Source organism: Phytopseudomonas straminea, from assembly GCF_900112645.1.
GTDB lineage: Bacteria > Pseudomonadota > Gammaproteobacteria > Pseudomonadales > Pseudomonadaceae > Aquipseudomonas > Aquipseudomonas straminea.
On sequence record NZ_FOMO01000006.1, the window covers coordinates 112696 to 168585 of the forward strand.

The following is a 55890-nucleotide window of genomic DNA, read 5'->3' on the forward strand; positions in this document are numbered from 1 at the left end:
CTTTACGCAGACCGACTTTCTTACGCTCGACTTCACGAGCATCGCGGGTCACGTAGCCTGCTTTACGCAGAGCCGGACGCAGAGTCTCGTCGTAGTCCATCAGAGCGCGGGTGATGCCGTGGCGGATCGCACCAGCCTGACCGCTCACACCACCGCCGATGACGGTAACGTAGATGTCGAATTTCTCGACAGTCTCGGTCAGCTCCAGCGGCTGGCGAACTACCATGCGGGCAGTTTCACGACCGAAGAAGGTGTCCAGAGTGCGGTTGTTGATGGAAATCCTGCCAGTGCCCGGACGCAGGAAAACGCGTGCGGTTGCAGTCTTGCGACGGCCAGTGCCGTAATTTTGAGTCGCCGACATAATGAACTATTCCGTTAAATCTTCAGTTCTTGAGGCTGCTGAGCAGTGTGAGGGTGAGCAGCGCCCGCATACACTTTCAGCTTACGGTACATGTCGCGGCCCAGCGGGTTCTTCGGCAGCATGCCTTTAACCGCGGTCTCGATCACGCGCTCAGGGGCCTTGGCGATCAGCTTCTCGAAGTTGATCGACTTGATGCCGCCCGGGAAACCGGAGTGGGAGTAGTACATTTTGTCGCTGGTTTTAGCGCCAGTTACACGTACCTGCTCGGCGTTGATGACAACGATGTAGTCGCCGGTGTCAACGTGAGGGGTGTACTCAGGCTTGTGCTTGCCACGCAGACGGCTCGCGATTTCTGTAGCCAGACGACCCAGGGTCTGACCAGCAGCGTCAACGACGAACCAGTCGCGTTTTACTGTTTCCGGTTTAGCGGTAAAAGTTTTCATTCTTTATAGCCTCAGGGGCCGCCCAGCAAAAATAGACGGCGGATCTTACTGAATAGTGCGTACTTTGACAAGTCAAAGGCAGCCGGATGCGGGCGCTATCGGGGGCTCGGGTCAGCGCGTCCGCGTACGGCAAGATTCTTCGGCAGGCGGCGCATCACTTCCACCGCAGAAAGAGGACGCGGATTATCCTGATTGCGAAAAAAATTTCAACCTGCTTGTATGGGCCTTTTGTCAGAGGAGGCTCCCATGCAATACCGCCAGCTCGGCCGCACCGATCTCAATGTCAGCGCCCTGTGCCTGGGCACCATGACTTGGGGTGAGCAGAACACTGCCGCCGAAGCCTTTGCGCAGATCGACCGCGCCAAGGCCTACGGCATCAACTTCATGGACACCGCCGAAATGTACCCGGTGCCGCCGCGCGCCGAGACCTACAGTAAGACCGAACAGATCATCGGCGAATACTTCAAGCAGCGCGGCGACCGCGCCGACTGGATCCTGGCCAGCAAGGTCGCCGGCCCCGGCAACGGCATCACCCACATCCGCGACGGCCAGCTCAAGCACAACCGTCAGCACATCGTCGCCGCCCTGGATGCCAGCCTCAAACGCCTGCAAACCGACTGGATCGACCTCTACCAGCTGCACTGGCCGGAGCGCCCGACCAACTTCTTCGGCCAGCTCGGCTACCAGCATCAGGAAAGCGACTCCACGCCCATCGAGGAAATCCTCGACGCGCTGGACGAGCAGGTCAAGGCCGGCAAGATCCGCCACATCGGCCTCTCCAACGAAACGCCGTGGGGCACCATGAAATTCCTCCAACTGGCCGAAGCCCGCGGCATGTCCCGCGTGGTGTCGGTGCAGAACCCCTACAACCTGCTCAACCGCAGCTACGAAGTGGGCATGGCCGAAGTCTCGATCCGTGAGCAATGCGGCCTGCTGGCCTACTCGCCCATGGCCTTCGGCATGCTCTCGGGCAAGTACGAGAACGGCGCCCGCCCGGCGAACGCGCGCCTGAGCCTGTTCGAGCGCTTCCAGCGTTACAACGCCCCGGAAACCGTGGCCGCCTGCTCCCGCTACGTGGCCCTGGCCCGCGAACATGGCCTGGACCCGGCGCAAATGGCCCTGGCCTTCGTGACCAGCCGTCCGTTCGTGACCAGCAACATCATCGGCGCCACCTCGCTGGAGCAACTGGAGGCCAACCTGACCAGCAGCGAGCTGACCCTCAGCGATGACGTGCTCAAAGGCATCGAGGCGATCCACAAGGCGCAGCCCAACCCGGCGCCCTGATCTTTCAGGATTAGGGATGGTGGTGGGTTCGCACCCACCCTACGGGATGCCGACTGTAGGATGGGTCGGGCCGCGTAGGTGATAACCCATCACATCTCCCTGAGGGAGCGGGCCATGCGCGCGAATCGCGGGCATGGCCCGCTCCCACAAGAGCAGACCGTAGGATGGGTCGTGCCGCGTAGGTGACAACCCATCACCTCGCCACGCCCTCCTCCTACCTAAAGCAACTTCGGCCCTTTGGCATCGCGCCGCGAAGCCAAACGATCCGCCAGCCGAGTCGGCTCCGGCAGCCGATAGCCCCGATCCCAACTCAGCACCAACTCCACCGCCTTGTGCATGCTCACGCGGTTGCCCGGCGAGACGATCAGCGGCCGTACCTTGCGCTTGCTGCGCAGCACCCAGCCGATCTGCCGGTTCTGGCGGTCGAGCAACTCCACCTTGTCCCCGCGCTCCTCACCCAGCTCGCAGTGGTGGCCGGTGAGGATCTTCTTCGCCACGCCGATGGTCGGCCGGCCGGTGACCACGCCCAAGTGCGCGGCAATGCCCAGCCCACGGGGATGGGCGATGCCATGGCCGTCGACGACGATCAGGTCCGGCTCCTGGGGCAAACCGGCCAGTGCCGACAACAGGGCTGGCAGTTCGCGAAACGAAAGCAGTCCCGGCACGTAGGGCATGCTGGTGGGAATGCGTGCCACGCATTCGGCGACCGGCTGCAGGGTTTCGGCATCCAGCAGGATGGCGGCGGCGCGGGTGATCTCGCCGCCCTCCTCGAAGCCCACGTCCACGCCGGCCAACAGACGCAACGGTGGGAAATCGTCCTCCAGGCGCACTTGTTCGGCCAGATCCTTCTGCAGGACTCTCGCGGCGGCGGGTGTGCCGTCCCACTCGGCGAATGGCGATGCGGCCAACTCGGCAAAACTCAGCATGACAACCTATCCCCCATCACGGCATTGCAAGGCCGGACTGGACTCAGCCCGGATAAAAGAAGACGATTCAGCCGGAACCTGACGGCTTTACCACAGGGTCTGTTCCCGTTTCACGCACGGCCGCGCCGGAGCCAGTTTTTGCGCGAGGCAAGGCACGAGATGCGAAGTTTGGCTGGCCAAATGAGCCATCGAGTAACGCCGCATCGCACAAAAACTGGCCCGGCCCTTCGGGTTGCGCGGGAAATGGCCTCCGCTGTCGTTACAGGACTTGGCAAGGGGGCAACCATTCCCTGCGTCCTGCGCCTAACCGGGGGCCATTTCTCGCGGCAACGCGGCTTGCGCTGAAACGGGAACAGACCCTAGGCCGACCCTATAACTCGAACAAGAACAACAGCCATGCCCAGCTCGTCCCCCCTCACGCGCGTGAGCATCCTCGCCACGCCCGGCGTATTCGCTTCGACCCTCATGCAGGCCAGAGATTTCTTCCATATGGCCGGCCTGCGCCACGGCAAGCATCAGGGCCTCGGCCTGGTGCCGACCTTCGAGGTGCGCCTGGTCAGCCCGGACGGCCTGCCGGTCACCAGCTTCAGCGGCGTGCAACTGCCGGTCGACGGCCCGCTCGATGACGAAGCCCAACTGATCATCCTGCCGGCCTTCTGGGACGACTACGACGCGCTGTGCAGCCGTTACCCCCAGGTGTTCGACTGGCTGCGTGCCCGCCACGCCGCCGGTGCCAGCCTGTGCGGCGAGGCCAACGGCGTGTACTGGATGGCTGCCGCCGGCCTGCTGGAAGGCAAGGAGGCGACCACCTGCTGGCGTTTCTTCAGCGAATTCGCCAAACGCTTCCCGCAGGTGGCGCTGAATCAGGACAAGCATCTGACCGACGCCGACAACCTCTACTGCGTGGCCGGCCCGACCTCGGCGTGCGACCTCTACATCTACCTGATCGAACGCTTCTGCGGCACCAGCGTGGCGCAGAGCGTGGCCCGCGACATCCTCTACGAAGTGCGCCGCAGCTACACGCCAGGGCGTATCGGTTTCGGCGGCCAGAAGCAGCATCAGGACACCAAGATCCTGCAGATCCAGCAGTGGCTCGAGGAGCACTTCGCCGAGCGCTTCCGCTTCGAGGACGTGGCCCGCGACCACGGCATGAGCATCCGCAACTTCATGCGTCGCTTCCACGCCGCCACCGGCGACAAGCCGCTGTACTACCTGCAGCGCCTGCGCATCGAAACCGCAAAGGGCCTGCTGTCGTCATCGGCGAAAAGCATCAAGGCGGTCAGCTATGAAATCGGCTATGACGACGCCAGCTTCTTCGCCCGCCTGTTCCGCCAGCACACGGGGCTGTCGCCCAACCACTACCGCCAGCAGTTCCAGCAACAGGTGCAGCCCGCCGGCTGAAACAAAAAAGGCCGCACACCGTGCTTCCGATGTGGAAGCGGGCATGCGGCCTTTGCCGTCGCGGCGTACCGGTCAGGGCTTGTGCGGGCGCGACAGGAACTCGTGGGACTGCATTTCCAGCAAGCGGCTCAGGGTACGCTGGAACTCGAAGCTCAGGCGCCCGCCGGTGTACAGATCCTTGAGCTCCACTTCGGCGGAGATGATCAGCTTGACGTTGCGGTCGTAGAACTCGTCGACCAGGTTGATGAAGCGCCGCGCCATGTCTTCCTTGGCCACGCTCATCTGCTCGACGTTGGAAAGGATCACCGAGTGGAAGATCTTGCCCAGCTCGATGTAGTCGTTCTGGCTGCGCGGGCCATCGCACAGCTCGCGGAAATCGAACCAGCCCACGTCACCGCCGACCTTGCGCGCCACGATGGCGCGGTTCTCGATCATCAGCGATTCGTTTTCCTGCACGCCGGTGTTCTCGTGCAGCAGGCTCTTGAAGCTCTTTTCCAGGCTCTGCTCGGCCGCGTCGCCAAGCGGAAAGTGGAACAGCTCGGCCTGCTCCAGCGCTCGCAGGCGGTAGTCGATGCCGCTGTCGACGTTGACGATCTCGGTGTGCACCTTCAAGAGCTCGATCGCCGGCAGGAAGCGCGCGCGCTGCAGGCCGTCCTTGTAGAGGCCGTCCGGCACGATGTTGGAGGTGGCCACCAGGGTCACGCCGTTCTTGAACAGCTCTTCGAGCAGGGTCGCCAGGATCATCGCGTCGGTGATGTCGGAGACGAAGAACTCGTCGAAGCAGATCACCCGGAACTGCTCGGAGAAGCGCTTGCCGATCACCGTCAGCGGGTTCTTGACGTCCTTGAGCGAACGCATTTCCTCGTGCACACGCTTCATGAAGCGGTGAAAGTGCGTGCGCTCCTTTTCCTTGAACGGCAGGGCATCGAAGAACGTGTCGACCAGATAGGTCTTGCCGCGGCCGACGCCGCCCCAGAAATACAGGCCCTTGACCGGGGTGACGGATTTCTTGCCGAACAGCTTGCCGAGCACGCCGGGCTTGTTGCGCTCGTCAGCGATCAACTCGTCATACAGGCGCTGCAGGTGGCGCACGGCCTTTTCCTGGGCAGCATCGTGAAAGAAGTCCGGACGTTTGAGGTCGGCCTGGTAGCGTTCGAGCGGAGTCATAGTGCGAAAACCGGGCAAGTGAAGCGGGGGCGACACTTTAACGACGCCCCCGGGGATTGGCAAATAGGCCCTATGGCAGGCGAGGTTTTAGCCTCGCCCCCAGGGCAGCGCAGGCGCCGGGCGGATTCGGCATCCGCCGGCGCGCAGGCTCAGACCGCGGCGCGCGCAAATGGTCTCAGACTTCTTCCGGCGCCAGGGCGTCACGCAGCCGGGCGATGACAGCCTCGAGAGCCGCGGTGTCGGCGAAGGCCGGGCTTTCGCCGACCAGTTGGTCGTCCAGCCACACGCCAAAGGCCTCGCCCTGGACGCGGATGTCCAGCGGCTCGCCGCTTTGCAGGCGCTTGCTCGCCTGCCCGGCTGCCTTGCCGTCGGCGAAGGATGGCGACAGCAGCAGCTGCTCGCCGTCGGCATCGAGCAGGCGGAAACGGAAGCTGCCATCCTCGTCGCGGAAGCTGACGAAGCGGGCGCGCTTGGCAGCCTTCTTCTTGGTATCAGCGGCTACCTGCACCTGCTCGCGGAACGAGCGCAGGCCCACCGCTTCGCGCAGCTCACCGAGGAACGGCGTGGCGATCTTGCGCGCCTTGGCGGCGCCGGCCAGCAGGATGTCTTCCAGATCGGCCGGGCGGGCGATCAGGGCGTGGTAGCGCTCGCGGGCCTCGCCCAGTTCGGCTTCCAGCAATTCATAGAGCGCCTGCTTGGCTTCGCCCCAGGCCAGTCCGCCGAGCAGCGCGGCACGGAAATCCGCCTGCTGGGTCGGTGCGGCAAAGGCCTGGTAGATGGTGAACAGGTGCGAGTTGTCCGGATCCTTCGCCTCGCCCGGCTGGCGGGAGTCGGTGACGATGCGCGCCACGGCGTCCTTGAGCTGCTTGGAGCTGCCGAACAGCGGGATGGTGTTGTCGTAGCTCTTGCTCATCTTGCGGCCGTCGAGGCCCGGCAAGGTGGCAACGTCTTCCTCGATCACCACCTCGGGCAGCTCGAACAGGTCCTTGCCCTGACCGAACAGGTGGTTGAAGCGCTGGCCGATGTCGCGGGCCATTTCCACATGCTGGATCTGGTCGCGGCCAACCGGCACCTTTTGGGCGTTGAACATCAGGATGTCCGCTGCCATCAGCACCGGGTAGCTGAACAGGCCCATGGTCACGCCGGCGTCCGGGTCTTCACCGGCTTCCACGTTCTTGTCCACCGAGGCCTTGTAGGCGTGGGCGCGGTTGAGCAGGCCCTTGCCGGCCACGCAGGTCAGCAGCCAGCACAGCTCGGGGATTTCCGGGATGTCGGACTGGCGGTAGAAGGTCGCCTTGTCGGTGTCCAGGCCCAGCGCCAGCCAGGTGGCGGCGATCTCCAGGCGCGAGCGCTGGATACGTGCCGGGTCATCGCACTTGATCAGCGCGTGGTAGTCGGCCAGGAAGTAGAAGGAATCCATATCGGCGCGGCGGCTGGCGACGATGGCCGGGCGAATCGCGCCGGCATAGTTGCCCAGGTGCGGCGTGCCGGTGGTGGTGATACCGGTGAGAATACGAGTGGTCATGTTCAGGTTCGCTTTACGTGGACCATCTTGGGGATATGCCGTGCCGCAGTGGCACGCGGCAGATCAGAGGCGAGGCAGCAGCAGATCCTTGAGATCGGTCAGCTTGCCGTGAAAAAAGTGGCCGCATTCTGCCACTTTCAGCAGTTCGTGGGCACGCCCGAGGTCGCTCGACCAGTCGTAGACGCGCTGCGGCTCGATCACCTCGTCGGCGTCCGGCTGAATCACCACCAACGGGCAGCGCTTGGCCGGCGGTGTTTCGGCGGCCAGGCGGGTAACGGCCGGGGCGATCATGAACAGCTTCGCCGGCTCGACGCCCTGTTGTTCCAGGCGACCGCCCAGGGCGGCAGCCACGAAGCCGCCGAAGGAAAAGCCCATCAGGGTGATCGGCAGATCCGGGTAGCGCTCGCGCAGCCAGTTGGCGACGGCTTCGGCGTCGTCGACTTCACCGGTGCCCATGTCGTGACTGCCGGTACTGGCGCCTACGCCGCGGTAGTTGAAACGCAGGGTGTGATAGCCGGCATCGCGGGCGGTGCGCTGCAGGGTCGACACCACCTTGTTGAGCATGGTGCCGCCCTGTACCGGGTTCGGGTGGCAGATCAGCGCGACGCCGCGCGCGTCGGCGACTTCCAGGCAAAGGGCTTCCAGCTGGCCGCTCGGGCCGTCGATCATCGTGGGGGTTTCGCGGATCAGCAACAGTGAACTCCGTGACCTTCAATCGGGTCGACTCGTCGAACGATGTACCCGCACCGCGTCTGCGCGTTGCCGGGTCAACACCTTAAAACACCTTCGCCTACACACACTTAGCGGTGTACAGCGCAGGTTCCAGCCGTTAACGTAAAGCAAAGCCGTTTAGAGAGGAAGGACTCGTGGAACAGACGCTCACCGCCTGGTTGCTACCGGCACTTACCCTGGTCGCTGGCATCGCCATCGGTTTCCTGATCGCCCGTCTAGCGCCCAATGCCGCCCCCGGCCGCACGCAGCGCCAGCTGGACGAGATGCAGGAACGTTTCGAGGCCTATCAGAACGAAGTGGTCACCCACTTCAACACCACCGCCAATCTGGTCAAGAAACTGACCCAGAGCTATCACGACGTTCAGGAGCACCTGTCTCATGGTGCCGACCGCCTGGCGCTCGACGAAGTGACCCGCCAGCGCCTGCTCGCCACCCTGCACGCCGAGCCGAGCAGCGACAAGCGCGAACGCCTGACACCGCCGCGCGACATGGAAATCCCCAAGGACTACGCACCCAAGACCGGCGACGTGCCGGGCATGCTCGACGAGAGCTACGGCCTGAAAAATCGCTACTGAGCCGTTAGCCTGCGATACCCGAACCCCGCCCCTTGGCGGGGTTTTTTGTTTTAGGATGGGGCATCGACACCGACAAGGACGTGATTCATGCCAGCACGCCAGTCCCACCACCCCACCCGCCAGGCGCTGATGGACGCCGCACGTGAGCTGCTGGACAGCGGCCGGGCCTTCAGCAGCCTGAGCCTACGTGAAGTGGCGCGGGCCGCCGGTATCGTGCCCACCGGTTTCTATCGTCACTTCAAGGACATGGACACCCTGGGCCTGGCTCTGGTGGCCGAAGTCGGCGAAACCTTCCGCACCACCCTGCGCCAGGTACGTCGCAACGAGTTCGAGCTGGGCGGCATCATCGATGCTTCGGTACAGATTTTCCTGCGTGCAGTAGAGCAGCACCGCGGCCAGTTCCTGTTTCTCGCTCGCGAGCAGTACGGTGGCTCGCTGCCGGTGCGCCAGGCCCTGGCAACCTTTCGCGATGACATCGCCGCCGACCTGACCAGCGACCTGAGCCTGATGCCCAAGCTGCAGCACCTCGACGAGGCGGCGCGCAGCATGCTGGCGGACCTGGTGGTGAAAACCGTGTTCGCCACCCTGCCCGAGCTGATCGACCCAGAGGCCACTGCCCTGCCCGCCCACCGCCGGCCGGAAACCAAGATGATCGAGCAGCTGCGCTTCATCCTGATCGGCGCCAAGCGCTGGCGCGGCCTGAGTGCCGGCGACAAGCGCTGAACCGCGCTGAGCAGAAAATAACCAGGTCGCGCCAGCGCCCACGGCTCGTGGCCTGGAAGACAATGCGCGCACCTTATCCACAGCGTGCTCCACACCTTCCGTGGAAAAGCTTGCTACAAGTCGCGCTCAACGCACTGAAATCGTTGAAGTAATTGTTGACGCGACAGTGTTTTTCCGCACCCAGACAGACTGATCAAATAACGATCAACCCTCTGTAAGCCTCACATCCAGAGGCCTGCAGCCGGACATGCTCACCTTATCCACAGCACTGCACACAGCAACCGGGGAAAAGTTGATAACCGCGTTCTTCACTCAGCTAACGCCTTGTTTGCAGAGCGTTATCAGCGCTGATCAAAAATAGCGCTATGCGCGGCAGGCCACGTCGCCAGAGCGTTTCAGGGCCTTTTGCACATGATCGATACAGGCTTATCAACAGGCCCTGTGGGTAACCCGTACAACTCGCTGATTTTCATGCACAAATAAAAAGACCGCTGACTGGCAGCGGCCTTGAGATGAAGGCGGGAATCAGTCGACCAGGGTCAGCGCACCCTTCATCAGTGCGGCATGGCCGGGGAAGGAGCAGAAGAACTGGTAAGCGTCGGCAGCGTCCAGCTTGCTCACATCGAAGGTGACCGAGTCTGATTCGCCACCGCCGATCAATTTGGTGTGGGCGATCACCCGGGTGTCGTCGGGCTTCAGGTAATCCTTGTCGACTCCAGCCGCGATCCCGTCGGCGCTGATCGCCTGCACGTCAGCGGTCTTGGCCACTACCAGGTTGTGGCCCATCACGTTCTTAGGCAGGTTGCCGACGTGCTTGAGTTCGATGGTGAAGGTCTTGCAGCTCTTGCTGACCTTGATCTCCTTGGTATCGAAGGTCATCTGGTCGGTGGAATGCACCTCCACCGAGCACTCGGCAGCCAACAACGGCGCGCTGACCAGGGCCAGCACGGAGGCGACGACAAACTTGCGAATCATGGGAGTCTCCTTGGCAGTGAAAACGTTCACAGCCTGCAGGGTGCCCTATCGGGCGAGCATTTCCCATGACCTGAGGCAACGGGCCGCAGTGATTCGTATCGACCATCCAGATAAGCCATCCATCGGCCATCCAGAAAAACTATCGAAACGATCCAGACAAGCAAGCAGCCGAATGATGGAGACGGGGCGTAGGCTAAGCCCATATCGCAAGGAGAACGATCATGACCGCCATCGAGAGCCTGCAGCACTGGTTCGCCGCTTACGCACAGGCTGCCAGCGGCAGCGCCAGTTAAGCCGACCGGAAACACAACGGCCGTTGCAGAGTACTGCCCTGCAGCGGCCGTTTTGTTTGCCTTCTAGTGCCCGCCCAGGTAGGCGTTGCGCACATCCTGATTGCCCAGCAGCTCCTGGCCGGTGCCGGTCATGCGGATTTCCCCGGTGACCATCACGTAGGCCCGATCACTCAGGCGCAGCGCGTGGTTGGCGTTCTGCTCGACCAGAAAGATGGTCATCCCGGTCTGCGCCAGCTCACGCAAGGTGGCGAAGATCTGCTTGACCACGATGGGCGCCAGTCCCAACGACGGCTCGTCGAGCAGCAGCAGCTTGGGGCGGCTCATCAACGCCCGGGCGATGGCCAGCATCTGCTGCTCACCGCCGGACATGGTCATCGCTCGCTGATTGCGCCGCTCCTTGAGCCGCGGGAACAGCTCGAACATGCGCTGCATGTCCTCGTCGGCGTGTTGGGCGCCGATCGGGATGGTGCCCATCAGCAGGTTCTCTTCTACGCTCATGTCCGGGAACACCCGGCGTCCTTCCGGGGACTGGGCGATGCCGTTGGACGCCACGAAGTGGGTGCTCTTGCGGGTGATGTCCTCGCCACGGTAGAGAATCTGCCCGCCGCTGGCCCGCGGCTGGCCAAAGATCGACATCAGCAGCGTGGACTTGCCCGCGCCGTTGGCGCCGATCAGGCTGACCGTTTCACCGGGGTTGATGTGCAGGTTGACCTTCTTCAGCGCCTGAATCTGCCCGTAATGCACGTCGACGTCCTTGAACGCCAGCAGCGGTGCCGTATTCACGTCGCTCATGCCACTTCCTCCTCTTCCGCGCCGAGGTAGGCAGCGATCACTTTCGGGTCGTTTTTGATGGCGTCCGGGCCGCCCTGGGCGATGACCAGCCCGTGGTCGAGGACGATGATGTGGTCGCTGATGCTCATAACCATGCCCATGTCGTGCTCGATCAGCAGCACGGTCATGCCGTGCTCGTCGCGCAGCAGGCGGATGATCTTGCTCAGCGCGTGGGTTTCCGACGGGTTGAGACCGGCGGCGGGTTCGTCCAGGCAGATCAGCTCCGGGCCGGTGCACATGGCGCGGGCGATTTCCAGGCGGCGCTGCTGGCCGTAGGAAAGCTCGCCGGCCAGGTGGTTGGCCTGCTCGACCAGGTCGACCACTTCCAGCCAGTAGAAGGCGGTGTCCAACAGCTTGTTCTCGGCGCGCCGGTAGCCGGGCGTGTTGAGAATGCCCTTGATCATGCTGCGCTCGGCGAGCATGTGCTGGGCCACCAGGAGGTTTTCCAACACGGTCATTTCCTTGAACAGACGAATGTTCTGGAAAGTGCGCGCCAGACCTGCCCGGTTAACCAGGTGGGTACCACCGAACATTTTGTACCAGAGCCGCGAGCCGAACTGCGCCGGCTTCACGAAATCGTCGGCCTTGAACGGCTCGCCGAGAATCTGGATGACGTCGGTCTGCCGGCCCTGGGCGTTGAGCATGATCTTGCCGCCAGTGGCCGAGTAGAAGCCGGTCAGGCAGTTGAACACCGTGGTCTTGCCGGCGCCGTTGGGGCCGATCAGCGCGGAGATGGAATGGCGCTTGATCGAGAAATTGACGTCGCTGAGCGCCTTGATGCCGCCGAAGTGCATCATCAGGCCGTCGACCGAGAGGATGTTGTCACTCATGGCGCGACTCCTTTACGCGGGGCGATACCGATGCGGTTGATGCGAATCAGCCCGCGTGGTCGCCAGATCATCATCAGTACCATCAGCATGCCGAACAGCAGCACGCGGTAGTCGGCGAAGCTGCGCAGCAGCTCCGGGGCGATGGTCAGCACGAACGCGGCGATCACCACGCCCACGGTCGAGCCCATGCCGCCGAGCACCACGATGGCGAGGATCAGCGCCGACTCGAAGAAGGTGAACGAGGTCGGGTTGACGAAGCCCTGGTAGGTGGCGAAGAACACCCCGGCGATGCCAGCCGTCGAGGCGCCGAGCATGAAGGCCGAGAGCTTGACCAGCACGTGGTTCAGGCCCATGGAGCGGCAGGCGATTTCATCTTCGCGCAGCGCTTCCCAGGCGCGGCCGACCGGCATGCGGGTCAGCCGATGCTTGACGTACAGCACCAGCAGCACGACCAGCACCAGCACCGCATAGATGAACAGGAACTTCATGTTGGGGTTGTAGGCCACGCCGAAGAACTCGTGGTACGGCACGCCACCATCCTTGGCACGGCGGGCGAACTCCAGGCCGAAGAAGGTCGGCGACGGCGCGCTCATGCCATTCGGGCCGCCGGTGACTTCCAGCCAGTTGGTCAGCACCAAGCGGATGATCTCGCCGAAGCCCAGGGTGACGATGGCCAGGTAGTCGCCGTGCATCCTTAGCACCGGAAAGCCCAGGATCATCCCGGCGAACGCCGCCATGACCGCCGCCAGCGGCAGCAGGCTCCAGAAACCCAGGCCCAGGTATTCGTAGCCCATGGTAAGGCCATAGGCACCGATGGCGTAGAAGCCCACGAACCCCAGGTCGAGCAAACCGGCCAAACCGACCACGATGTTCAGGCCGAGACCGAGCAGCACGTAGATCAGGCCGAGGATGATCACCGTCAGCAGGTACTTGTTGGCGAAGAACGGGAAGATCAGCGCCAGCACGATTAGCCCCGGAATGATCCAGCGCATGCGCGATACGTAGCCCGGCGGCTGCACGCCAACGCCGCCACCGGAGCGCTCGAAGCCCTCCAGCACCACACGGCCTTTCGGGGTTTGCAGGAACAGGCTAAGCACGAAGCGGCCCACCATCACCACGCCGACCATCCAGGCCACGCGGTCGAATTGCGGGGTGAAGTCGTAACCCTTGAGCACCACGCCCACCACCGGGCCAAACACGATCAGGGCGATCAACCCGGCCATCAGCGCATCTACCAGGCTCTTTTTCACATCGATAGAAGTCGTACTCACGGCATCACACCTTGGTTACCTGAGGACGGCCCAGCAGGCCCTGTGGACGGAAGATCAGGATCAGCACCAGGAGCGAGAAACTGAACACGTCCTTGTAGTCGGAATTGACCATCCCGGAGAACTGCGCCTCGGCCACGCCGAGGATCAGCCCGCCGAGCATCGCGCCGGGCAGCGAACCGATGCCGCCGAGCACCGCTGCGGTGAAGGCCTTGATGCCGATGATGAAGCCGGCATAGAAATCGAAGGTGCCGTAGTTCAGGGTGATCAGCACCCCGGCCAGCGCGCCCATGGAGGCGCCGATGACGAACACGTAGGAGATCACCCGGTCGGTATTGATGCCGAGGATCTGCGCCATCTTGCGATCCTGCTGGGTGGCGCGGCACATGCGCCCCAGGCGGGTCTTCTGGATGATGAAGGTCAGCGCCAGCATGCCGATGATGGCCGCGGCGATGATGAACAGCTTGGTGTAGGTGATCATCACGTAGCCATCGCCCACGTGCAGGCGCAGCGCGCCTTCGAGCATGGTCGGGATGCCCTGCTGCCGCGCACCCTGGCTGAGCTGCACGTAGTTCTGCAGGATCAGCGACATGCCGATCGCACTGATCAGCGGCGCCAGGCGCGTGGAGTTGCGCAGCGGCTTGTAGGCGATGCGCTCGATGGCGAAGCCGTACACCCCGGTGACCACGATGGTGAACACCAGCGTGCCGAGAATCACCAGCGGGAAGGAATGCACGCCGAAGAAGGCCAGTACGGCGATGGCGATGGCGGCGAGGTAGGCCGAGACCATGTACACCTCGCCGTGGGCGAAGTTGATCATGCCGATGATGCCGTAAACCATGGTGTAGCCGATGGCGATCAGGCCGTAGACCGAACCTAGAGTCAGGCCGTTGACCAGTTGCTGCAGGAAGATACCGTCCATTGAAAAATCTCTGAGTCCGTGACGGAAAGAAGCGCAGGGTCGCCAGGCGACCCCAGCAGCCCCGGCAGGTCATGGCCCGCCGGGTTTGGAGGTTTGTTCACGAGGTGCGGGGCAATGGAGATGGCGCGGTCATTTGTGGGAGCGGGCCATGCCCGCGATTCGCGCGCACAGCGCGACATCAGGCACATGCCCCCATCCCAAGAACGGCGATTCCGATTCCACCCTGCCGCTCGAGAGAACCCTTCTCTTAAAGCTGCTTGTACTTGCCGTCAGCGCCCCACTGATACATCACGTAGTCGGAGACTTTCAGGTCGCCCTTCTCGTCGAACTCCTTCTTGCCCATCACGGTTTCCACCGGATGCGCCTTCAGCCACTCAGCAGCCTTGGCACCGTCGGTACCCTTGATGGCGCCGAACGCGGCAGCCACCACCTGCATCGAGGCGTAGGAGTACAGGGTGTAGCCTTCCGGCTCGTAGCCATTGGCGCGGAATTTCTCGATCACCGCCTTGCCGTCCGGGATCAGGCGCGGGTCGGCGCCAAAGGTCATCAGCACGCCATCGACGTACTGCGGGCCGCCGGCGGTGCCGACCATCTCGTCGGTGACGATGCCGTCGCCGGAGATGAACTTGGCGGTCACGCCCTGCTCGCGCATCTGGCGAACCAGCGGGCCGGCCTCGGCATGCAGACCACCGAAGTACACCACCTCGGCGCCGCTGGCGCGGATCTTGGTGACCAGGGCGTTGAAGTCCTTCTCGCCGCGGGTCAGGCCTTCGTACATCACTTCCTTCACGCCGCGCTTGTTGAGCTGCGCACGGGTGGCGTCAGCCAGGCCCTGCCCGTAGGTGTCCTTGTCGTGCACCACGGCGACCTTCTTGGCCTTGAGCACGTCGACGATGTAATCGCCGGCGACGATGCCCTGCTGATCGTCACGGCCGCACATGCGGAACATCGCGGTCAGGCCGCGCTCGGTAACCTGCGGGTTGGTGGACGCCGGGGTGATCGCCAGAATGCCCGCCTCGTCATACACCTCGGACGCCGGCATGGTCGACGACGAGCAGAAATGCCCGATCACCGCCACCACCTTGTCCGCATCGACCATGCGGTTGGCCACCGATACCGCCTGCTTCGGCTCGCAGGCATCGTCGCCCTTCACCAGCTTGATCTTCTCGCCGTTGATACCGCCCGCCGCGTTGATGTCCGCCGCAGCCTGCTCGGCACCGCGCCACAGCTGGTCACCGAACGCCGCGTTGCCGCCGGTCATCGGCGCACCGACACCGATGGTGATATCCGCGTGAGTCAGCGAGGAAAAACCTAGTGCGCCAGTGATCGCGAGCGCCAAGAAACCTTTCTTGAAAGACGTGTGAGGCATGGACGTGCTCCTGAGGAGTATTTGGATTGGCCCGCCTGCTGGAGCAAGCGCTATGCCATTCGCACGTCCGCTTGAAACTTCTAGACGAAAGTCGCGGTTGACGTCGATGTAACCTCACATGTCTGGAGGCAATGCGTCACTTTCGATTGAAAAGGCGCCACGTTCACCACAAACCGCCGCCTGTTGCGCACCGTAGCCGGGCAAGGCGTCGTCCATGCTGGTGCAACCGTGGGAAACACTGCACAACCTTGGACAGGCTCTCAGAGCGCTCGCGAAAAACGCCGATTTTGCCTGCCGATGCTTATGCCAGAGCGGTTGGTAGTCCGCTCCAGTGGTTATAAGAGAAGACCCGGTCGCGTTGTAACCGGTAACAACATCGTGCTGGCACCAGCGATGCCAGCACGAAGCCTCTTACCGCCTTATTGCGGCCACTTCACCTCGCCCTTGATCACCTGGGCACTCAGCTCCAGGGACGACTCATCGGCCAGGTTCGGGTAGCGCTTGCGCATGGCGGCGATCAGCTGCGCCGAATCCTTGGCCTTGCCGGCCTCCTGCTCGAACGCCTGCAGGTACTCGCGGGTCGCGGCGACGGTCTGCGGCGAATCCGGCAGGCTGCCATCGGCGTTGGGCAGGTAATGGCCGGGCACGACGCGACTCGGCTTCAGCGCGTCGATGGCCGCCAGGGTAGCCAGCCAGTCGCGGCGCGATTGCACGGTCTGGGTATCAGCCATCCACACATGGATATTCGCCGACACCGGGATGCCGCCGACGACGGTCTTCAGCGACTGAATCCATACGAAAGTACGCGCCGGATCCGGCCCACGAATTTCCAGCACCTGGCCATCCACGGCCAGCTTCGGCGTCTTCAGCGCTTCGGGCACCACCAGCGCCGCCGGTGCATTGCCCTCCATGATCGGCCCCCAGTGCGCCAGCTTGCCGTCCTTGCTCGCCTCGATGGCGGCCACCGTTTCGGCGGTGGCGACGATCTTCGCGTCCGGGAAGGCGCGGTGAATCACATCCAGCCCGAAGTAATAATCCGGGTCGCTGTGGCTGATATACACGGTGGTCAACTTCTTGCCGGTAGCGCGCACCTTCTCGACCAGCGCCTGGGCATCGTCACGCTGGAACTGCGCATCGATCAACACCGCCTCGGTCGGCCCGGACACGATCTGCGCCGACACCGGAAAAATCGACTTCGCACCAGGGTTATAAACCTCCAGCTGCAGCGGCTCACCCGCCAGCACCTGACCAGAAACGGCCAGCACCGCACTGCCTAACAACAAAGGGCGTAACAGACGTAAAGCGTTCATGGCATGGCCTCGCAAGGGAAAGTGCGGGCCATCATAGAGAGGCAGATAGGTTCGAAATACAGCCTAACGCGCAATGGTTTGTTGCGTGTTCTGGTGCAAATAGCCGCTCAGTCCATGCAGCCACCTCGCCCATGCGACTAAAAGCCATACACACCTAGTGGCGCACCGCCAGTATTTCGCAGTAAGGTCGGCCATCGCCTCTCAAGGAAGAACCATGGCCAGCAAGAACGCGCCTGCCGCCCACCAAAAGCACCTCGCCGTCCTGATCGACGCCGACAACGCCCCCGCCGCCATTGTCGAAGGCCTTTTCGAAGAAATCGCCAAATACGGCGTCGCCAGCGTGAAACGCATCTACGGCGACTGGACGCTGCCCAACCTCGGCGGCTGGAAGAAAGTACTGCTCGACCACTCCATCCAACCGATCCAGCAGTTCGCCTACACCAAAGGCAAGAATGCCACTGACAGCTCGCTAATAATCGATGCTATGGATCTGCTCTATACGCGGCGATTCGATGGGTTTTGCTTGGTATCCAGCGATAGCGACTTCACTCGGCTGGCTGCTCGGCTGCGTGAAGAGGGGCTGGAAGTTATTGGTTTCGGGGAGCAGAAAACACCGCAACCATTCGTTAAGGCGTGCGACAAATTCATCTATACCGAGCTGCTGCGTGCCGAGGTAAATGAACCTGAAAGCCCTGGCGCACAATCTCCTGAAACTCCAGAGCCAAAACCGTCCCACGGCACCATCAAACCAGCTGAAGCGACGCCCGCAGAGGCCAATCGACCAAAAGTGCCGGTAGCGCTGATCACCAAAGTTATTGATGACATTTCAGACGAAGACGGTTGGGTCCACATGGCAGCCCTAGGCGAAAACTTGCGCAAGCTAAAGTCCGACTTCGACCCGCGCCTGTATGGCTTCAAGAAACTTACAGATCTGATCAAGGGCCGAAATGGACAGTTTGAGATGCAGGAGCGGGGCGTGACTGCAACTGGAGGGAAGGTGCTGTACGTGCGAAACCGAAAGCCCGCCGTTAAACAATGAAATGGTGAACAAGCTTCGCGTTGTCCACCCTACGGATCTGGAGGTGGTTCGAGGTCAGATTACTGCACAATGCTCGCTACGTGCCCAGTAAACTTCGGCACTGGCAGCGGCTACCACCTTGAGTTCTATGCCGATCTAATGGCGTCATACGGGCTGCTGGCACCAGAGCAGAGGGTCCAGGCCTCGTGGTGGTTCCATTCTTTCAAATCCAAGGATGGCGGCGCCAGCCCGATGCCTGCACAGTTCAATAGCTTCAACCCGCGCAAGCACTTGTGCGAAGCCATGAAGGATGTCTCACCGGTAAAAACATTGAGAGACGTCAAATGGACAAATTCAACCTTGGAAGCAGCTTGTAAGGTTTCGCAGAATGTCGCTTTGATGACCAGCCGAGCCATCATGTTGATATCCTTAAATCCAAAGAATTTACTGACCAGTTCAGAAAGGTTGTGGAAGAAGTCGGGGATCTGGATTGATATGGGTGACACAGCAGCATTAACAGCCGAAGAACGCAAAGCCGTATGGGCTGATGTAAAGTTCCGCCTGGAATACGCGAAACAGAAGGTCGCCTTCAAAACCTTCGAAGCTTATTTCATGAAAGGTAAAGAGCCCAATCTGGACCCGATGAAGGATGACCCCATCCCGTTGGTGTACCGCCTTTGGCTTTCCCACGATCAGAGCCTCGATGCCTGGGTGGCGCTTACCGAGCGTTTCCTGGCCGGGCCCGAAGCCTGGACGACCCAGGTCAGTATCGAGCCCACCGGTGATGGCCGGTCCTGGAAAGAGTTGAACAAAGGACATGCTTGGGGCTGGCAGATCGAAAGAAGTCTGGCTGACTCCTACAAGATTCTGGTGCAGCAGGCTGGTGCCCGGCATTACGACGGTAGCGAGCCTTATGCAGGGTCAGATGTACTTCCACCCATGGGTTTTATGGGCGGCAGTGAAAAACGTATCTACCAATTCCTCAATGGCCAGATTCCAGGTAGCGAGCACTTGCTCTACAAAGGCAAGAAACTGTTCGATCCGGCATTCAACTTCGGGCACATCTATTACGACGATACCTGTCGTTGGCTGGATGGCACCACGCCTTCGAATATCTACTGCCTGTACAACTACGTGGGGCCTATCTGGTTTCGTAGCATGACGGCCGACTACATGCGTGAAATCCAGCAGAGCGAGGCGTTGCAGTTCTACTTGAATTGCTTTCTGGTATTGCTGGCACGCTACCCCGAGCAGGGAACCGATCCTGAGCGTGCGGCCTATTGCAGCGAACTGCGCCAATTGCTGAGCGCCGGTCCATTGCTGGAACCACTGAAAACCTTGTGGGACCAAGCCCAGAGCAATCGCGAGCGGGTTGATCTGAATGCCTATATGCAGGATGAGCCGTTCTATATCGGCGAGTTTTAGTCCGTAGGGTGGACAACGCGAAGCTTGTCCACCATTAGGCTCAACGCGATACATCAGGCATACGCCAATCACCCCTTCAGAAGGCCGAACGGAATCGTTGTGTAGAGGGCCGGGCGGGCAGCCTTGAGCGGCATGGATGCCGCGAGAGGCTAGGCGGCCAGGGATGGCCCTTCGTGGGGGGCCGCCTAGGTCGGGCCCTCGGAGCAATGATGGAGTGAGGGAAGTCGAGTGTAGCGAGTCGGGGACGCCTAGTTTCGGATGCAGGGGCACAGCGTTTTTGCTTACTTTTTTGCGGGGCCGGTCATCCGGCGTTTGAAAAAAGTGAGTCGCCGTAAGGGCGAAACCGGTTTTTCGGACGATGCATGAGCGGCGCCGGAGTGCGTTACCCAACCTCAAATGATGTGTCGCTGCCGATATCGATTCGCGGGCATGGCCCGCTCCCACAGGTTGCGACCCTACACAGAGACGGGCGTACGCCGACTTCCTGAGCACCAATAAAAAGGCCGATCATCTGATCGGCCTTTTCACACCCTCAGCCCACCTCAACTATTGCTGGGAAACGCAAACTGCGCCGCCTCATGGGTCTTGCGCTGCGGCCAGCGCTGGGTGATCGACTTGCGGCGGGTGTAGAAGCGCACGCCATCCGGGCCGTAGGCGTGCAGGTCGCCGAACAGCGAGCGCTTCCAACCGCCAAAGCTGTGGTAGGCCACCGGCACGGGCAGCGGCACGTTGACGCCGACCATGCCCACTTCGATCTCGTCGCAGAACAGCCGCGCCGCTTCACCGTCACGGGTGAAGATGCAGGTGCCGTTGCCGTACTCGTGATCGTTGATCAGTTGCATGGCGGTTTCCAGGCTATCGACGCGGACGATGCACAGCACAGGGCCGAAAATCTCGTCGGTGTAGATGCTCATATCCGCGGTAACCCGGTCGAACAGGCTGCCGCCGAGGAAGAAGCCGCTCTCGTTACCGGCCACGCTCAGGCCACGGCCGTCGACCACCAGTTGGGCGCCAGCAGCCACGCCGGCGTCGATATAGCCGGTGACCTTGTCCTTCGCCGCCGCAGTGACCAGCGGGCCCATGTCGAGGCCGCACTGGGTACCGGCGCCGATCTTCAGGGCCTTGATCTGCGGGACGATGCGCTCAACCAGCGCGTCGGCGATCTGGTCGCCCACGCACACGGCCACCGAGATGGCCATGCAGCGCTCGCCGCAGGAGCCATAGGCGGCGCCCATCAGCGCGCTGACGGCGTTGTCGAGGTCGGCATCGGGCATCAGCACCGCGTGGTTCTTGGCGCCGCCCAGGGCCTGCACGCGTTTGCCGCGCTTGGTGCCTTCGGCGTAGATGTATTCGGCAATCGGCGTGGAGCCGACGAAGCTCAGGGCTTTGACTTCCGGCGCCTGGATCAGCGCGTCCACGGCGCTCTTGTCGCCGTGCACCACGTTGAGCACGCCATTGGGCAGGCCGGCTTCGTGGAGTAACTGGGCGATGTACAGGGTGGAGCTCGGGTCGCGCTCGGATGGCTTGAGGATGAAGCAGTTGCCGCAGACGATGGCCAGCGGGTACATCCACAGCGGCACCATGGCCGGGAAGTTGAACGGGGTGATGCCGGCGACCACGCCGACCGGCTGGAAGTCGCTCCAGGCGTCGATGTTGGGGCCGACGTTGCGGGTGTATTCACCCTTGAGAATTTCCGGCGCAGCGCAGGCGTATTCGACGTTCTCGATACCGCGCTTGAGCTCGCCGGCGGCGTCTTCGAGGGTCTTGCCGTGCTCTTCGGCGATCAGCTTGGCGATGGCGTCTTCGTGCTGCTCGAGCAGTTGCTTGAAGCGGAACATCACCTGGGCGCGCTTGGCCGCCGGGGTGTTGCGCCAAGCCGGGAAGGCCTGTTTGGCCGAATCGATGGCCTGCTGCACGGTGGCCACATCGGCCAGGGCGACGCGGCGAACCGCTTCGCCGGTGGCCGGGTTGAACACGTCGGCGCTGCGGCCGCCCTGGCCGTCGGTGAGTTGGCCGTGAATCAGGTGCTGGATGCTGCTCATTGAGTCCTCCAAATGCTGCTCGCTTGGCTGGCCGCGACGCGCGCCGCGGCTGCCGGGAAAGGGGTTGTCACTTGAGTTCGGTTTCGACGAAGACCACTTCGTGGTCGCTGGCGTTGATCACGTTGTGCTCGACGCCCGCCTTGCGGAAGTAGCTCTGCCCGGCGACCAGAGGCGCGTGCTTGTCGCCTTCCGGGGTTTCCAGCAGCAGCGTGCCGTCGGTCATCGGCACCACCACGTAGTCGTAGCCATGGCGGTGGCGGCCGGTTTCGGCGCCCGGTGCGAAGCGCCACTCGGTGACGATCACCTCGTCGTTGTCCACCTGCACGGTGGCCACGGCCTGCTGCCTGGCAGCCATCAGGCGATACCCTGCAGGGCGTCGCCGACGGCGCTGAACACGCGGTCGAGGTCTTCGATTTTGGCGTTGAACATCGGCCCGAACTGCAGGCCGTCGCCGCCGAAGCGCACGTAGAAACCGGCTTTCCACAGGGCGATGCCGGCCTCGTATGGGCGGATGGTCGGGTCGCCGTCACGGGGCGCCAGCTGGATCGCGCCGGCCAGACCGCAGTTGCGGATGTCGACCACGTGCTTGGCGCCCTTGAGCCCATGGATGGCGTTCTCGAACTTGGGCGCCAGCTCCGCGGCCTGCTGAATCAGGTTCTCGCGCTTGAGCAGCTCCAGCGAGGCCAGGCCGGCGGCGCAGGCCACCGGGTGAGCCGAGTAGGTATAGCCGTGGGTGAATTCGATCATGTGCTCGGGCGTCGGCTGGCCCATGAAGGTCTGGTAGATCTCGCGGCTGGCGATCACCGCGCCCAGGGGGATGGCGCCGTTGGTGATCTGCTTGGCGACGTTGAGGATGTCCGGCGTCACGCCGAAATACTCGGCGCCGGTCCACTTGCCCATGCGCCCGAAGGCGGTGATCACTTCGTCGAAGATCAGCAGGATGTTGTGCTGGGTGCAGATCTCGCGCAGGCGCTGCAGGTAGCCTGCCGGCGGCACGATGACGCCAGCCGAGCCAGACATCGGCTCGACGATCACCGCGGCGATGTTCGAAGCATCGTGCAGTTCGATCAGCTTGAGCAGCTCGTTGGCCAGCTCGACGCCGCCGGTCTCGGCTGCACCCTTGGTGAACGCCATGCCCGGCTGCAGGGTGTGCGGCAGGTGGTCGACGTCCATCAACTGGCCGTACATCTTGCGGTTGCCACTGATGCCACCGAGGCTGGTGCCGGCGATGTTGACGCCGTGGTAGCCACGGGCGCGGCCGATGAACTTGGTCTTGCTGGCCTGGCCCTTGAGGCGCCAGTAGGCCTTGGCCATCTTCACCGCGGTGTCGGCGCATTCGGAGCCCGAACCGGTGAAGAACACATGGTTGAGCTCGCCCGGCATCAGGTCGGCCATCTGCTCGGCCAGCTTGAACGACAGCGGGTGGGCGTACTGGAAGCCCGGCGAATAGTCGAGGGTGCCGAGCTGCTTGGCGACCGCTTCCTGGATCTCCTTGCGGCAATGGCCGGCGCCGCAGGTCCACAGGCCAGACAGGCTGTCGTAGACCTTGCGGCCGGAATCGTCGGTCAGCCAGGCGCCTTCGCCGGCGACGATGATCCGCGGGTCGCGCTGGAAGCTGCGGTTGGCGGAAAACGGCATCCAGTGGGCGTCCAGCTTCAGCTGGCTGGCCAGGGGCGGCGTAGCGGTCTGCGGCATGTTCATGGCGATGGCCTCGGCATTGGCGGCGTGATCAGGGACAACGTGGGAGCGGCTTTAGCCGCGAGAATCAGCAGCAATCGCGGCTAAAGCCGCTCCCACAGGTATAGGTCGGTTGTCAGCCAAGGTGCCACAGGCATAAAGTCACTCAAACCTGACTCTTCGAATCCTCAGTTCAATGGTGACTAAACAATGAGCGCCCGACGCCCCGAGCCCCTCGCCCAGGTCAGCGACTTCGATATCCGCCTGCTCAAGCTGTTTCGCAGCGTGGTCGAATGCGGCGGTTTCTCTGCCGCGGAGAGCGTGCTGGGCATTGGCCGTTCGGCGATCAGCCAGCAGATGAGCGACCTGGAACAGCGCCTCGGCCTGCGCCTGTGTCAACGTGGACGCGCCGGCTTCGCGCTGACCGAGGAAGGCCGCGAGGTGTACCAGTCGACCCAGCAATTGCTGGCGGCGCTGGAGAGCTTCCGCACCGAGGTCAATGGCCTCCACCAGCACCTGCGCGGCGAGCTGAACATCGGCCTGACCGACAACCTGGTGACGGTGCCGCACATGCGCATCACCGTCGCCCTCGCCCGCCTCAAGGCGCTGGGGCCGGACGTGCGGGTGAACATCCGCATGACGCCGCCCAGCGAGGTCGAGCAAGGCGTGCTCGACGGGCGCCTGCATGTCGGCGTGGTGCCAGTGGTTGGCGGGCTTTCCGGCCTGGATTACCAGCCGCTGTACGACGAGCGCTCGCTGCTTTATTGCGCGGTCGGCCACCCGCTGTTCTACGTCGATGATCGCGAGTTGCCGGACGAGCGCCTCAACGCCCAGGACGCCATCGCGCCGACCTTCCGCCTGCCGCCGGAGATCCAGAACCATTACGGCGTGCTCAACTGTACGGCCAGCGCCTCGGACCGCGAAGGCATGGCGTTTCTGATCCTCACCGGGCGCTATATCGGCTACCTGCCGGATCACTATGCCGAGGCATGGATCAAGGAGGGCCGCCTGCGCGCACTGAAGGCCAGCACGCGCTTCTACGACATAAGCCTGGCTTCGGTGACCCGCAAGGGCCGCCGGCCCCATCTGGTGCTGGAGAGTTTCCTGCAGGAATTGGCGGCCAGCGCTTGAAGCGCGCTCAGGCCCGAGTGGTGCTTCAGCCCTTGAGCGGGTCGTGCCCCCAGTTCATCAGCGACTGGCGCCAGCGGCTGTCCTTCACATCGCCGTCCGGGCGCTGTTTGAGATGGCGGTGCACGTAGCCGATCACCTTGCGCATCGCCTGGTAGTCGTCCGCCTCCAATTGGGCGACGCGTTTGCCCTTGATCTGCAGAATGCGCTCGCCCATCTGGTGGCCGACCGACTTGCCGTCGCGGCTGGACTCGACCTTGCGCCCGCCCTTGGTCATGCCCACGCGCTTGCTGTCGGCGGCCTGCAACCAGCGGCGCAGGCGTGACGGCGGCATGTTCACCGCCGCCTTGAAATCACTGCGGATGGCTTTCTTCTGCGCCTCGTTCAACTCGCTCATTTGCCGCCCTCCTTTTCCAGCGCTTTGACCAGCTCATCCTTCTTCATCCGTGAGCGGCCACGAATGTTCTTGCTCGCGGCGCGCTTCATCAGTTCGGCCTTGGTCAGCCCGCTCAGCGCTGGCGTGCGGTGGTTGGCGGCCTTCTCGGCGACATCTTTCGGCTGCTTGGAGTGCTGGCGCCCGGCGCGGCTGTCCGCACGTTTCTTGCGGGTGCTGCGCGCGTAGTCCTTGTTGCTCAGTTCATCGCGGGCGTTCTTGGGCAGGTAGCGTTCGCCGGTTTCGCCAGAGGGCTTGCCGGACTTGGTGTCCCAGTCCTGCTCGGTCCACTGGTGCAGGTGGTTGTCGGCATCCTTGCCGCCCTCGTAACCGCCGCCCTCTTGCTGGTAGAGCTGCACGGCGAGCTGCGCCTTGCGTGCCGACCACTGGCCGGGCTTGCCGCCCTTGTCGCCGTTGGTGACGCGTTTTTTCACCTTGTCCCACAGCTTCGGATCGGTCTTCTTCGCGGTGCTGCTCATGGGGCGTCCTCGATGACTGTCCTGATAGATGACCGCCGCACTGCGAACACCGTTGCCCCTGACGGACAGACGGAACGCCAGCCGCCGCGCAGCGCTCTGAGGACACACCAGGTAACAAGTAACCCGGGGCTAGGGGCCGGTCGGTCGAGGTGGACGACTAGTCTCATCTGCCTACCCCTTTTCGTATGGAGCCCGCCATGCCCAGCCGTCGCCATTTCCTGCAGGGCAGCGCTGCCCTGATGACGCTCGCGGCCAGCAGCCAACTGCTGCCCGGTTTCGCCTTCGCCGCCAACCCTGCCGCGGTGCTGCAGCGCAAGATCCCGTCCAGCGGCGAGAGCCTGCCGGTGATCGGCCTCGGCACGTCGCAGACCTTCAACGTGAGCCTCGACAACGCCGGCCTGAAACCCCTTGACGAGGTAGTGCGCGCCTTTATCAACGGTGGCGGCACGCTGATCGATACCGCACCCAGCTATGGCCGGGCCGAGGCAGTGACCGGCGAGCTGCTCAAGCGCACCAAAACCCAGGGCAAGGCGTTTCTCGCCTCCAAGCTGTCGAGCACCGGGCGCGAGCGCGGTCTGGCGCAGTTCGAGGCCAGCCTCAAGGCGCTGCAGACCGACAAGATGGACCTCCTGCAAGTGCACAACCTGCAGGACACCACCACCCAGTTGGCCCTGGCCCGCGAGCTGCGTGCACAGGGCAAGGTGCGCTACATAGGCATCACCCATTACATCGAGTCGGCCCATGACGATCTGCTCGCCGTGCTGGCCAAGGAGAAGGTCGACTTCGTGCAGCTCAATTATTCGGTGGGCGAGCGCAATGCCGAGAAACGCCTGTTGCCCTACTGCCGCGACAACGGCATCGCCACGCTGATCAACCGGCCGTTCCAGCGCGCGCAGCTGCTCGGCAAGGTCAAGGGCAAACCGCTGCCGGAATGGGCCAACGAGATCGACGCGACCTCCTGGGCGCAGTTGCTGCTCAAGTTCATCCTCGCCGACGAGGCCGTGACGGCGGTGATTCCGGCCACCTCCAACCCGCGCTACATGGTCGACAACCTCAAGGCCGGCCAGGGTCGCCTGCCCAATGCCGAGCAGCGCGAGCGCATCGTCCAGGCGTTCAGCTGATCCGCAGGGTTTGCGCGGACATACACTGGGTTTCCACGGCGCTTGTCACACCCGCTACGGTGGAGTATTTCTCACCCGCTGAGTCCTCGATACCACGGAAGCCCTTTGATGCCCCCCGACGTCACCGCTCCACGCGCCACCACTGGCAAACCGACTGGCCGCATCCGGCAGAAGAACGAAGAAGCGATCATCGCCGCCGCCGTAGACCAGTTTGCCCGCCACGGCTTCAAGGGCACCAGCATGAACACCATCGCCCAGGCGGTAGGCCTGCCCAAGGCCAACCTGCATTACTACTTCAGCAGCAAGCAGGGTCTGTACCTGGCCGTGCTAAGCAACATCCTGGAGATGTGGGACAGCGCCTTCGACAGCATGAGCGTCGATGACGACCCGGCCGAGGCGCTGGAGCGCTATATCCGCGCCAAACTGGAATTCTCGCGCCGTTACCCGAAAGCCTCGCGGGTGTTCGCCATGGAAGTGATCAGCGGCGGCGCCTTTCTGTCCCAACACCTCGGCGCGGATCAGCAGGGCTGGTTCCGCGAGCGCGCGGCGATCTTCGAGCAGTGGATCGCGGCCGGCAAGATGGACGCCGTCGACCCCACCAACCTGATCTTCATGATCTGGAGCAGCACTCAGTATCACGCCGACTTCGCCTCGGAGATCTGCCGGGTCACCGGGCGCTCGCGCCTGACCAAGCCCGACTATCAGGCCGCGGCGGACAACATGGTGCGCATCATCCTCAAGGGTTGCGGGCTGAAGCCGAGCGTCTGATGCCCTACCTGCTACTCGCCCCTTGCGATTACCGCGAGGAGATCCGCAAGAGCCGCTTTCTCGCACGGGCCCGCGCCATCACCAGCGCGGCCGATGCTCAGGCGTTCATCGACGAAGTCAGCGACCCGGCCGCCTCGCACAACTGCTGGGCCTGGAAGCTCGGTCAGCAATACCGCTTCAGCGACGATGGCGAACCCGGCGGCACTGCCGGCCGACCGATTCTCGCCGCCATCGAGGGCCAGGGCTTCGATGGCGTGGCCGTGGTGGTGACACGCTGGTACGGCGGCATCCAGCTCGGCACCGGCGGCCTGGCCCGCGCCTACGGCGGCAGCGCCAACAAGTGCCTGCAGAACGCCGAGCGCCAGGAGCAGGTGCCGCGCACCGCCTGCACCTGCCATTGCGGCTTCGCCGAACTGGCGCTGCTCAAATCACGCCTGGCCGAATTCGACGCCGTGCTGGAACAGGAAAACTTCGATGCCGAAGGCGCCGAACTGCACCTGGCCGTGCCACAAGCGCAGATCGAAGGCCTGCAACGCCTGCTTGCCGACATCAGCCGCGGGCGCAGTAGACTGCGCATCATCGAGTGACCATCGCCCACTTGCCATGGAGCCGCCATGAAGCCCCATCTGCTGATTCTCAACCCGCTCAGTGACGCCAGCCTGGCGCGCATCGCCGAACACTATCAGATCACCCATGCACCGAATGCCGAGGCCCGCGAGGCGGCCATCGTCGAGCACGGCGCAAGCATCGAAGCAGTGCTGACCATCGGCACCATCGGCCTGACTGGCGAGGAAATCGCACGCCTGCCCAAACTGCGCTTCGTCGGCACCCTGGGTGTGGGTTATGAAAAGGTCGATATCGAAGCCGCCCGCGCTCGCGGCATCGCCCTGAGCAACGGCGCAGGCAGTAACGCTGTCTGCGTCGCCGACCACGCCATGGCCCTGCTGCTGGCGGCGATCCGCGACGTACGCCGCCTGGACAACGCCTGCCGCGCGGGCATCTGGCGCGACGCCCTGCCGATGACCGACGGCGTCAGCGGCAAGCGCCTGGGGATTCTTGGCCTCGGCGCCATCGGCGAACAGCTCGCCCGCCGCGCGGCGGCCTTCGATATGCCGGTGGGCTACCACAATCGCTCACCAAAAGCGGACAGCCCGCACCGCTACTTCGCCAGCGTGCGGGAATTGGCCGAGTGGTGCGACTGTCTGGTGGTCGCCATCCCCGGCGGCGTCGCGACTCATCACCTGGTGAATGCCGAAGTGCTGGATGCGCTGGGGTCGCAGGGTTATCTGGTCAACGTGGCGCGCGGCAGCGTGGTGGACACCGCTGCATTGGGCACCGCACTGCGCGAAAAACGCATCCGCGCCGCGGCGCTGGACGTGTACGAAAGCGAGCCGCTGCCGCCCACTGAACTACTCGACCTCGATAACCTGACCATCACCCCGCACGTCGGCGGCAACTCACCCCAGGCGCTGGAGCAGTCGCTGTCGCAGTTTCTCGACAATATTGGTCGGCATTTTCGGGGAGAGGCGTTGCTGACGCCGATCTAAGCTGGGCATGGATTGGCTGCAGGCGGGTGAACTAATCCCCTCACCCGTTAAAAAATTGGTGGGCTATCGCCCACCCTACGATTGAACAATGTGGGTTCCCACTGGGTAATAGACCGTAGGATGGGTGCAACCCATCACCTAAAAATGCCCAGCTCGTAGGGTAGCTAGGGCTGCGTAGGTGCAACCCATCAAAAACCACCCGCGCCCGATCAAAGCACCCTACCCGCCCCCACTCACCTGCAACCCAATCCCCAGCGCCTTGGCCAGGGATAGCGGCAACAGCAAGGTATCGAGCAAGGCGCTGGCCGGCAGATCGACGCCGGCGTAGCGCGGCGCCTCGGCACCGAAGCGCTCCACTGGGCAGCAACCGCCCTGCAGCGCGTACCAGTCCAGCCGAGTGCCGGCATATACCACCGGCGCGCCCGGTTTGTTGGCATCCAGCGTGCGCGCGGTGGCGCAGCCGCCGAGTTGCAGGCAGGCGAGCAGCAGGAGCCAGCCGGCGTACTTATTCATCGCCACTGTTGAGATGATGCTCGCCCCAGCGCGGCAGCATGTCCTGGGGGATATTCAGGCAGTTGAGGATGCGCGCGACGATGAAGTCGACCAGGTCATCCACAGTTTGCGGCTGGTGATAGAAGCCCGGCGAGGCCGGCAGGATGGTCACGCCCAGGTTGGAGAGCTTGAGCATGTGCTCCAGATGAATGCTCGAATAGGGCGCCTCGCGCGGCACCACAATCAGTTGGCGGCGCTCCTTGAGGGCCACATCGGCGGCGCGCTCGATCAGGTTGTTGCAGGCACCGGTGGCAATGGCCGACAGGGTGCCGGTGCTGCACGGCACCACCACCATGGCCGACGGCGCGCCGGAGCCGGAAGCCACCGGCGCCATCCAGTCCTCTTTGCCGTAGACGCGAATCTGCCCGTCGGTGGCGCCGGTGTATTCGGTCAGAAAGGCCTGCATGGCCTGGGGCTTGGCTGGCAGGTTGACGTCCGTCTCGGTGGCCATCACCAGTTGCGCAGCCTTGGAGATCAGAAAGTGCACTTCCCGATCCTCGCGCACCAGGCAATCGAGCAGGCGCAGGCCGTACTGGGCGCCCGAGGCGCCGGTCATAGCAAGGGTGATACGTTCAGGGCCGCTCATCTATAAACTCCTTGGGAAGGGATCGGGCTCTGGCTTGCAGCAGGCCGCCAAACAAAGCAAACAGGTTGATGCCCAGGTAGATACTCCCCCCGAGTACGTCTTCACTATGGTCACGCAGGCTGTCGATCAGCAGATAGATGACCCATAAGACCACGCCACCTTGCAGCCACAAGCAAAAGCGCACCAACCGAGGCGTGCCCCAGCGCACCAGCAAGAAACACAATATGGGGGCATAAATGATAAGCAAGGCGGGAATCGCGATCGCCTCCAGGAACATATCCGGTTTCATGATCACAAGGCCGAACGTGCTGAGCACGACAAAACCCGTATAGAGCAGATTGGGCAGCTGATAAAACCAACGCAGACCGCGAGTCCCGGGCATTGCCTCTGCAACAGTCGAACTGCTGGGCGGGCGATAGGGATTGAAGTCGCTCATGTCCACTAGCTCGGCTCAGCCGCCAGCGCCGTGGCCAGCTTGCCGTGCAAGCCGCCAAAACCACCGTTGCTCATGATCACCACCTGGGTGCCGGGGCGTACCCGCGCCTTCACGCCATCGATGATCGCTTCCAGGGAGTCGCACACCTGGGTGGGGTTGGTGGCGCCGGCAACGGTGGCCGCCAGGTCCCAGCCCAGGTTCGGCGGCGCGTACCAGAACACTGCATCGGCCTGCACGGCTGACTCGGCCAGGCCATCACGGTGTGCGCCGAGCTTCATGGAATTGGAGCGCGGCTCGATGATCGCGATGACCTGTTCGTCGCCGACCCGCTTACGCAGGCCGTCGAGGGTGGTGGCGATGGCGGTCGGGTGGTGGGCGAAATCGTCATAGACGGTCACGCCATTCACTTCGGCGACCTTTTCCATGCGCCGCTTGGCGTTGATGAATTTGCCCAGCGCCTCGATGCCCAGCGCCGGCACCACGCCGACATGGCGCGCCGCCGCCAGCACGGCCAGGGCGTTGGCGACGTTGTGCTGGCCGGTCAGTTGCCAGTCCACCACGCCTTCGACCTTGCCGTCGAAGCTCACTTCGAAGCGCGAGCCATCGGCGCTGAGCAGGCGCGCCTGCCATTGCCCGCCTTCACCCGTGGTCTGCACGGGCGTCCAGCAGCCCATCTGGATCACCCGTGCCAGAGCGGTTTCGCTGGCCGGATGGATGACCAGGCCTTCGCTGGGGATGATCCGCACCAGGTGATGGAACTGCCGTTCGATGGCGGCCAGGTCCGGGAAGATATCGGCGTGATCGAATTCCAGGTTGTTGAGGATCGCAGTGCGCGGGCGGTAGTGGACGAACTTGCTGCGCTTATCGAAGAAGGCGCTGTCGTACTCGTCGGCCTCGACCACGAAGAACGGCGTGTCGCCCAGGCGTGCGGAAATCCCGAAGTTCTGCGGTACGCCACCGATCAGGAAGCCTGGCGCCATGCCGGCGTGCTCAAGCACCCAGGCCAGCATGCTCGAGCTGCTGGTCTTGCCATGGGTGCCGGCCACCGCCATCACCCAGCGGCCCTGCAGCACGTGGTCGGCCAGCCACTGCGGGCCGGACACATAGGGCAGGCCCTTGTTGAGCACGTATTCCACCGCCGGATTGCCACGGCTCATGGCGTTGCCGACCACCACCAGATCGGGCGCCGGCTGCAGGTGCGCCGGGTCGTAGCCCTGCATCAGCTCGATACCCTGGGCTTCGAGCTGGGTGCTCATCGGCGGGTAGACGTTGGCATCGGAGCCGGTGACGCGATGGCCAAGCTCCTTGGCCAGCACCGCGAGCGAGCCCATGAAGGTGCCGCAGATGCCGAGAATGTGGATATGCATGAAAACCTCGAGAACAGGCGCGCCTGGAGGCGGCGAGCCGCGTGAAAACATGGCCGCAGATTAGCACAGCGGCGCCTTTCGCCGTGCCTGCCCGGTAGGGCGAAACGAGCGCCGCGGATGGCACACCGCCGCACGGTAAAGGCTCTGCCCCGCTGGCTTTAGGGCGAAAACTGCACTTTAATCGAAACGCCTGCCGTCTCCACCCGACAGCCAAACGAGGCCCTCGCCCATGCGCATCGTGCAAGCCACCCTGGAGCACTTGGATCTACTCACCCCGTTGTTCGTTCGCTACCGCGAGTTCTATGGCGAAAGGCCGTTCCCCGACTCCTCGCGCAAGTTTCTGGAAACCCGCCTCAAGCGCGACGAATCGGTGATCTACCTGGCCCTGGCCGACGACGATGACAAGCTGCTGGGCTTCTGCCAGCTGTACCCGAGCTATTCGTCGCTGTCGCTCAAGCGCGTGTGGATCCTCAACGACATCTTCGTCGCCGAGGACGCGCGCCGCCAACTGGTCGCCGATCGCCTGCTGCAGACCGCCAAGAAGATGGCCAAGCAGACCCAGGCAGTGCGCATGCGCGTGGCCACCAGCCGCGATAACGAGGTGGCGCAGAAGGTCTATGAGTCGATCGGCTTCGTCGAGGACGAGCAGTTCAAGAACTACGTGTTGCCCATCAACAGCGAGTAACGTCCGCTGCTTGCGGTCGGCGGGCGGCCTGTTATGGTGACGGCCACTCTCCCACCGAGCCGTTTCCATGTGGTCGTTTAGCGCCTGGCGCCGTCGTCGCATTCTCTCCCGTTACCCCGTCAGCGCCAGCAGCTGGGCCACGGTGCGCCAGCGCCTGCCGATACTCGACGGCCTCAGTGCAGAAGAAGAGCAGCTGCTGCGCGAGCGCGCCGTGCTGTTTCTGCACGCCAAGCACCTGACCACCCTGCCCGGCCTCAAGCTGGACGCCGAAGACCGCCTGGCCCTGGCGACGCTCGCCGAACTGCCGCTGCTGGGCCTGGCCGACCTGAACTGGTACCAGGGCTTCCACGAGGTGATCCTCTACCCGGATGACTTCGTCAGCCCGCAGCGCCACCGCGACTCCGGTGGGATCGAACACGAATGGGACGGCGAACACAGCGGTGAAGCCTGGCAGCAGGGCCCGGTGATTCTCGCCTGGCCGGGCGTGCAGGCCAGTGGCGGCTGGGAAGGCTACAACCTGGTGATCCACGAGCTGGCCCACAAACTGGACATGCTCGGCGGCGATGCCAACGGCCTGCCGCCGCTGCACAGCAACATGGACGTGAAGCAGTGGGCCAACGCCATGCAAAAGGCCTTCGACAGCCTGAATGCCGAGCTGGATGCCGACGAGCAGGCGCAAACCGCCATCGACCCCTACGCCGCGGAAAACCCGGCGGAGTTCTTCGCGGTCACCAGCGAATACTTCTTCAACGCCCCCGACCTGCTCGACGAGGCCTTCCCGGCCGTCTACGAGCAACTGCGCCTGTTCTATCGGCAAGACCCATTGGCACGTTTGCGCCGCCTGCAGGTCGAACACCCGGACTATCAGCAAGCCACGCCCGCACCCGCCGATACGCCAGATGGCTGTAATGGCAACGACGCGGGAATCCACCTATAATCGCGCCACTTTTTTTGGCGCACATCAGGGAGTCACCCATGAGCTACAGCAAGGTTCCGGCTGGTAAAGACCTGCCGAACGACATCTACGTCGCTATCGAAATCCCGGCCAACCACGCGCCGATCAAATACGAAATCGATCACGACACCGACTGCCTGTTCGTCGACCGTTTCATGGCCACCCCGATGTTCTACCCGGCCAACTACGGTTTCATCCCGCACACCCTGGCCGACGACGGTGACCCCCTCGACGTGCTGGTCGTGACTCCGTACCCGGTCGCCCCAGGCTCGGTGATCCGCGCCCGTCCGGTCGGCATCCTGCACATGACCGACGAAGCCGGTGGCGACGCCAAGCTGATCGCCGTACCGCACGACAAGCTGACCACCATCTACAAAGACGTTCAGGAATACACCGACCTGCCCCCGCTGCTGATCGAGCAGATCAAGCACTTCTTCGAGAACTACAAGGATCTCGAGAAGGGCAAGTGGGTCAAGGTCGAAGGCTGGGGCAACGCTGACGCGGCCCGCGCCGAGATCACCAAGGCGGCTGCTGCTTATCAAAAGTAAGCACAACCTGCCTAAGGAAAGCCGGCCACAAGCCGGCTTTTTTATTGCCTGTAGAAAAGCCTCAGCCCAGTTCTCGGGCTTCGTTGAGCATGATGGCGTCGGAGGCGGTGTAGGCGCCGTCCACCGCGATGCTGGTGCCGGACACGAAACTGGCGCGGTCCGACAACAGGAAGGCGACCACGCCGGCTACTTCCTCAGGCTTGCCATCGCGCCCCAGGGGCGTGACTGCCGCCGAGCCGGACGACGCGCCGGTGGTCATGTCGGTCTGGATCCAGCCCGGCGCCACGGCGTTGGCGCGGATGTTACGCGGGCCGAAGTTGCACGCCAGGCTCTTGGCCAGGTTGACCATCGCCGCCTTGGAGGCCGCGTAAGCCATGCTCGCGTAGGCGCCGGAGAAGGCGTCGGTCGAGGAGATCAGCACAATGGAGCCGCCAGACTCAATCTGCGATTGCAGGGCCAGGGTCAGGCGCAGGGTCGAGGTGACGTTGACTTCTAGGGTGCGATCCCAGGTGGTCATCTCGTAAGCGGCGAAGTTCTCAAACTCGATCATCCCGGCGTTGTGCACGATGCCGTGCAGACGAACGCCCTGCAGCTCCTCGGCCAGCCGCGTCTGATCGTCACGCGAGCCGGCATCGTAGCGGTGCAGGGTCACGCGGCGGCCGAGCTGTTCGGCAAAACCGAGCAGGCCCTCTGCAGCTTTTGCATCACTGGCGTAGGTGGCGTGCAGATCGTAGCCATCGCGCAGCAGCAGTTCGGCAATGGCCCGGCCAATGCCGCGTGAAGCACCGGTTACCAGCACGACGGGGACAGATTGTGTGGTCATGGTTATTTCCTGGCTCTGTGATTTGGCTGAGATAGCCTTTAAAACTGATCAACCCAGTGAACTTCATGCCATGGCGCTTTGCAAGCGAATAACCAAATCTGTGATTTAAATGTGATTTAAAAAGCTGATCTACTTGTAAACGAGTGATTGCCAGCAAGCGAAATCAGAAAAAATGGACGCGGCGCCGATCGGTGCCGAAGGCAGGCGTTCACCACCGCCGCGAAGGCGATAGTGAACGTGAGTGCAGCAGGTCAGGCGTTCTTGTCGCCCAGGGTACGGCCGAAGAACGCCAGCATCTGCTTCCAGCCGTGCTCGGCGGCTTGTTCGTCGTAAACCGGAAAGTCCGGCTTCATCCAGCCGTGCTTGGCCGGGTAGGTTTCCGAGCTGAAGGGCACGCCGGCATCACCCAGCGCTTTCTCGAAACGTTCGGCCATTTCCGGCGGGTAGCTGCCGTCGTTCTCGGCCGCGGCGATATACACCTCGGCCTGCAATACCGGCGCCGCGCGGTGCGGACTGTCGGCGGCGTCGGTGGCCAGGTTGCCGCCGTGGTAGCTGGCGATGGCCGCGAAACGCTCGGAGCGTGCACCCGCCGCGGCGATGGCCATGCCGCCGCCCATGCAGAAACCCACCGCGCCGATGCGCTTGCCCTGCACATCGCCACGACTATCGAGGTAGCCGATGTAGGCATCGATGTCGGCCGCAGCCTTGGCGTTGCCGGTGGTGGCCATCAGAGGCCCGACGACGGTACGGAAGTCTCCCTTGAACACTTCCTTGGGATCGAACGGCCCGTAGGCGCCATAGCGGTAATACATATCCGGCAGCAGCACCACGTAGCCGGCGTTGGCCAGGCGCTCGGCCATGCCCAGCACACCCGGACGGATGCCGACAGCATCCATGTAGAAGATGACCGCCGGGCCGCCCTGCCCGCTGGCGGGGGTGAACACGTGGGCCGGGCACTGGCCGTCCGGCGTGGTGATGACGATTTGCTCGTGAGCCATATTGATCCTCCGGTTGGATGCTTGCCGCCAATGCCAGGCGATGGCCGGCATGAATGGGCGAGGTTAGGTATTGGTCAACAGGATGGCAACCTAGTGCCCGGCGATTTTCCGACAGCGCGCCTGACAGGCTGATCGCGTAAGTATCGGTGCGCCACCAGCGGTGGCCCGGCGATAAATTCATCAAGCATTCACAGATTTTAAATAAATTCTTAATAATTGATTTAATTGGATTTTTCCAAAAAAACCAAGGAACCAGCCGACGCCGTCGCCCCACCCATGGCGCATCTTCACCCTGACTTGAAGGTGCTTATGAGTACGCCCGCCTATCGTTCCCTGATCGACAGCTTTTGCAGCCTGACGCGACTGAGCAACCCTCACAGCCTTTACGAACACACCGCCGTAGAGTTCAACGGTATCGATTTCACCCTGTTGCATCAGGACACCCCCAGTGGCGGCCGGATACTGCTGCACGGCGACCTGGGGAACCTGCCTGCCGGGGACCTGGCAACGGCAGCGGCGGCCCAGCGGCTGCTGGAGATGAACTTCCATCTGTTCGACGGCCACGCCGGGCCGGTTTTCACGCTCAACCCGCAAAGCCGGCGCGTCACCCTTGGGGTCAACCTGCCCCTGCCGGGGCTGCATGCGGAACGACTGGTGGAGTTGCTCGCGGAGCTGGCCGACCTGGCCAGGGCATGGCGTCGTGACTGCTTTCTGGAGCGGCCGCCCAGCGAGCGCCCCATGGCGGATTTGACGCGCTCTGCGCTGCGTAGCTCCTGAGGCCACTGTGATGGAAATCATCCGCTCCAGCACCGGCCCGCAAACCACCACAGCGCTCAGCGCCACGACACGGGAGCAGCTCCAGCGCCCCGACGCGCGCCCTGCGCGAGCGAAGCCCTCGAACCAGCCGCCTCTTACCACCCAACAACGGCTGCAAGCTCAACAACCGCCGCCCCGTAGCCAGGCCCAGTTGTTCGAGACCCTGCACCCCGAGTTGCGGTCGCTGCGCGCCGAGTTTGCCCGGTTGGTCCAGGGCCAGCGGCCGCTGAATTTCTCCCGGCCGATCACGCCCCAGGCTCGCGACGCACAGCGGATTGCCCAGGATCCGCTGCAGTTGAACCGCCAGCGCATGATTCTGGAAGGCCGTGTACTGCTGCTCGATCCACAGCTCGATTTCGAACGCATGAGTACGTTGCTGCATGCCGACCAGCCGGGCCAACTCACCACCGGCATTCCCTATGGAGACAGCGTGGAGCACCTGCTCGGCGAAATCGATCGGCACTACAGCCAGCCCATGCCCGCCGGTCAGGCGGTCTGCGGCGAAGGCTTGCAGGCGCTTCTGGACATCGCGCTCCCACGCATCGCCAGGCATCTGGATGGGCAGGCCGCGCTGTACAACGAAGTGCTGGAGCATTGCTCGCTCAACGCCGAGGAGCGCCGTCAGGTGATCGCGGGCCGTGAAGCCTTCCAGGCCTTGGCCCAGCGCTGGTCGGCGGACATCAAGGAACGCATCCTGGCGACCTGCCAGGCATTGGCAGACGCCAGTCTGCAAGCCGCTGAACGAGATCTGCGCCGCGCCCGCAAGATGCCGGACAAGGCCGAGCGTGACACGCAAACCGCGCACGCCAAGGCGCAGGTCGAACAATGGCGGCAGGTGCAGGCGCACTTTCAGGATGCGTTCGCTTCCGTGCACGACAGTGCCCTGCAGGACAGCCTCTACCGCATGGATCTGGAACAGCACCTGCAAACGCTCGACGAGCAGAATCGCGGCCTGTTCACCAGCGCCCAGGTATTCATCGCCGCGGCCATTCCACAAGGTTTGGCCTCGTGCCTGCAATTCGTACTGGCCAGGGCCTATGTCGACCCACGCCTGTCGTTGTTCGACCTGGCCAGGCAGTCCGCCGCGAGCGGCGCCGCCGTAGGCGCGGTGCACGAAACACTGGACAATTTCATCAAGCCGGCAGCCCGGGAAATGCTCGCCAGCGTCGGCGCCCACGAATTGCGCAAGGTCGACCCACGGGAAGTGATTCCCGGCCCACACCGCGCCACGACCGAGGGCGGGCGCTATCGCGAGTTCAACGATGCCGAACTGCAGGCCGCGTCCCAGCCGCTGGAGCAGGCGCGAAAAGGCTTCATCAACGCGCAGCAGGATTATTACAACGGCACGCTCATGGGTGACGGCATCACCTTCGCCACCCAAGGCGGTGCCCAGGTCGTACGCCGGCTGCTGGAGCTGACCACGACCCTGCCCGCCGCCGGTGTGGCGGCGGGCATGGCATCCTCGTTCATGGGCGGCGCGGCGATGTCCGGACTGCAGGCCTTGGGCCAGCAAAACAAGCACTTCGATCACGACGGTCGCAGTCTGCCCACCCATGTGCCCGAACGCCCTCCCGAGGCGAATCTCGACGCACGGTTGGCATCGGTCTGGAACAAGGGACTGAGCAGCGCGGATCCTCGTCTGCCCAGCAGCCGCGAAGCCTATACCAGCAAGGTCTATAGCGCATCGGCAGCGATGATGTTCTTCAACGGCATGGGCAAGGCGATTAGCCGGGTCGGCGTCGACACGACGGCAGCCAAGGCCGGTTCGGTACTGATGACAGGTATCCAGGCGGTCGGCTTTCTGGCGCCCTTCTATGCCAACAAGCAGTCACGCGATGAAGCCAGGCTCGATGACAGCTCGCGGTTTGCCAGCGCCGTCGAGAACATTCGCTACCCTGATCGCGAGCACCTGCCCCACGGCACTCGCCCCGCGACCAGCGCCCGGACGGTGGAGAATGGCTATCACCGCCTGCGAGGCCTGCAGCAAGCGCTCCCACAGGCCGGGGTAGTGGCGACCGAGGCGCTGGTAAGCAAAACCCTGAGCGGGCTCGCCAGCCTGGGCGAACAGGTGGCACGCCAGGTCAACGCACGTCGCGAACGCCCCGCACCCGCGGACATCGAGATGGGCGAGAATGTCGCGGGCCAACGGGAACGGGAGAATTGAGTGCAAGTGCGTGCCTGGGCGTGTTTTCGCGTGCCATCAGGCTATCGACCACTCGCTCACCGCGCGCCTTCAGGTTTTCTTCAGCGCCTCATCCTCGAAGCGCGCATCGTCAAAACCGGCCTGGGCGCAAAGCTCGCCGGGTGGCACGTAGGTTCCTGACTGGTTGTCGTAGTGGCTCACCTGGCCCGCGATAAATTCGACGCGCCCCGCGTACATGACTTCCTCGGCCCTACCGGCCAATTGGAAATGCGCATTCTGGCCATTGACCGCGTTGCCGACGCGCCGGGTACCGTCGAGCAACCTGACGAAGATGAACGAGCCGTGCAGCTTGTCCGTGATGTCGCCGTTACGGATCCAACTGCCGTCGGGAGCCTGGTTGGCGACGATGGCATCGCTCTTCGGCGCGCCATTCTCGCCATGCAATTCGCGCGTTTTTTTCGCCAGCCGAACCTCCATCGGCCCCACGCCACCCGGCAAACCCAGGGCTTGCTGCTGCGTTTGTACCTTGAGCCGCACAGGGGTGAACCCACGCCGGGCAGGCTCATCGTCCGTGATCGCGGCAGCCTCGGCGGTGCGCTTCAGAGCGGTCGACGATTGCGCGGCGCTCTGCTCGACGCGCGCCTGGGCCAGAGAAGTACGCCGCTGCGCCTCGGGAGGCGTCCGCGCAGAGGTCGACGATGTCCCGCGGACCTGCCCGGCATGCACCAGGAGATCGGTCAGTCGCACCAGCGGAGCCCCCTGCGAGTCGAGCACGGCCAGCTCGCTGCCGCGCCCCTCCGGATCGCGCTGGAACGCGACATGCTGGGCACCATGGAGGATCTGCGCGAGTTCGAAACGCCCACCGTGCTCGTTGGCCTCAGCCTTGATCACCGCAACCCCGGAATCGCCGGCCAAGGCGGCACGCGCCCGATCGATCCACTGGCGTTGTAGCGGCTTTAGCGAAGCCGAACGCTCGTCGAGCACACCGCTGGAAAACACGGTGTCGTGCTTCCCAACAATGTGCGACGCGACCTTCAGTTGATCGGAGACGGCGCCACGCGCCTGCTCCGGCACGGACGGGAGCGCGGCACTCTTCCTGGCGGCTGAACCCAGACTGGAAATCACCGGTTGGATACCTCATTCGATTTGGGGCCTTGAGCCCTGGCTGAGCCCAATAGGTGGCAAGCCCGCACCGATCAGTTCCCTTGCCTGAGGCGGCCGACCACGCTCGGAGAGATAGGTGACCGGGCGATGGCAGCGGCATGGAACCGGCCCGGGGCAATCACCACTCACCTTGCGGACCTGCCCGGCGCGACGAGCCCCGCCGCGCCCCCCTCACGTCGATGGAGAACAATAACCATGGCCGTACCTCATCAGTACCGCCAGTTGCTGGACGAAATCCAGCAGCTGACTCTTGTGCCTGAAGCCCTGCTGTCCCCCGAGCTGACCCACCTGAATGTAAGGGGCGTGGACTTTTCCATGCACCCGGTTGGCAACGAGGACGAAGGCCATGTAGCCCTTCACTGCGATCTCGGAGCCCTGCCTGACAAGCGCCGCGAAGAGGCGCTGCTGCGCCTGCTCGATACCAATTTCCAGTTGGTAAGTACCGCTCAAACGGCTGCCTTCTGCCGAAACGAGCACAGCGGCCGCATGATGCTGAGTCTGGCACAACCGCTGGCGAACCTCTCGGGGCAATCGCTACTCGATCAGATGGGTGCGCTGGCCGACTATGCGACCGCCTGGCGGCAAACTTTCTTCCTCGGCAAGCAGGCACCAACTAGCCCGTCCTCCACTACCGGCCAACTGCCTCGCACCGCCAGCACAGGGAGGGCCTTCTGATGCGTACTTCATCGCAGGACAGCCTCCACCGTACACAAGCTGCTCAACAGGCCCAACAAGCCAGTCAGGAACAGCGCGTTCAGCAAGCCGCCGTACAGAATGTCTCGGGACAACGCCAAGGCGTTGTCGAGACCAGCCAGCTTCCAAGAACGTCACCCCCTGCATCAGGGCAACCAACCGAAACCTTTAGCCCGTCTGCTACGCTAATGCGTAAGGCCAGCGCTTTGCATCAGGAAATGCTTGCGCACAACGCGGATCTCAAAAGGCCAGCGAACCTAGATCAGGCCACTCGACGTATGGTGATCGAGGGCCAGTTCCTGCAAGAACATGCGGAGCACGTTAAGCGCACAAAATCCTCTGAATCGCTACCAACGTTCGAAGAAGTGGGGCGGCAGACCAATCTGCAAAGCGCGCTGTTCGAGCAGGTTCAATCCAGCTTTGACAAGCTTACATCCGCGCTTGAAGAGGTGATGCAGAAAAATGGACAAGATCAGGGGCTTGAGCGTGGCATTCTTGCAGTGGCACCCGAACTCAAAGAATCAATGCAGCTGCAGACCGACCTGTTCGCCAAGCGGGTGGCTCATTACGAAGAAGTGTTGAACCAAAGCCCGCCTCTCTCCAAAGAGGATCGCGAAGCCGTTCTGAAGAGTGAGCTGAATTTTTCGTTATATGCCACCCGCCTCGCGTCACACATTCCCAACGCCCTCAATTTCGCCATCACGTCCGCTGAAGCGATCATCGATAAGATGAAGCAGGAACAGCCTGAACCAGCCCAGGCCTCCTCAAGCCGTGACGCAAAGCCAAGCGAACTTGCGCAATGGGAGAAGACCCTGGAAGGGCTGGAAAAATTGCAGGCCGAGTTGCTCCCCGAATTCGAGAACTCAGTTGCCCAGGCCAAACTCGGCAAAGTCATTGATGAGCTGAATGAGAGCAGTGGTAGCGTTACCAATCAGGTCCACGCGTTTACTGTGCAAGCGTTTCGCCAAATGGCGCTCTCAGGTCTTGCACTGGGAGCCGTGAACTCCTTTACCGACTATGCATTATCGAAGTGGCCTGCTGCTCAATTAGTGGTGACGCCGGCTGCCACTGCGCTCGCACATGACATCGGAACCCATACCCTTGCTGCCGCAATCCTTGAGGTATTTGGAGGCGCCACTAAACCGGTCAAAGGATCGGAGGTTTTTCCCGCACCGAACAAATACGTCAGTGAGAACGGCACGGTGCGCCCGCGAAACGAGCAAGAGATGGAGCTCGAACGTGAAAACAACAAGAAAATGCTCACTCAGTTGAAAGAAATCCAAAACGGCCATGCACTTGGCAGTGCAAAGGGAGACTTCAAGTCTTATCTGATGTTCTTTATCGCCCAAGGCACTCGCGCGCTCACATTTTCCAGCATAAATGCTGATCATCCGGGCGGGGCGACAGTCAGTTCGATGGCTGGGGGGGCAGCAATGGGTGGATGGCAAGGCGCGGGAGGATTGCGAGACGGCATGCTCGATCAAGAAGGACGCCGCATCCCGGCCTTTACCATGAGTAACAACCTCTATGACCTGACGCAGGAGCAAAGGGACAAGAAAGCCACTGAAGATATGTCGCTCTCCACACGGTTGAAAGGGGTGGGTAGCAAAGCGATGGAAAACCTCAACTATCTGGATGATGCAAAACGCAAAGCTGTCGACTCCAAGCGAGCAGGCCTCACAACAGGATGGGCCCTGAAACAGGTAATGGAGCCAGCCATCAAGGCCTTGGAGAATAGCTCCCCCGCAGGCAAGCTGGTGGGTCAAGCGGCGGCTATTGCCACGCAATCCCCACTCAATCTGGCCATGTTCTGGATCTCGACCCGTATGAGTGCCTACGCCAAAGCGGCCGAAAGCGCACCCCCTGCAGATGGAGCGCAAGAACGAGGCGCGTCAAAAATGTACGAGAGGACCAGAGGCCTGGCGCATGCAGCGGCCAACCCCAACCAACCGGCTAACAAGCAGACAGCTGGCCAAGGAAGCGCCGCCCGCCTTGTGACGAATGCCCTCGACAGTGCGCAGGCGGCACTCAATATTCCGGCCATGGTAGTGAGTGAAACCCTCGTCGAGCCGGTCAACCAATACATCGCGGGCAAAGTGCGTGCTGGCATTGAGCATCTGAAGGCGAAGCCGGAAGCCGAAACTACTCAACCCCGTGTGAGCGAGCAACAGCCGGCCGAGGAAATCGAAATGCAGACGTCTCCAAAAAGAACCAATCCGTCCCACGATGCATCGGACAGGGTCTGATCGGCTGGACTGAAGGCTACATCAGGCTGCACGCCTCGGGCCGGTAAAAGGGTCCGAGGTTGTTCCGTTAACCCCGTCATGCCCCTCCTCGTCTCACAGCGCCCCCTGACTTCATCCGCTTAAACAAGCCTGCTCTTGTGGCCGCGTGCCTTGCAAATTAGACAGCCCATGCTCCATCGAAAGCTGGGTCTCAACACAGGCACTACTGCGCCAGTTCAGCAGCAGAACCAGAAGCACTTCGCCCCCCCATAAAAGCATCGCAGCAGAATTTCACGCAGGCAGAGCGCCCAGTGCCGCTGCGCCGTCTAAACGGCGACCGTATGCTCCCTGCAGCGCCTGGTGCCTGCTGAACCGGCCCGCATGATAGGGAACCGAATGCAGCCAACTGCCCAACCGTCTTTAGACACGACGTGCAGAAAATCGCCTCGGCTGACAACGCAGGCGGTTTGTTGCAAGAGCATGTGGAACGCCAAAACCGCTGGGAGGTGTTTTGACGGCGGTGTGCCAACGGGCCACAGAAAACAAGATCCCGCCTTGGGCCTTCAGGCTAGGCGTCCCACGTTAGCCGGTCATTTCGCGTACCGCCCCTTTTTCGCGAGCCCGGATTCGGACTTCTCGTTTCTGCCTCAGCCGTCTATCCATGTCGTCCGGTAACTGGATCTTGAGGCCAACTCCAATGCTCAGCAGCAAACCACCCCGGAGCCCAGAACCTCGCTAGGCGGCTGGAGCAGCGGCCTGATCAACCGGGGGCATACTGCCGAGCCAAGCTCGGCCGCCGCCATGCCGGACGCCCTTCAGCAAGTCACCGGCAGTACCGGCAACGCTTCAAGCAGAGACAGCGGCGTCAACGCACATAGCCGCGCCGCCAGCGACGAAGCGGACTCGGACACCGACAGCTTCCACACCGCCGCGCCAGACAGCCAGGCTCACAGCACCAACCGATAACGACGCCAGTGGCCCGGGCAAGCGATCAGGCTTGCCCAGGCCCGTGTGCACCATCGGCTCCGATATGGAACCGCCTGCGACCAGCCACCACTCATCCCTCTAAACCACACCACCAGCAAGGGGACCGACCATGCGGCTATCGAATTCTCCATCACCGAACCCACCAGCCAACCATGGCATGCCTCCCCCGCTACTCCCACAACAGCAGCCGGCGGCTGCAAGACCCAATAGCCAAGGCAGCATCACGTGGTCAGGCTCGCCCGCGACGCATCAGCAACGACCGTCGGACTTACCCCCCGCGGGTGCACAGCGGCGGGACAATACACAGGGGGGAGCAGGCTCGCTGGCGCAAACCCTGATCGGCTGGCTGATGCCCAAGCAGGGCAACGCCGTGAACGAGAAATGTGGTCAACCGCCGGCCGCCAATTGCCAAACGACCGCAACGAGCGGCGAAGGCGAGCAACAGATGCCTTTCGAGGAGGTGATATCGATTCTCGGCCGTCACGAGGGTCTGCTTAAAGCCCCCCAGGATCGTGAGGGCCTGGAAAAACTTCGCGATGACGACAAGACGCCGAGCGACGCTAAACAGGCCCTCAGCGCTTTGCTGGATAACAAAGCTTACTTCGCCGCATTCGATGGCGCCAAAGAAGGAAAAACGGACGGCAAGATCAGCGCCAAGGACGTGCAAAAGCTGCAGGAGCGTCCGGAGATGCGTGTCTATGCCGACTTCAAGGCGGCTCAGTTCACCGACAACTACGTACCGTCCGATGCGCCGCCCAACTCGCCGGCACGGGCCATGACGGCCAACGACGCCATGCGCGAGCTGTTCCGCTACTCGGAGAGCCTGCCCAAGAACATCAGCCTGGAAACCCTGCAGAACATCGCCGACGGCTCTGAGAAAATGGACAAGTGCCCGCCACAGCTGGCGGCCGCGGCCAAGTTCTTTGTGCAGAACCCGGACCAGTGGCAGGCGTTCTCCGGCAAGGACAACCCTACCCACAGCGTCTCCCGTGATCGGCTATGCGACCTGGCGTCCTTCAACGTCAAGCTGTCCCCTCAGGAGCGCAAGGCGCTAGACACGCTGGACGCCAACCGTGACATCTTCTTCAAGGGCGGTGGCATCAAGACCGACAAGCTGGAGTCGATCGCCAACAACAAGGAGAACAGCAAGGAGGTACGCGACGCCGCTAACCTGCTGGCTCAACCCAATTCGATGCTGTTCTCCATGCTCGATAACGCCAAGCATGGCGCGGGTGGAAACTTCTTCAACAAGGCCAATGACCGCAACATCAGCACGGGCGATCTCGATGCCTTTCTCAAGAAGGGTAGCAACCAGGTGGCCGAACCGCCTCGGGCCTCGATGCGACCAGTGGAATCGGCCCAGCGAGCCATGGTCCAGGGGCAGGAAAGTCAGCCCGACCCGAAAAAGGAAAAGGGCGGCGGCTTCACCAAACTGCTCGAGGCGCTAAGCTACCTGACTATGTTCATTCCCGGCATCGGCATGGCGGGGGCAGCGGCCGCCGCGGGTCGCATGATCGGCACCGTGGTGGGACGCTCCGTGGCCACCTCGGCTACACGCGAAGCCGTGACCCAGGCCGGTACGCAGACCACACGCCAGGCGCTCAGCGAGAGCGCACGGCAGGGTGGCAGAGAGGGCCTAAAGGATGGGGTTCGGGATGCCGGGATCGACATGGCCAAGGACCTAGGCAAGGAAGGCTTGAATCGTTACCGAGATCGCAATGAGGAGCCGGCACCGGGCAACCCCAACCTGGAGCAACCTCGAGTCTGGGCACAAAGCTGATAGCCTCACCCGCAAGCCAACGGCTTTCTGGTCCTGCATTTCTTCAGTGCTAGACAGCTAGCAGCGCTGGCAGTTCGGCGGGTCTCGACTCAAGGGGTTGAGCCCGCCGGATATCAACGCCTGACAACCCCTCTCAGGCAAACGGATCAATCGAACGACGCAACTGCTCCCGCGCCCTCGACAGCCGCGAGCGCACGGTGCCAATCGGTACGCCAAGGCTCTGCGCCGTTTCCTGATAATTGCCGTCCATCACCAGGCTGACATGGATCACCTGGCGCATGGCCGCGGGCAATGTCTGGATGGCCTCCACCGTGCGCTGCAACTGCCGGCTTCCGTCAACGCACTGACCAATGTCGATGTGCTGCTCGTGCGCCACATTGGTCTGGTCGTCGAGGCTCTCCTGATAAGGCTGGTTGTAGGTGCGCCGGAAATGGTTGCGGATCAGGTTCAGGGCGATGCCGCACAGCCAGGTCTCCGGTTTGCTGGCGTGCTGAAACTTATGCTCGTTGCGCAACGCTTCGAAGAACGTGCACTGCAGGATGTCATCGGCATCGTCGGGGTTCATCACGCGCTTGTGCACGAAGGCACGAAGTTTCTGCACCTGGGCCTGGGTCAACTGGCGAATGGCGCTGGGTGTGCGGCTAACGGGCAGAGGCGTGGCATGGCGAAGGGAGAGATTAGCGGACATGGGATTCTCCTGTGTAGGGACCAGGAGCTATAGCTACATGCATGCCATCTCAATTAGCCGCTATAAGCCAATGATTTATAAGTAAATACTAATTAACCATCGTGTCATCTTGAGCAAGATCCTGCGCTAGCGGACAGTTTCCTGAACGAATTTCTGCACACGGCAACTTGGGGGAACCGGTTCGGCTCCCACGCCACTCATTGAGCATTCGTTCTTCCAGGCTGCGCCATGATCAACCGTGCTCAATCCACCACTGCGCCCACGCGCCTGCCGCCGACCACACCGGGATCGGCGGGGCCCTCAGGCACGCCAGGGCAACAGGGTGGCGCGCAGGCGGCAGGCACCACGGCGCAGCAGGTTTCCAGCTTCAATGCCGAGCTGAGTCAGGTCAGCATCCGCCTACACAAGCGCAACCTGCGCTTCAAGGCCCTGCAACTGCAGTCGCAGAAAGTCCTGCAGTACAAACTGTACAAACAGCTGCTCACGACCCTGGAGTCGAAGGCCGACCAGTTGCGCCAGAGCGCCCGCAGCGACGGCGGTTTCCGGCAGGTTTTCGATAGCTCGCGGCACGACCTCGGCCAGGCGCTGAGCCTGCTGCGCATTGCCGAACGACGAGCGCAGCAGGAGCGCTCGTTCGAGGAAGCCAGGAAGCTGCAGGCATTGCGGCTGCAGTTCGCTGCACAGCACAAGCAGCAGGCTCGGTTACTGCGCGCCCGGGTACCGTTCGCCTCGGCAGTCGCCGATCCGCGGCGCCGCGAGAGCGCACGCAGCCTGTCAGGAAACGGCCAGGTGAACCTGCTGGAACTGACCCGGATGATCAGCGAACGGGAAGACCAAGACAGCGACGGCGACCACGGCTTCGACGCCCAGCTCAGCGACCTGCTGGTGGAAACCAACCACTTGGTGACCACCGCTAGGCCCAAGCAGCAACACGAAGCGCTGAAGAACATCGAGCGCACCACCTTCCTGAAACAGTTCTATGGCAGCTGCGCCCACATGCGTAACGAAATGCTGGCCAAGAACCCGGGATTCGAGATGAAGACCTCGGCATTCGTGAAGGCCCTGCAGAAACTCATCAGCGACGGCATGCAACCCAAGGAAACCCTGCAACTGGTGCAGGAAGTCGGCGGCCGCCAGCTCGAACATCAGCTGGCGTTGGTCAATCGCCTGCTGGCCCTGCTCAAGGAGCTGAAGTACATGAACTGGAACGACAACAAGAGCCGGCAAAAAGCCCTCGATAACCTGCTGCTGTTGTCCACTGCGCTGGTCAATGAAGAACAGCGCCGCTTGCAGGAGGCGATGGCCTGATGACGTACCTCATCCATGTCGCCAACCAGCTCGCCCTGGCGGCCATGCGCCGCTCGGAAATCGTCGGGGCCTTCGTGGTGCTGGCGATCATCTTCATGATGATCACCCCCATGCCGACCTGGCTGATCGACGTGCTGATCGCCATCAACATCTGCATTTCCTGCCTGCTGATCATGCTGGCGATGAACCTGCCGCGGCCACTGGCCTTCTCCACCTTCCCGGCGGTGCTGCTGATCACCACCATGTTCCGCCTGGCCCTGTCGATCTCGACCACACGCCTGATTCTCCTGGATCAGGACGCCGGCCACATCGTCGAAGCCTTCGGCGAATTCGTGGTCGGCGGCAACCTGGCGGTGGGCACGGTGATCTTCCTGATCATCACGGTGGTCAACTTCATGGTCATCACCAAGGGCTCGGAACGGGTCGCCGAAGTCGGCGCGCGCTTCACCCTGGATGCCATGCCCGGCAAGCAGATGTCCATCGACAGCGACCTGCGCGCCAACCTAATCACCGTGCAGGATGCCCGGGCCCGACGCGAGGAACTGGCCAAGGAAAGCCAGCTGTTCGGGGCGATGGATGGCGCCATGAAGTTCGTCAAGGGCGACGCCATTGCCGGGCTGATCATCATCGCCATCAACATGATCGGCGGCATCAGCATCGGCGTGATGCAGATGAACATGAGTGCCGGCGACGCCCTGCACATCTACACCATCCTGACCATCGGCGACGGCCTCATCTCGCAGATTCCCGCCCTGATGATCTCGGTCACCGCCGGCATCGTGATCACTCGGGTGCCGGACGGCAACCCGACGCCGCAATCGAACATCGGCCGTGAAATCGCCGAGCAGCTGACCAGCCAGCCCAAGGTGTGGATCATCTCGGCGGTGGCCATGCTCGGTTTCGCCGCGCTGCCCGGCATGCCGACCGGGATATTCATCACCATCGCCCTGATCTGCGGGTGTGGCGGCGTGCTGCAGATCTACCGCGACAAACCGCAACCGGAGGACGAGCAAGCCCAGTGGGTGGCGCCGGAGCTCAACGGCGACGAGGACCTGCGCACCTTCAACCCCAGCCGCCAATTCGTCTTGCAGTTCCACCCCAACCAGGACCCGCAGCAGATCGCCACGATCGTGAGCGAGATCCGCCAACGCCGCAATCGCCTGGTGGTGCAGTACGGCCTGACCCTGCCCTCGTTCATCATCGAGCAGTCGGAACACATCCCCGAGGACGAATTCCGCTTCTCGGTGTACGAAGTGCCGATGATGCGCGCCACGCTCAGCCACAGCCATGTGGCCGTGGATGCCCAGGCCCTCGACGAGCTCGAACTCGACGAGCTGATTCCTGGCAGCGTCGAGCGCCAGGAGGGCCAGTGGGTCTGGATGCCCGCCGACTCGCCGGTTCTGCACAACGCGGAGCTGGAACAGATCAGCGCCGCCACCCTGATCATCGAGCGCATGGAGCGCACCCTGCATGCCTGCGCACCGCAGTTCATCGGCCTGCAGGAGACCAAGGCGATCCTTGGCTGGCTGGAGTCCGAGCAGCCCGAACTCGCCCAGGAAATGCTCCGGGTGCTGCCACTGGCGCGCTTTGCAGCGGTGCTGCAGGGGCTGGCCGCCGAGTGCGTGCCACTGCGCTCGGTACGGGTGATCGCCGAAACGTTGGTCGAGCACGGCCAGTACGAACGCGACATCGCCATGCTGGTGAATTACGTACGCATCGCCCTGAAGTCGCAGATCTACCACCAGTACGCCACTGCAGAAGGCCTGGAGGTCTGGCTGCTGACCCCCGAGAGCGAGGGTGTTCTGCGCGACGGCCTGCGCCAGACGCAAACCGAAACCTTCTTTGCACTCAGTGATGCGACCAGCCAGTTGCTGCTCCAGCACCTGCACATGGCCTTTCCACAGCGCGCCAGGAAGCGCGCCGTGCTGCTGGTCCCCCAGGATCTGCGCAGCCCCCTGCGCATTCTTCTGCAAGAGGAGTTCTATCACGTGCCCGTGCTGTCCTTCGCGGAGATCAGCAGCTCGGCACAGGTCAAGGTCCTCGGCCGCTTCGAACTGGAGGAAACAGCGGCCCTAGAGAGCGAGCAATACGCATGAACGAATCCGGTAACGACCTGTTTGAACTACGGGTGCTGAACGGCCTTCACCAGGGCGCGGCACTGCCGCTGATTGGCGATCACTGGGCTATCGGCGCCGACGACGAGCTGGACCTCGCGCTGCACGATGCAGGCGTGCACCCTTGCCACTGTCAGCTACGGCGCGACGGCGACGGCTGGCGCCTGGAGGCGGCCGACGGCCACCCCCTGGATATCGAGGGCCATCCGCTGGCCGACCTGCAGCCCCATGCCCAGTTCGCCCTGGGTTCGGTGTGGCTGAGCCTCGCGCCTGCCGAGGCGCCCTGGACCAACCTGCCGATCATCGCCCCCGACGATGGCGCGCAAGGCGCTCAGGGCAACGAGACACCAGGCCCCACTACATCGTCGCCCCGCAGCACCCTACTCAGCCGCGGCGCCTGCATCACGCTGGGGGTGCTGCTGGGCGTGGTGGGCAGTGCCTGGAGCCTGAGCAGCGCGACGCTGACGCCGAGTGCCTCCCCTGCCGCCTCGCCACTCGCCACGCCCGCGGCCCCCCCTGTACAAGATCAGCGGGCAGCCCTTGATCAGCAGAGCGCTGCCCGGCTGCTCAAGACCATGCTCAGCGAGCGCATGCTCGGTGCTGTCAGCCTGGAACACGACGATCAGGGGCTGGTACTCAGCGGTAGCCTGAAGGGCGAGAGCATGCAGGTTTACCAACGCATGCTGCAGCGCTTCAAACAGGATCACCGGGTGGACTTTCGCATCGACGACCGGGTGTTCAATGGCAACGGCGGTCTGCCCTTCGCGATCACCCAGATCATCGGCGGCAGCAATGGCCACCTGGTGATGGCCGATGGGCGACGCATGTACATCGGCGACCGCATCGATGGTATCCGCCTGGTACAGATCGACAACGGCCGCATCCAGTTCGATGGCGAGCAACGCCTGGAGGTGAGCTGGTGAGTGCCCTGCTGCCGGCCCTGCAACAGTGGGAGCAGCGCCAGGCGGCGCGTCTGAACGATTTCAGCGCCGTGCGCGTGAGTGGCAAGGTCACGGCGGTCAGCGGCATCCTGCTCGAGTGCCAGGTACCGGCGGCCAAGGTGGGCGATCTGTGCGAGGTGATCAAGGCGGATGGCAGCCACATTCTCGCCGAGATCGTCGGTTTCACGCCGGACTGCACCTTGCTCAGCGCCCTGGGCACCCCGGAGGGCATTCAGGTCGGAGCCGCCATCCGGCCGCTGGGGATCGCCCACCGCATCGGCGTCGACGAAACCCTGCTGGGCTGCGTGCTCGATGGTTTCGGCCGACCCTTACTGGGCGACGCCCTGGGGGCCTTCGCCGGCCCCAGCGATACCCGCCAGACGCTACCGGTCATCAGCGATGCCCTGCCACCCACCCAGCGCCCGCGGATCAGCCGGCCGCTGACCACCGGTATCCGCGCCATCGACAGTGCCCTGCTGCTCGGCGAGGGTCAGCGCGTGGGCCTGTTCGCGGGCGCAGGCTGCGGCAAGACCACCTTAATGGCCGAGCTGGCGCGCAACATGGGGTGCGACGTGATCGTGTTCGGACTGATCGGCGAACGCGGCAGGGAACTGCGCGAGTTCCTCGACCACGAACTGGACGAGACGCTGCGCAAGCGCTCGGTGCTGGTCTGTGCCACCTCCGACAGATCCAGCATGGAAAGGGCACGCGCAGCCTTCACGGCCACGGCCATTGCCGAGGCGTTCCGAGCCCGCGGCATGAAGGTATTACTGTTGATTGATTCCCTGACCCGATTCGCCCGCGCCCAGCGCGAAATCGGCATCGCCGCCGGCGAACCCCTGGGCCGTGGTGGACTGCCGCCCTCGGTGTATACGCTGCTGCCGCAACTGGTGGAGCGGGCGGGAATGAGTGAAGTCGGCTCGATCACGGCCCTATACACCGTGCTTATCGAACAGGACTCGATGAACGACCCGGTGGCCGACGAGGTGCGTTCGCTGCTCGATGGCCATATCGTGTTATCGCGCAAGCTGGCCGAGCGCGGTCACTACCCGGCGATCGATGTGCCGGCCAGCATCAGCCGGGTGTTGAGCAACGTGGCCAGCCGCGAGCATCAGCGCGCCAACAACCGGCTGCGCCGGCTCATGGCCGCCTACCGCCAGGTCGAGATGCTGTTGCGCCTGGGCGAATACCAGGCCGGGGCCGATCCGGTCACCGATTGCGCCGTGCAGCTCAACGGCGCCATCGACCAGTTCCTGCAGCAGGATCTGCGCGGCCCATGGCCCCTGGAAGACACGCTGGCGGCGTTGAACCAGTTGACCGATGCCTTACCGGAGTGAGCATGGAAAACGATCTGGAAATCGACCCGCAACGTGCCTCGCTGGAGCAGGCCATCGCCCTGCTCAAACCCTTGCGCCAGCACCGCCAGGCACGTGCCGAGCGCCAGCAGCGCGAGGCGCAGCAAACCCTGGAAAACAGTCACGAACAGCTGCAGTACGTCGAGGCGCGGCTCACGCGACAGACCGAGGAGCAGCACGCCCGCCGTGCGCAATTGGCCAGCCAGCACCTGCAGCAGTGCATGGGGTTCGAGGAGGTCGGCCGCTGGCATGATCGCGAGCGCCGCATGCTTGATCACCTGGCTACGCTGCGCCATGAGGTCCACCAGCAGCAGGCCCTTCTCGAGGCCCATCAGGTCCAGTTGCAGCAGGCCAGCAACCAGGCCAGACAGGCGCAGCGCGCCGTGGAAAAACTCGCCTGCCTTACCGAGGCCCTGAACGATGAAAGCTGAAACCGCCGCGGTGCCTCGACGGCCGCAGCCGCCCAGCCCGCCGGCAGCCCACACCCCTGCCCAGGCGCAACCTGCCGCCGCCGGGCTCCAGCAAGGCGGCCCGCTACGGCGTGGCGAAATCGACCTGCGCCTGCTCACACAGGGCGTGGATCTGTCGCCTTCGGCGTTGATGGCCGACGGGCTGGTGTTCGCCCAACTGATCCAGCCGGCGCAGGCAGTATCGGACGAAGGCTCGGGCCTGGGAGGCGGCCAGAGCGCCGCGGCCGGCAAGCCCGATGCCGCCGCGAGCCAGCTGGTCGAAGAATTGGCGCTACGGTTGCCCATCGCGCCCCCAGGCGTGTTTACGGCCACCTTGCTGATGCCCAACCTGGGCCGGATCCAGGTACGTGCCGGCAAACGCGACGATCAGTGGGAGGTGGAGCTGGGTTGCGCCCGCCGGGAAACCTTCGAGCGCCTGCGCGGCCAACGCGGCGCCTGCGAGGCGACGCTGGCCGAGGCCATGGGCAGCCCGGTTCGCCTGGCCCTGGTCGATGAGGCGCTGGCATGACCGCGCTAGCTCTTCGCCAGCTGGCACCGCTGCAGGCCCAGGCCAGCCGGGCCCTGGGCGTGGGGCTGAGCGCAACCTTTCAGGCCCGGGGGCTAAGCGGCGAGCTGCGCGTGACGCCGCTGCCAGCCGAGACGCAGGCCACCCCCGGCACCTGGTTCGACAGCGCCCTGGGGCCCCTGCACCTGAGCGATGCCGGCGCCCTGCTCAGCCTGCTGGGTGAGCTGCCGGTCAGCGTCGCTGGCGAACCCCAGGCCTGGTACTGGCAGGTGATCAGTCAGCAACTGAGCCCGGTGATAAGCACCTGCCTGGCGCCGTTATCAATGCGTGAAAGCGCCCCGTCGGGGGACCTGCAGATGCGCTGCGCCCTGCGCGTGAAGCTGGGCGAGGAAGTCGCCCACGGCCAATTGACGGCCGCCGCGGGCACCCTGCTCGAGCTGTTGCAGGCGCCGTTCTGGCACCCGCTTCACCGCCCGTTTCCGGCCGCCCTGCAGGTGCACGAGCCTCTGATTCTGGGTCGCTGCGAGCTGACGCTGGAACAACTCGCCTCACTGCGCCCGGGGGACGTGGTGGTGCCAAGCGACCCGCACTTCGACTGCGACGGCCAGGGTGCGCTGACGCTCGCCGGCCAGCGCTGGCGCGCGCAGACAACGGCATGCGGAACACGCCTCCTATTGAACCTGGAAATCGACGGCCATGAGCATGACGACCACTGACCCGACCCTGGAAACACCCTACGCCAATGAAGCCATTGAGACCGCCTACCTCGATGAGCGGCCAGACCCGGCGGTGCAACCCGGCGCCCAGCAAACGCCTATCACTCCCGACGATACGGGCGAGGTGGCAGTCGACGGGGCCGATGACGAGCAGCAGGCCTGGGCAGCGGCGCAGCAGTCGACGGACACGGCCCCCGAGGATCTGGCTGACCGGCAGCCTCTCTCGCCTCTCGCGCATCTGCCCCTGGCCCTGACGCTGCGCTGTGGCTCACTGAGCCTGAGCCTGGAGCAATTGCAACGGCTCGACCATGGCGCGGTGCTCGAGGTGCAGGGCGTCACGCCGGGGCAGGCCTGGCTGTGCAGCGGCGAGCAGGTGGTAGCCGAAGGCGAATTGGTCGACGTGGGCGGCCGCCTGGGCCTGCAGATCACTCGCATGGCGTCGCTGACATGATTCTGGACGGGATGAACCCGGTCCTCCTGGCGCTGTTCCTGGGCGCACTGTCGCTGGTGCCCTTCCTGCTGATCGTCTGCACCGCGTTCCTGAAGATCGCCATGACCCTGATGATCACCCGCAACGCCATCGGCGTGCAGCAGGTGCCGCCGAACATGGCCATCTATGGTATTGCCCTCGCCGCCACCATGTTCGTCATGGCCCCGGTGGCCCATGAGATCCAGAAGCGCCTGGAACAGAACCCCCTGGACATGTCCACCACCCAGAACTTGCAGGAAAGCGCTGGCGGCATCATCGACCCGCTGCAACAGTTCATGACCCATAACACCGACCCGGACGTGCTCACCCACCTGCTGGAAAACACCCACCGCATGTGGCCCAAGGAGATGGCCGAAAGCGCCAGCAAGAGCGACCTGCTGTTGGCCATCCCGGCGTTCGTGCTGTCCGAACTGCAGGCCGCCTTCAAGATCGGCTTTCTGATCTACATCCCCTTCATTGTGATCGACCTGATCGTTTCCAACCTGCTGCTGGCACTGGGCATGCAGATGGTGTCGCCGATGACCATCTCGCTGCCACTCAAGCTGCTGCTGTTCGTGCTGGTGGATGGCTGGACGAAGCTGATCGACAGCCTGTTCCTTTCCTACCTGTGAGGTCACCATGGAAGCGTTGGCACTGTTCAAGCAAGGCATGTTCCTGGTCGTCATCCTCACCGCCCCGCCGCTGGCCGTGGCGGTACTGGTAGGGGTGGTCACCTCGCTGCTGCAGGCCCTGATGCAGATGCAGGATCAGACCCTGCCGTTCGGCCTCAAGCTGGCCGCCGTCGGCCTCACCCTGGCCATGACCGGCCGCTGGGTCGGCCTGGAACTGATCCAGTTCATCAACATGGCCTTCGACCTGATCGCCCGAACAGGCGGCCCCCGTTAGATGCCCTGGGACACGCAAAGCGCCTTCGAGCTGCTGCAAGGCATCGGCCTGGCCGCGGCGCGCCTAGTGCCCTGCATGTTTCTGGTACCCGCGTTCTGCTTCAAATACCTGAAGGGCCCCCTGCGCTACGCGGTGGTCATTGCCGTGGCCCTGATCCCGGCACCGTCGATCAGCGCGGCGCTGGACGGCCAGGACTCGAACCTGGGCTGGATAATTGGCCTGCTGTTCAAAGAGGTGGCTCTGGGCGCACTGCTGGGCGTGCTGCTGTACATGCCGTTCTGGATGTTCGCCTCGGTGGGCGCCCTGCTCGACAGCCAGCGCGGCGCCCTGAGCGGCGGGCAGATCAACCCCGCACTAGGGCCGGACGTGACCCCCATGGGCATGCTGTTTCAGGAGGCGATGATCATGCTGCTGATGGTGATTGGCGGGCTACCGCTGATCCTGCAGGTGATCTGGGACAGCTACCTGATCTGGCCACCCACGGCCTGGCTGCCGACTCTTACCCAGGATGGCCTGATCATCCTGCTCGAACAACTGAGCCGTACGCTGCACCACATGCTGCTGTACGCCGCGCCCTTCATCGCGGTACTGCTGCTGATCGAAGCGGTGATGGCGATCATCAGCCTGTACGCACAACAGCTCAATGTGTTCATCCTCGCCATGCCCGCCAAAAGCATCGCCGGCATCGCCTTCCTGCTGATCTATCTGCCGACGCTGCTGGAGCTGGGCAGCGGTGAGCTGCAGCACCTGAGGGTGATCAGCGATCTGCTCCAGCACATCGTAGGGGTACCGGAGCCGTGAGTGAGAAGACCGAAAAAGCCACGCCCAAACAGTTGCGCGATGCCCGTGAGAAGGGGCAGATCGCGCAGAGCCAGGACGTCAGCAAGCTGCTGATCCTGCTTCTGGTCAGCGAGGTGACGCTGGGCCTGGCGAACAGCAGCATGGACAGTCTCAAGCAACTGATGGAGTTGTCGGTCAATGCAACCCAGCAACCCTTCGAGCGGATCGTCGAGCAACTGGTCACCGAAGCCATCGCGGTGATGCTGCCCTTTCTCGCCTTGAGCGTCGGCCTGGCGATGCTGATGCG

At 63.2% G+C, this 55890-nt stretch carries 58 protein-coding genes (2 of these 58 cut by a window edge); 32 read left to right on the plus strand and 26 right to left on the minus strand.

The features are described from left to right. Positions 1-361: the 5' portion of a 30S ribosomal protein S9 gene (gene rpsI / locus BM279_RS15960; protein WP_093505323.1), read on the minus strand. It extends 32 nt beyond the left edge of the window; the window shows 361 of its 393 coding nt (coding positions 1-361); its start codon is at positions 359-361; its stop codon lies beyond the left edge, outside the window. A 14-nt stretch (positions 362-375) separates the two neighbouring features. Further along, complete coding sequence (gene rplM, locus BM279_RS15965) at positions 376-804, minus strand: 50S ribosomal protein L13 (RefSeq protein WP_013789889.1); 429 nt, start codon at positions 802-804, stop codon at positions 376-378. Positions 805-1050: 246 nt separating this feature from the next. On the opposite strand from rplM, the gene BM279_RS15970 reads away from it, so the two are divergent. After that, complete coding sequence (locus BM279_RS15970) at positions 1051-2088, plus strand: NADP(H)-dependent aldo-keto reductase (RefSeq protein WP_093505325.1); 1038 nt, start codon at positions 1051-1053, stop codon at positions 2086-2088. A gap of 218 nt (positions 2089-2306) precedes the next feature. On the opposite strand, the gene nfi is transcribed toward BM279_RS15970, so the two are convergent. Continuing rightward, positions 2307-3014 (minus strand): deoxyribonuclease V, encoded by a 708-nt coding sequence (nfi, locus tag BM279_RS15975; RefSeq protein WP_093505327.1) that lies wholly within the window; start codon positions 3012-3014, stop codon positions 2307-2309. A gap of 396 nt (positions 3015-3410) precedes the next feature. Between nfi and BM279_RS15980 the strand changes: the two genes are divergently transcribed. Then, complete coding sequence (locus BM279_RS15980) at positions 3411-4415, plus strand: GlxA family transcriptional regulator (protein WP_093505329.1); 1005 nt, start codon at positions 3411-3413, stop codon at positions 4413-4415. A gap of 72 nt (positions 4416-4487) precedes the next feature. Here BM279_RS15980 and zapE read toward each other — a convergent pair whose 3' ends face one another. The 3 genes from zapE to BM279_RS15995 form a co-directional block, all read right to left on the minus strand. Further along, positions 4488-5582: a cell division protein ZapE gene (gene zapE / locus BM279_RS15985; protein WP_093505331.1), complete on the minus strand. Its 1095-nt coding sequence runs from the start codon at positions 5580-5582 to the stop codon at positions 4488-4490. Positions 5583-5757: 175 nt separating this feature from the next. After that, a complete protein-coding gene (locus tag BM279_RS15990; RefSeq protein WP_093505333.1) occupies positions 5758-7107 on the minus strand; it encodes a tryptophan--tRNA ligase in 1350 nt (449 codons plus the stop codon). 63 nt (positions 7108-7170) lie between these two features. Continuing rightward, positions 7171-7800: an alpha/beta hydrolase gene (locus tag BM279_RS15995; protein WP_093505335.1), complete on the minus strand. Its 630-nt coding sequence runs from the start codon at positions 7798-7800 to the stop codon at positions 7171-7173. 173 nt (positions 7801-7973) lie between these two features. Here BM279_RS15995 and BM279_RS16000 point away from each other — a divergent pair, with 173 nt between their 5' ends. Together BM279_RS16000 and BM279_RS16005 are read left to right on the plus strand one after the other, a co-directional pair. After that, complete coding sequence (locus BM279_RS16000) at positions 7974-8414, plus strand: Z-ring associated ZapG family protein (protein WP_093505337.1); 441 nt, start codon at positions 7974-7976, stop codon at positions 8412-8414. Positions 8415-8501: 87 nt separating this feature from the next. After that, positions 8502-9137 (plus strand): TetR family transcriptional regulator, encoded by a 636-nt coding sequence (locus BM279_RS16005; RefSeq protein WP_093505339.1) that lies wholly within the window; start codon positions 8502-8504, stop codon positions 9135-9137. A 525-nt stretch (positions 9138-9662) separates the two neighbouring features. On the opposite strand, the gene azu is transcribed toward BM279_RS16005, so the two are convergent. The 7 genes from azu to BM279_RS16040 form a co-directional block, all read right to left on the minus strand. Next, positions 9663-10112 (minus strand): azurin, encoded by a 450-nt coding sequence (gene azu / locus BM279_RS16010; protein WP_075960079.1) that lies wholly within the window; start codon positions 10110-10112, stop codon positions 9663-9665. A gap of 356 nt (positions 10113-10468) precedes the next feature. Beyond that, entirely contained in the window at positions 10469-11197 is a 729-nt protein-coding gene (locus tag BM279_RS16015) for an ABC transporter ATP-binding protein (RefSeq protein ID WP_093505341.1), read from the minus strand. Next, positions 11194-12066 (minus strand): ABC transporter ATP-binding protein, encoded by an 873-nt coding sequence (locus BM279_RS16020; RefSeq protein ID WP_093505343.1) that lies wholly within the window; start codon positions 12064-12066, stop codon positions 11194-11196. The genes BM279_RS16015 and BM279_RS16020 overlap by 4 nt, the downstream gene beginning before the upstream one ends. Continuing rightward, positions 12063-13337: a high-affinity branched-chain amino acid ABC transporter permease LivM gene (gene livM, locus BM279_RS16025; protein ID WP_093505345.1), complete on the minus strand. Its 1275-nt coding sequence runs from the start codon at positions 13335-13337 to the stop codon at positions 12063-12065. Before livM ends, BM279_RS16020 begins: the two co-directional genes overlap by 4 nt. 4 nt (positions 13338-13341) lie before the next feature. Then, positions 13342-14256 carry an ABC transporter permease subunit gene (locus BM279_RS16030; protein WP_070887221.1) on the minus strand — a complete coding sequence of 305 codons (915 nt, stop codon included), beginning with the start codon at positions 14254-14256 and terminating at the stop codon, positions 13342-13344. A 247-nt stretch (positions 14257-14503) separates the two neighbouring features. Beyond that, positions 14504-15625 (minus strand): branched-chain amino acid ABC transporter substrate-binding protein, encoded by a 1122-nt coding sequence (locus BM279_RS16035; RefSeq protein WP_013789875.1) that lies wholly within the window; start codon positions 15623-15625, stop codon positions 14504-14506. A gap of 419 nt (positions 15626-16044) precedes the next feature. Next, complete coding sequence (locus BM279_RS16040; protein ID WP_093505347.1) at positions 16045-16935, minus strand: MBL fold metallo-hydrolase; 891 nt, start codon at positions 16933-16935, stop codon at positions 16045-16047. Between the two features lie 214 nt (positions 16936-17149). Here BM279_RS16040 and BM279_RS16045 point away from each other — a divergent pair, with 214 nt between their 5' ends. Together BM279_RS16045 and BM279_RS16055 are read left to right on the plus strand one after the other, a co-directional pair. Beyond that, positions 17150-17974, plus strand: a complete 825-nt coding sequence (locus BM279_RS16045; protein WP_093505349.1) for an NYN domain-containing protein — start codon at positions 17150-17152, stop codon at positions 17972-17974. Between the two features lie 69 nt (positions 17975-18043). Then, positions 18044-19378: a hypothetical protein gene (locus BM279_RS16055; protein ID WP_143103604.1), complete on the plus strand. Its 1335-nt coding sequence runs from the start codon at positions 18044-18046 to the stop codon at positions 19376-19378. A gap of 542 nt (positions 19379-19920) precedes the next feature. Here BM279_RS16055 and BM279_RS16060 read toward each other — a convergent pair. The 3 genes from BM279_RS16060 to aptA all read right to left on the minus strand — a co-directional run bounded on the left by BM279_RS16060 (position 19921) and on the right by aptA (position 23121). Beyond that, complete coding sequence (locus tag BM279_RS16060; protein WP_093505355.1) at positions 19921-21420, minus strand: CoA-acylating methylmalonate-semialdehyde dehydrogenase; 1500 nt, start codon at positions 21418-21420, stop codon at positions 19921-19923. A gap of 67 nt (positions 21421-21487) precedes the next feature. After that, positions 21488-21775 carry a cupin domain-containing protein gene (locus tag BM279_RS16065; RefSeq protein WP_093505357.1) on the minus strand — a complete coding sequence of 96 codons (288 nt, stop codon included), beginning with the start codon at positions 21773-21775 and terminating at the stop codon, positions 21488-21490. Beyond that, positions 21775-23121 (minus strand): omega-aminotransferase AptA, encoded by a 1347-nt coding sequence (aptA, locus tag BM279_RS16070; RefSeq protein WP_093505359.1) that lies wholly within the window; start codon positions 23119-23121, stop codon positions 21775-21777. Before aptA ends, BM279_RS16065 begins: the two co-directional genes overlap by 1 nt. Positions 23122-23307: 186 nt before the next feature. Here aptA and BM279_RS16075 point away from each other — a divergent pair, with 186 nt between their 5' ends. Next, positions 23308-24228 carry a LysR family transcriptional regulator gene (locus BM279_RS16075; protein WP_093505361.1) on the plus strand — a complete coding sequence of 307 codons (921 nt, stop codon included), beginning with the start codon at positions 23308-23310 and terminating at the stop codon, positions 24226-24228. A gap of 25 nt (positions 24229-24253) precedes the next feature. Here BM279_RS16075 and BM279_RS16080 read toward each other — a convergent pair whose 3' ends face one another. Together BM279_RS16080 and BM279_RS16085 are read right to left on the minus strand one after the other, a co-directional pair. After that, positions 24254-24622: a DUF3140 domain-containing protein gene (locus BM279_RS16080; protein WP_093505363.1), complete on the minus strand. Its 369-nt coding sequence runs from the start codon at positions 24620-24622 to the stop codon at positions 24254-24256. Beyond that, positions 24619-25137, minus strand: a complete 519-nt coding sequence (locus tag BM279_RS16085; protein WP_093505365.1) for a hypothetical protein — start codon at positions 25135-25137, stop codon at positions 24619-24621. Before BM279_RS16085 ends, BM279_RS16080 begins: the two co-directional genes overlap by 4 nt. 197 nt (positions 25138-25334) lie before the next feature. Between BM279_RS16085 and BM279_RS16090 the strand changes: the two genes are divergently transcribed. The 4 genes from BM279_RS16090 (at position 25335) to BM279_RS16105 (ending at position 28573) form a co-directional block, all read left to right on the plus strand. Next, positions 25335-26258, plus strand: coding sequence for an aldo/keto reductase (locus BM279_RS16090; RefSeq protein ID WP_093505367.1), 924 nt, complete (start codon positions 25335-25337; stop codon positions 26256-26258). 108 nt (positions 26259-26366) lie between these two features. Next, on the plus strand, positions 26367-27026 hold the full coding sequence (locus BM279_RS16095; RefSeq protein WP_093505369.1) for a TetR/AcrR family transcriptional regulator: 660 nt from the start codon (positions 26367-26369) through the stop codon (positions 27024-27026). Further along, positions 27026-27613 (plus strand): IMPACT family protein, encoded by a 588-nt coding sequence (locus BM279_RS16100; protein ID WP_093505371.1) that lies wholly within the window; start codon positions 27026-27028, stop codon positions 27611-27613. Before BM279_RS16095 ends, BM279_RS16100 begins: the two co-directional genes overlap by 1 nt. 27 nt (positions 27614-27640) lie before the next feature. After that, the gene (locus tag BM279_RS16105) at positions 27641-28573 is read left to right on the plus strand and encodes a 2-hydroxyacid dehydrogenase (protein ID WP_093505373.1); all 933 of its coding nucleotides are present in this window, start codon (positions 27641-27643) and stop codon (positions 28571-28573) included. A gap of 219 nt (positions 28574-28792) precedes the next feature. On the opposite strand, the gene BM279_RS16110 is transcribed toward BM279_RS16105, so the two are convergent. From BM279_RS16110 to mpl, 4 genes are read right to left on the minus strand one after another with little or no spacing between them, the layout of a single operon-like run. Next, on the minus strand, positions 28793-29086 hold the full coding sequence (locus BM279_RS16110; RefSeq protein ID WP_093505375.1) for a YceK/YidQ family lipoprotein: 294 nt from the start codon (positions 29084-29086) through the stop codon (positions 28793-28795). Next, a complete protein-coding gene (gene ubiX / locus BM279_RS16115) occupies positions 29079-29711 on the minus strand; it encodes a flavin prenyltransferase UbiX (protein ID WP_093505377.1) in 633 nt (210 codons plus the stop codon). Before ubiX ends, BM279_RS16110 begins: the two co-directional genes overlap by 8 nt. Beyond that, positions 29698-30147, minus strand: coding sequence for a hypothetical protein (locus BM279_RS16120; protein ID WP_143103605.1), 450 nt, complete (start codon positions 30145-30147; stop codon positions 29698-29700). The genes ubiX and BM279_RS16120 overlap by 14 nt, the downstream gene beginning before the upstream one ends. Positions 30148-30152: 5 nt before the next feature. Next, complete coding sequence (gene mpl / locus BM279_RS16125) at positions 30153-31514, minus strand: UDP-N-acetylmuramate:L-alanyl-gamma-D-glutamyl-meso-diaminopimelate ligase (RefSeq protein ID WP_093505381.1); 1362 nt, start codon at positions 31512-31514, stop codon at positions 30153-30155. Positions 31515-31743: 229 nt separating this feature from the next. Between mpl and BM279_RS16130 the strand changes: the two genes are divergently transcribed. The 3 genes from BM279_RS16130 to ppa all read left to right on the plus strand — a co-directional run bounded on the left by BM279_RS16130 (position 31744) and on the right by ppa (position 33702). Further along, entirely contained in the window at positions 31744-32199 is a 456-nt protein-coding gene (locus BM279_RS16130) for a GNAT family N-acetyltransferase (protein ID WP_075931613.1), read from the plus strand. A 67-nt stretch (positions 32200-32266) separates the two neighbouring features. Continuing rightward, entirely contained in the window at positions 32267-33136 is an 870-nt protein-coding gene (locus tag BM279_RS16135; protein WP_093505383.1) for a M90 family metallopeptidase, read from the plus strand. Between the two features lie 38 nt (positions 33137-33174). Then, a complete protein-coding gene (ppa, locus tag BM279_RS16140; RefSeq protein ID WP_013789856.1) occupies positions 33175-33702 on the plus strand; it encodes an inorganic diphosphatase in 528 nt (175 codons plus the stop codon). Between the two features lie 61 nt (positions 33703-33763). Here ppa and BM279_RS16145 read toward each other — a convergent pair whose 3' ends face one another. Continuing rightward, entirely contained in the window at positions 33764-34525 is a 762-nt protein-coding gene (locus BM279_RS16145; RefSeq protein ID WP_093505385.1) for an SDR family NAD(P)-dependent oxidoreductase, read from the minus strand. Between the two features lie 251 nt (positions 34526-34776). Beyond that, positions 34777-35523: a dienelactone hydrolase family protein gene (locus BM279_RS16150; RefSeq protein WP_093505387.1), complete on the minus strand. Its 747-nt coding sequence runs from the start codon at positions 35521-35523 to the stop codon at positions 34777-34779. Positions 35524-35748: 225 nt separating this feature from the next. Here BM279_RS16150 and BM279_RS16155 point away from each other — a divergent pair, with 225 nt between their 5' ends. Both BM279_RS16155 and BM279_RS16160 read left to right on the plus strand, forming a co-directional pair. Next, complete coding sequence (locus BM279_RS16155; protein WP_143103606.1) at positions 35749-36300, plus strand: CesT family type III secretion system chaperone; 552 nt, start codon at positions 35749-35751, stop codon at positions 36298-36300. Between the two features lie 10 nt (positions 36301-36310). Further along, the gene (locus BM279_RS16160; protein ID WP_093505391.1) at positions 36311-38503 is read left to right on the plus strand and encodes a hypothetical protein; all 2193 of its coding nucleotides are present in this window, start codon (positions 36311-36313) and stop codon (positions 38501-38503) included. Between the two features lie 69 nt (positions 38504-38572). On the opposite strand, the gene BM279_RS16165 is transcribed toward BM279_RS16160, so the two are convergent. Beyond that, on the minus strand, positions 38573-39607 hold the full coding sequence (locus BM279_RS16165; protein ID WP_143103607.1) for a hypothetical protein: 1035 nt from the start codon (positions 39605-39607) through the stop codon (positions 38573-38575). Between the two features lie 234 nt (positions 39608-39841). Between BM279_RS16165 and BM279_RS16170 the strand changes: the two genes are divergently transcribed. From BM279_RS16170 to BM279_RS16180, 4 genes are all read left to right on the plus strand, one after another. Next, positions 39842-40321, plus strand: a complete 480-nt coding sequence (locus tag BM279_RS16170) for a CesT family type III secretion system chaperone (RefSeq protein ID WP_167363158.1) — start codon at positions 39842-39844, stop codon at positions 40319-40321. Beyond that, on the plus strand, positions 40321-42585 hold the full coding sequence (locus BM279_RS16175) for a hypothetical protein (protein WP_143103608.1): 2265 nt from the start codon (positions 40321-40323) through the stop codon (positions 42583-42585). Before BM279_RS16170 ends, BM279_RS16175 begins: the two co-directional genes overlap by 1 nt. Before the next feature lie 780 nt (positions 42586-43365). Then, complete coding sequence (locus BM279_RS23425) at positions 43366-43530, plus strand: hypothetical protein (protein ID WP_167363159.1); 165 nt, start codon at positions 43366-43368, stop codon at positions 43528-43530. A 466-nt stretch (positions 43531-43996) separates the two neighbouring features. Beyond that, on the plus strand, positions 43997-45331 hold the full coding sequence (locus BM279_RS16180) for an HrpF/NolX family T3SS translocon protein (RefSeq protein ID WP_244154172.1): 1335 nt from the start codon (positions 43997-43999) through the stop codon (positions 45329-45331). Positions 45332-45464: 133 nt separating this feature from the next. Here the strand turns inward: BM279_RS16180 and BM279_RS16185 are convergent, their stop codons facing one another. After that, positions 45465-46019, minus strand: coding sequence for an RNA polymerase sigma factor (locus BM279_RS16185; RefSeq protein WP_093505402.1), 555 nt, complete (start codon positions 46017-46019; stop codon positions 45465-45467). Positions 46020-46247: 228 nt separating this feature from the next. Between BM279_RS16185 and BM279_RS16190 the strand changes: the two genes are divergently transcribed. The 12 genes in view from BM279_RS16190 to sctU are tightly spaced (at most 7 nt apart) and all read left to right on the plus strand, a layout consistent with a single transcriptional unit that may run on beyond the window. Beyond that, positions 46248-47327 carry a TyeA family type III secretion system gatekeeper subunit gene (locus BM279_RS16190; RefSeq protein ID WP_093505404.1) on the plus strand — a complete coding sequence of 360 codons (1080 nt, stop codon included), beginning with the start codon at positions 46248-46250 and terminating at the stop codon, positions 47325-47327. Then, the gene (gene sctV / locus BM279_RS16195) at positions 47327-49423 is read left to right on the plus strand and encodes a type III secretion system export apparatus subunit SctV (protein ID WP_093505406.1); all 2097 of its coding nucleotides are present in this window, start codon (positions 47327-47329) and stop codon (positions 49421-49423) included. Before BM279_RS16190 ends, sctV begins: the two co-directional genes overlap by 1 nt. Next, complete coding sequence (locus BM279_RS16200) at positions 49420-50364, plus strand: FHA domain-containing protein (RefSeq protein ID WP_244154173.1); 945 nt, start codon at positions 49420-49422, stop codon at positions 50362-50364. The genes sctV and BM279_RS16200 overlap by 4 nt, the downstream gene beginning before the upstream one ends. A gap of 5 nt (positions 50365-50369) precedes the next feature. Beyond that, on the plus strand, positions 50370-51719 hold the full coding sequence (locus BM279_RS16205) for a FliI/YscN family ATPase (RefSeq protein ID WP_093505572.1): 1350 nt from the start codon (positions 50370-50372) through the stop codon (positions 51717-51719). A gap of 2 nt (positions 51720-51721) precedes the next feature. Continuing rightward, positions 51722-52168 carry a type III secretion protein gene (locus BM279_RS16210; RefSeq protein WP_093505408.1) on the plus strand — a complete coding sequence of 149 codons (447 nt, stop codon included), beginning with the start codon at positions 51722-51724 and terminating at the stop codon, positions 52166-52168. Next, positions 52158-52715 (plus strand): type III secretion system HrpP C-terminal domain-containing protein, encoded by a 558-nt coding sequence (locus tag BM279_RS16215; RefSeq protein WP_244154174.1) that lies wholly within the window; start codon positions 52158-52160, stop codon positions 52713-52715. The genes BM279_RS16210 and BM279_RS16215 overlap by 11 nt, the downstream gene beginning before the upstream one ends. Further along, complete coding sequence (locus tag BM279_RS16220; RefSeq protein WP_093505410.1) at positions 52712-53428, plus strand: hypothetical protein; 717 nt, start codon at positions 52712-52714, stop codon at positions 53426-53428. The genes BM279_RS16215 and BM279_RS16220 overlap by 4 nt, the downstream gene beginning before the upstream one ends. Next, complete coding sequence (locus BM279_RS16225; RefSeq protein ID WP_093505578.1) at positions 53415-53879, plus strand: FliM/FliN family flagellar motor switch protein; 465 nt, start codon at positions 53415-53417, stop codon at positions 53877-53879. The genes BM279_RS16220 and BM279_RS16225 overlap by 14 nt, the downstream gene beginning before the upstream one ends. Beyond that, a complete protein-coding gene (gene sctR / locus BM279_RS16230; RefSeq protein ID WP_093505412.1) occupies positions 53876-54529 on the plus strand; it encodes a type III secretion system export apparatus subunit SctR in 654 nt (217 codons plus the stop codon). Before BM279_RS16225 ends, sctR begins: the two co-directional genes overlap by 4 nt. A gap of 7 nt (positions 54530-54536) precedes the next feature. Next, positions 54537-54803: a type III secretion system export apparatus subunit SctS gene (sctS, locus tag BM279_RS16235; protein ID WP_075931598.1), complete on the plus strand. Its 267-nt coding sequence runs from the start codon at positions 54537-54539 to the stop codon at positions 54801-54803. Further along, on the plus strand, positions 54804-55604 hold the full coding sequence (gene sctT, locus BM279_RS16240) for a type III secretion system export apparatus subunit SctT (protein WP_093505414.1): 801 nt from the start codon (positions 54804-54806) through the stop codon (positions 55602-55604). Then, positions 55601-55890, plus strand: partial view of a type III secretion system export apparatus subunit SctU gene (sctU, locus tag BM279_RS16245; protein ID WP_075931596.1) — the 5' end (the start) only. It continues 787 nt past the right edge of the window; 290 of the gene's 1077 nt are visible here — the first part of the coding sequence; its start codon is at positions 55601-55603; its stop codon lies off the right edge, out of view. Before sctT ends, sctU begins: the two co-directional genes overlap by 4 nt.

Coding starts and splice junctions, on each gene's coding strand:
- BM279_RS16080 (WP_093505363.1), bottom strand. CDS start 24,622: ATGAGCGAGTTGAACGAGGCGCAGAAGAAAGCCATCCGCAGTGATTTC.
- sctV (WP_093505406.1), top strand. CDS start 47,327: ATGACGTACCTCATCCATGTCGCCAACCAGCTCGCCCTGGCGGCCATG.
- BM279_RS16210 (WP_093505408.1), top strand. CDS start 51,722: ATGGAAAACGATCTGGAAATCGACCCGCAACGTGCCTCGCTGGAGCAG.
- BM279_RS15990 (WP_093505333.1), bottom strand. CDS start 7,107: ATGACCACTCGTATTCTCACCGGTATCACCACCACCGGCACGCCGCAC.
- BM279_RS15980 (WP_093505329.1), top strand. CDS start 3,411: ATGCCCAGCTCGTCCCCCCTCACGCGCGTGAGCATCCTCGCCACGCCC.
- BM279_RS16150 (WP_093505387.1), bottom strand. CDS start 35,523: ATGGCTCACGAGCAAATCGTCATCACCACGCCGGACGGCCAGTGCCCG.
- BM279_RS16190 (WP_093505404.1), top strand. CDS start 46,248: ATGATCAACCGTGCTCAATCCACCACTGCGCCCACGCGCCTGCCGCCG.
- BM279_RS16065 (WP_093505357.1), bottom strand. CDS start 21,775: ATGGCTGCCAGGCAGCAGGCCGTGGCCACCGTGCAGGTGGACAACGAC.
- BM279_RS16225 (WP_093505578.1), top strand. CDS start 53,415: ATGACGACCACTGACCCGACCCTGGAAACACCCTACGCCAATGAAGCC.
- rplM (WP_013789889.1), bottom strand. CDS start 804: ATGAAAACTTTTACCGCTAAACCGGAAACAGTAAAACGCGACTGGTTC.
- sctS (WP_075931598.1), top strand. CDS start 54,537: ATGGAAGCGTTGGCACTGTTCAAGCAAGGCATGTTCCTGGTCGTCATC.
- BM279_RS16175 (WP_143103608.1), top strand. CDS start 40,321: ATGCGTACTTCATCGCAGGACAGCCTCCACCGTACACAAGCTGCTCAA.
- mpl (WP_093505381.1), bottom strand. CDS start 31,514: ATGCATATCCACATTCTCGGCATCTGCGGCACCTTCATGGGCTCGCTC.
- ppa (WP_013789856.1), top strand. CDS start 33,175: ATGAGCTACAGCAAGGTTCCGGCTGGTAAAGACCTGCCGAACGACATC.
- BM279_RS16045 (WP_093505349.1), top strand. CDS start 17,150: ATGGCCAGCAAGAACGCGCCTGCCGCCCACCAAAAGCACCTCGCCGTC.
- BM279_RS16090 (WP_093505367.1), top strand. CDS start 25,335: ATGCCCAGCCGTCGCCATTTCCTGCAGGGCAGCGCTGCCCTGATGACG.
- BM279_RS16005 (WP_093505339.1), top strand. CDS start 8,502: ATGCCAGCACGCCAGTCCCACCACCCCACCCGCCAGGCGCTGATGGAC.
- BM279_RS16020 (WP_093505343.1), bottom strand. CDS start 12,066: ATGAGTGACAACATCCTCTCGGTCGACGGCCTGATGATGCACTTCGGC.
- BM279_RS16160 (WP_093505391.1), top strand. CDS start 36,311: ATGGAAATCATCCGCTCCAGCACCGGCCCGCAAACCACCACAGCGCTC.
- BM279_RS16220 (WP_093505410.1), top strand. CDS start 52,712: ATGACCGCGCTAGCTCTTCGCCAGCTGGCACCGCTGCAGGCCCAGGCC.
- BM279_RS16180 (WP_244154172.1), top strand. CDS start 43,997: ATGCCTTTCGAGGAGGTGATATCGATTCTCGGCCGTCACGAGGGTCTG.
- BM279_RS23425 (WP_167363159.1), top strand. CDS start 43,366: ATGCCGGACGCCCTTCAGCAAGTCACCGGCAGTACCGGCAACGCTTCA.
- BM279_RS16095 (WP_093505369.1), top strand. CDS start 26,367: ATGCCCCCCGACGTCACCGCTCCACGCGCCACCACTGGCAAACCGACT.
- zapE (WP_093505331.1), bottom strand. CDS start 5,582: ATGACTCCGCTCGAACGCTACCAGGCCGACCTCAAACGTCCGGACTTC.
- BM279_RS16015 (WP_093505341.1), bottom strand. CDS start 11,197: ATGAGCGACGTGAATACGGCACCGCTGCTGGCGTTCAAGGACGTCGAC.
- BM279_RS16100 (WP_093505371.1), top strand. CDS start 27,026: ATGCCCTACCTGCTACTCGCCCCTTGCGATTACCGCGAGGAGATCCGC.
- ubiX (WP_093505377.1), bottom strand. CDS start 29,711: ATGAGCGGCCCTGAACGTATCACCCTTGCTATGACCGGCGCCTCGGGC.
- BM279_RS16055 (WP_143103604.1), top strand. CDS start 18,044: ATGCTCGCTACGTGCCCAGTAAACTTCGGCACTGGCAGCGGCTACCAC.
- BM279_RS16035 (WP_013789875.1), bottom strand. CDS start 15,625: ATGCCTCACACGTCTTTCAAGAAAGGTTTCTTGGCGCTCGCGATCACT.
- sctR (WP_093505412.1), top strand. CDS start 53,876: ATGATTCTGGACGGGATGAACCCGGTCCTCCTGGCGCTGTTCCTGGGC.
- BM279_RS16060 (WP_093505355.1), bottom strand. CDS start 21,420: ATGAGCAGCATCCAGCACCTGATTCACGGCCAACTCACCGACGGCCAG.
- BM279_RS16170 (WP_167363158.1), top strand. CDS start 39,842: ATGGCCGTACCTCATCAGTACCGCCAGTTGCTGGACGAAATCCAGCAG.
- BM279_RS16075 (WP_093505361.1), top strand. CDS start 23,308: ATGAGCGCCCGACGCCCCGAGCCCCTCGCCCAGGTCAGCGACTTCGAT.
- BM279_RS16040 (WP_093505347.1), bottom strand. CDS start 16,935: ATGAACGCTTTACGTCTGTTACGCCCTTTGTTGTTAGGCAGTGCGGTG.
- BM279_RS15970 (WP_093505325.1), top strand. CDS start 1,051: ATGCAATACCGCCAGCTCGGCCGCACCGATCTCAATGTCAGCGCCCTG.
- azu (WP_075960079.1), bottom strand. CDS start 10,112: ATGATTCGCAAGTTTGTCGTCGCCTCCGTGCTGGCCCTGGTCAGCGCG.
- BM279_RS16200 (WP_244154173.1), top strand. CDS start 49,420: ATGAACGAATCCGGTAACGACCTGTTTGAACTACGGGTGCTGAACGGC.
- BM279_RS16185 (WP_093505402.1), bottom strand. CDS start 46,019: ATGTCCGCTAATCTCTCCCTTCGCCATGCCACGCCTCTGCCCGTTAGC.
- BM279_RS16135 (WP_093505383.1), top strand. CDS start 32,267: ATGTGGTCGTTTAGCGCCTGGCGCCGTCGTCGCATTCTCTCCCGTTAC.
- BM279_RS16105 (WP_093505373.1), top strand. CDS start 27,641: ATGAAGCCCCATCTGCTGATTCTCAACCCGCTCAGTGACGCCAGCCTG.
- aptA (WP_093505359.1), bottom strand. CDS start 23,121: ATGAACATGCCGCAGACCGCTACGCCGCCCCTGGCCAGCCAGCTGAAG.
- sctT (WP_093505414.1), top strand. CDS start 54,804: ATGCCCTGGGACACGCAAAGCGCCTTCGAGCTGCTGCAAGGCATCGGC.
- BM279_RS16130 (WP_075931613.1), top strand. CDS start 31,744: ATGCGCATCGTGCAAGCCACCCTGGAGCACTTGGATCTACTCACCCCG.
- BM279_RS16215 (WP_244154174.1), top strand. CDS start 52,158: ATGAAAGCTGAAACCGCCGCGGTGCCTCGACGGCCGCAGCCGCCCAGC.
- nfi (WP_093505327.1), bottom strand. CDS start 3,014: ATGCTGAGTTTTGCCGAGTTGGCCGCATCGCCATTCGCCGAGTGGGAC.
- BM279_RS16110 (WP_093505375.1), bottom strand. CDS start 29,086: ATGAATAAGTACGCCGGCTGGCTCCTGCTGCTCGCCTGCCTGCAACTC.
- BM279_RS16030 (WP_070887221.1), bottom strand. CDS start 14,256: ATGGACGGTATCTTCCTGCAGCAACTGGTCAACGGCCTGACTCTAGGT.
- BM279_RS16085 (WP_093505365.1), bottom strand. CDS start 25,137: ATGAGCAGCACCGCGAAGAAGACCGATCCGAAGCTGTGGGACAAGGTG.
- BM279_RS16120 (WP_143103605.1), bottom strand. CDS start 30,147: ATGAGCGACTTCAATCCCTATCGCCCGCCCAGCAGTTCGACTGTTGCA.
- BM279_RS16145 (WP_093505385.1), bottom strand. CDS start 34,525: ATGACCACACAATCTGTCCCCGTCGTGCTGGTAACCGGTGCTTCACGC.